The 51042-nt window shown below is 68.9% G+C and carries 41 protein-coding genes, 1 tRNA gene and 1 pseudogene; 18 read left to right on the top strand and 25 right to left on the bottom strand.

Annotation, left to right across the window (positions count from 1 at the left end; translation table 11 throughout):
* Positions 1-188: 188 nt before the first annotated feature.
* Positions 189-389 (bottom strand): annotated as a pseudogene (locus HYG95_RS21315) (MGMT family protein); the annotation flags it as partial.
* Positions 390-392: 3 nt separating this feature from the next.
* Entirely contained in the window at positions 393-1181 is a 789-nt protein-coding gene (locus HYG95_RS21310) for an alpha/beta fold hydrolase (RefSeq protein ID WP_181700407.1), read from the bottom strand.
* Between the two features lie 114 nt (positions 1182-1295).
* Here HYG95_RS21310 and HYG95_RS21305 point away from each other — a divergent pair, with 114 nt between their 5' ends.
* From HYG95_RS21305 to nudC, 4 genes are all read left to right on the top strand, one after another.
* Positions 1296-4931: an ATP-dependent DNA helicase gene (locus HYG95_RS21305; protein WP_181700420.1), complete on the top strand. Its 3636-nt coding sequence runs from the start codon at positions 1296-1298 to the stop codon at positions 4929-4931.
* Positions 4928-8737, top strand: a complete 3810-nt coding sequence (locus HYG95_RS21300) for an ATP-dependent DNA helicase (protein ID WP_181700405.1) — start codon at positions 4928-4930, stop codon at positions 8735-8737. Before HYG95_RS21305 ends, HYG95_RS21300 begins: the two co-directional genes overlap by 4 nt.
* A 366-nt stretch (positions 8738-9103) precedes the next feature.
* Complete coding sequence (locus tag HYG95_RS21295; RefSeq protein ID WP_067491584.1) at positions 9104-10156, top strand: TrkA family potassium uptake protein; 1053 nt, start codon at positions 9104-9106, stop codon at positions 10154-10156.
* A gap of 23 nt (positions 10157-10179) precedes the next feature.
* On the top strand, positions 10180-11073 hold the full coding sequence (gene nudC, locus HYG95_RS21290; RefSeq protein ID WP_181700403.1) for an NAD(+) diphosphatase: 894 nt from the start codon (positions 10180-10182) through the stop codon (positions 11071-11073).
* A 309-nt stretch (positions 11074-11382) separates the two neighbouring features.
* Here nudC and HYG95_RS21285 read toward each other — a convergent pair whose 3' ends face one another.
* Positions 11383-11613, bottom strand: a complete 231-nt coding sequence (locus HYG95_RS21285; protein WP_067637296.1) for a mycoredoxin — start codon at positions 11611-11613, stop codon at positions 11383-11385.
* A 90-nt stretch (positions 11614-11703) separates the two neighbouring features.
* Between HYG95_RS21285 and HYG95_RS21280 the strand changes: the two genes are divergently transcribed.
* From HYG95_RS21280 to HYG95_RS21270, 3 genes are all read left to right on the top strand, one after another.
* Positions 11704-13860, top strand: coding sequence for an ATP-dependent DNA helicase UvrD2 (locus HYG95_RS21280; RefSeq protein WP_181700418.1), 2157 nt, complete (start codon positions 11704-11706; stop codon positions 13858-13860).
* A 110-nt stretch (positions 13861-13970) separates the two neighbouring features.
* Positions 13971-14303 carry a hypothetical protein gene (locus HYG95_RS21275; protein ID WP_181700401.1) on the top strand — a complete coding sequence of 111 codons (333 nt, stop codon included), beginning with the start codon at positions 13971-13973 and terminating at the stop codon, positions 14301-14303.
* A gap of 133 nt (positions 14304-14436) precedes the next feature.
* Positions 14437-14763 carry a WhiB family transcriptional regulator gene (locus HYG95_RS21270; RefSeq protein ID WP_279537537.1) on the top strand — a complete coding sequence of 109 codons (327 nt, stop codon included), beginning with the start codon at positions 14437-14439 and terminating at the stop codon, positions 14761-14763.
* Positions 14764-14911: 148 nt separating this feature from the next.
* On the opposite strand, the gene HYG95_RS21265 is transcribed toward HYG95_RS21270, so the two are convergent.
* The 3 genes from HYG95_RS21265 to HYG95_RS21255 all read right to left on the bottom strand — a co-directional run bounded on the left by HYG95_RS21265 (position 14912) and on the right by HYG95_RS21255 (position 18812).
* Positions 14912-16261 (bottom strand): ABC1 kinase family protein, encoded by a 1350-nt coding sequence (locus HYG95_RS21265; RefSeq protein WP_370465870.1) that lies wholly within the window; start codon positions 16259-16261, stop codon positions 14912-14914.
* Between the two features lie 49 nt (positions 16262-16310).
* Entirely contained in the window at positions 16311-17186 is an 876-nt protein-coding gene (locus tag HYG95_RS21260; RefSeq protein WP_181700397.1) for a TOMM precursor leader peptide-binding protein, read from the bottom strand.
* Between the two features lie 207 nt (positions 17187-17393).
* The gene (locus tag HYG95_RS21255) at positions 17394-18812 is read right to left on the bottom strand and encodes a zinc-dependent metalloprotease (RefSeq protein ID WP_181700395.1); all 1419 of its coding nucleotides are present in this window, start codon (positions 18810-18812) and stop codon (positions 17394-17396) included.
* 127 nt (positions 18813-18939) lie between these two features.
* Here HYG95_RS21255 and HYG95_RS21250 point away from each other — a divergent pair, with 127 nt between their 5' ends.
* Positions 18940-19965, top strand: coding sequence for a PDZ domain-containing protein (locus tag HYG95_RS21250; protein WP_181700393.1), 1026 nt, complete (start codon positions 18940-18942; stop codon positions 19963-19965).
* 122 nt (positions 19966-20087) lie between these two features.
* Here the strand turns inward: HYG95_RS21250 and HYG95_RS21245 are convergent, their stop codons facing one another.
* Positions 20088-20666, bottom strand: a complete 579-nt coding sequence (locus tag HYG95_RS21245; protein WP_067491592.1) for a PPA1309 family protein — start codon at positions 20664-20666, stop codon at positions 20088-20090.
* Between the two features lie 157 nt (positions 20667-20823).
* Here HYG95_RS21245 and HYG95_RS21240 point away from each other — a divergent pair, with 157 nt between their 5' ends.
* The gene (locus HYG95_RS21240; protein ID WP_181700391.1) at positions 20824-23805 is read left to right on the top strand and encodes a UPF0182 family protein; all 2982 of its coding nucleotides are present in this window, start codon (positions 20824-20826) and stop codon (positions 23803-23805) included.
* 67 nt (positions 23806-23872) lie between these two features.
* Here the strand turns inward: HYG95_RS21240 and HYG95_RS21235 are convergent, their stop codons facing one another.
* Entirely contained in the window at positions 23873-24421 is a 549-nt protein-coding gene (locus HYG95_RS21235) for a transglycosylase family protein (RefSeq protein ID WP_181700389.1), read from the bottom strand.
* A gap of 354 nt (positions 24422-24775) precedes the next feature.
* Here HYG95_RS21235 and HYG95_RS21230 point away from each other — a divergent pair.
* Both HYG95_RS21230 and HYG95_RS21225 read left to right on the top strand, forming a co-directional pair.
* Positions 24776-24849 (top strand) — tRNA-Met (locus HYG95_RS21230).
* A gap of 244 nt (positions 24850-25093) precedes the next feature.
* A complete protein-coding gene (locus HYG95_RS21225; RefSeq protein WP_181700387.1) occupies positions 25094-26425 on the top strand; it encodes a lipase family protein in 1332 nt (443 codons plus the stop codon).
* A gap of 71 nt (positions 26426-26496) precedes the next feature.
* Here HYG95_RS21225 and HYG95_RS21220 read toward each other — a convergent pair whose 3' ends face one another.
* The 5 genes from HYG95_RS21220 to HYG95_RS21200 form a co-directional block, all read right to left on the bottom strand.
* Positions 26497-26754: an HPr family phosphocarrier protein gene (locus HYG95_RS21220; RefSeq protein ID WP_067491599.1), complete on the bottom strand. Its 258-nt coding sequence runs from the start codon at positions 26752-26754 to the stop codon at positions 26497-26499.
* 42 nt (positions 26755-26796) lie between these two features.
* A complete protein-coding gene (locus HYG95_RS21215; RefSeq protein ID WP_181700385.1) occupies positions 26797-28992 on the bottom strand; it encodes a fructose-specific PTS transporter subunit EIIC in 2196 nt (731 codons plus the stop codon).
* A 45-nt stretch (positions 28993-29037) separates the two neighbouring features.
* Entirely contained in the window at positions 29038-30021 is a 984-nt protein-coding gene (locus HYG95_RS21210; RefSeq protein WP_181700382.1) for a 1-phosphofructokinase family hexose kinase, read from the bottom strand.
* On the bottom strand, positions 30018-30785 hold the full coding sequence (locus HYG95_RS21205; protein ID WP_181700416.1) for a DeoR/GlpR family DNA-binding transcription regulator: 768 nt from the start codon (positions 30783-30785) through the stop codon (positions 30018-30020). Before HYG95_RS21205 ends, HYG95_RS21210 begins: the two co-directional genes overlap by 4 nt.
* Before the next feature lie 283 nt (positions 30786-31068).
* The gene (locus tag HYG95_RS21200; RefSeq protein ID WP_181700380.1) at positions 31069-31278 is read right to left on the bottom strand and encodes a hypothetical protein; all 210 of its coding nucleotides are present in this window, start codon (positions 31276-31278) and stop codon (positions 31069-31071) included.
* Between the two features lie 122 nt (positions 31279-31400).
* Between HYG95_RS21200 and HYG95_RS21195 the strand changes: the two genes are divergently transcribed.
* Together HYG95_RS21195 and HYG95_RS21190 are read left to right on the top strand one after the other, a co-directional pair.
* Complete coding sequence (locus HYG95_RS21195) at positions 31401-32576, top strand: alpha-hydroxy-acid oxidizing protein (RefSeq protein WP_181700378.1); 1176 nt, start codon at positions 31401-31403, stop codon at positions 32574-32576.
* Positions 32577-32712: 136 nt separating this feature from the next.
* On the top strand, positions 32713-33474 hold the full coding sequence (locus HYG95_RS21190) for a DUF6319 family protein (RefSeq protein WP_181700375.1): 762 nt from the start codon (positions 32713-32715) through the stop codon (positions 33472-33474).
* A 4-nt stretch (positions 33475-33478) separates the two neighbouring features.
* Here the strand turns inward: HYG95_RS21190 and HYG95_RS21185 are convergent, their stop codons facing one another.
* Positions 33479-34981 carry a GGDEF domain-containing protein gene (locus HYG95_RS21185; RefSeq protein WP_181700373.1) on the bottom strand — a complete coding sequence of 501 codons (1503 nt, stop codon included), beginning with the start codon at positions 34979-34981 and terminating at the stop codon, positions 33479-33481.
* 263 nt (positions 34982-35244) lie between these two features.
* On the opposite strand from HYG95_RS21185, the gene galK reads away from it, so the two are divergent.
* The 3 genes from galK (at position 35245) to HYG95_RS21170 (ending at position 38457) form a co-directional block, all read left to right on the top strand.
* Positions 35245-36357 carry a galactokinase gene (gene galK, locus HYG95_RS21180; protein ID WP_181700371.1) on the top strand — a complete coding sequence of 371 codons (1113 nt, stop codon included), beginning with the start codon at positions 35245-35247 and terminating at the stop codon, positions 36355-36357.
* Between the two features lie 153 nt (positions 36358-36510).
* The gene (locus HYG95_RS21175; RefSeq protein ID WP_181700369.1) at positions 36511-38202 is read left to right on the top strand and encodes a sodium:solute symporter family protein; all 1692 of its coding nucleotides are present in this window, start codon (positions 36511-36513) and stop codon (positions 38200-38202) included.
* Positions 38203-38214: 12 nt separating this feature from the next.
* A complete protein-coding gene (locus HYG95_RS21170) occupies positions 38215-38457 on the top strand; it encodes a hypothetical protein (RefSeq protein ID WP_181700366.1) in 243 nt (80 codons plus the stop codon).
* Here HYG95_RS21170 and HYG95_RS21165 read toward each other — a convergent pair.
* The 10 genes from HYG95_RS21165 to HYG95_RS21120 form a co-directional block, all read right to left on the bottom strand.
* Positions 38454-40034 carry an alkaline phosphatase gene (locus HYG95_RS21165; protein WP_181700364.1) on the bottom strand — a complete coding sequence of 527 codons (1581 nt, stop codon included), beginning with the start codon at positions 40032-40034 and terminating at the stop codon, positions 38454-38456. The two genes, HYG95_RS21170 and HYG95_RS21165, sit on opposite strands and share 4 nt — an antisense overlap.
* Positions 40035-40145: 111 nt before the next feature.
* Positions 40146-41585, bottom strand: coding sequence for a PepSY domain-containing protein (locus tag HYG95_RS21160; protein WP_181700361.1), 1440 nt, complete (start codon positions 41583-41585; stop codon positions 40146-40148).
* Positions 41586-42029: 444 nt separating this feature from the next.
* Entirely contained in the window at positions 42030-42584 is a 555-nt protein-coding gene (locus tag HYG95_RS21155; protein WP_181700359.1) for a hypothetical protein, read from the bottom strand.
* A 49-nt stretch (positions 42585-42633) separates the two neighbouring features.
* Positions 42634-44292 (bottom strand): acyl-CoA synthetase, encoded by a 1659-nt coding sequence (locus HYG95_RS21150; protein WP_181700357.1) that lies wholly within the window; start codon positions 44290-44292, stop codon positions 42634-42636.
* A gap of 128 nt (positions 44293-44420) precedes the next feature.
* Complete coding sequence (locus HYG95_RS21145) at positions 44421-46064, bottom strand: acyl-CoA synthetase (RefSeq protein WP_181700355.1); 1644 nt, start codon at positions 46062-46064, stop codon at positions 44421-44423.
* A 79-nt stretch (positions 46065-46143) separates the two neighbouring features.
* The gene (locus HYG95_RS21140) at positions 46144-46635 is read right to left on the bottom strand and encodes a helix-turn-helix transcriptional regulator (RefSeq protein ID WP_181700353.1); all 492 of its coding nucleotides are present in this window, start codon (positions 46633-46635) and stop codon (positions 46144-46146) included.
* 213 nt (positions 46636-46848) lie between these two features.
* Entirely contained in the window at positions 46849-47469 is a 621-nt protein-coding gene (locus HYG95_RS21135; RefSeq protein WP_255495599.1) for a hypothetical protein, read from the bottom strand.
* Between the two features lie 101 nt (positions 47470-47570).
* Positions 47571-47948, bottom strand: coding sequence for a hypothetical protein (locus HYG95_RS21130; protein WP_067491626.1), 378 nt, complete (start codon positions 47946-47948; stop codon positions 47571-47573).
* Positions 47945-48259, bottom strand: a complete 315-nt coding sequence (locus HYG95_RS21125) for a type II toxin-antitoxin system Phd/YefM family antitoxin (RefSeq protein ID WP_181700350.1) — start codon at positions 48257-48259, stop codon at positions 47945-47947. The genes HYG95_RS21130 and HYG95_RS21125 overlap by 4 nt, the downstream gene beginning before the upstream one ends.
* Positions 48260-48306: 47 nt before the next feature.
* Positions 48307-49290, bottom strand: a complete 984-nt coding sequence (locus HYG95_RS21120) for a diiron oxygenase (RefSeq protein WP_181700348.1) — start codon at positions 49288-49290, stop codon at positions 48307-48309.
* Between the two features lie 138 nt (positions 49291-49428).
* Here HYG95_RS21120 and HYG95_RS21115 point away from each other — a divergent pair, with 138 nt between their 5' ends.
* A complete protein-coding gene (locus HYG95_RS21115) occupies positions 49429-50391 on the top strand; it encodes a DUF5996 family protein (RefSeq protein WP_181700346.1) in 963 nt (320 codons plus the stop codon).
* Positions 50392-50393: 2 nt separating this feature from the next.
* Here HYG95_RS21115 and HYG95_RS21110 read toward each other — a convergent pair whose 3' ends face one another.
* Entirely contained in the window at positions 50394-50585 is a 192-nt protein-coding gene (locus HYG95_RS21110) for a hypothetical protein (RefSeq protein WP_181700344.1), read from the bottom strand.
* A gap of 67 nt (positions 50586-50652) precedes the next feature.
* On the opposite strand from HYG95_RS21110, the gene HYG95_RS21105 reads away from it, so the two are divergent.
* A partial coding sequence (locus HYG95_RS21105; RefSeq protein ID WP_255495598.1) for a maleylpyruvate isomerase family mycothiol-dependent enzyme occupies positions 50653-51042 on the top strand: 390 nt, incomplete at its 3' end.

Here is a 51042-nt window from a genome sequence, read left to right as displayed (position 1 = left end):
CCACCCGAACTCGTCGTGCAACGGCTCGATCAGAACGCTGGGGACCGAACGGAAGGCCGCCGCGCCGAGGAGCGCGACGAAGCCGACGCCCGCGACGATCCAGGCGGGGTGCAGGGTTCGGCGGGGCCCGTCCACGAGCCGGTCGGCTACCCCCGGTTCGGGGTCGCTCGGGGCCTTACCGGCGGGCGGGGGGGGGGGCGGCCGGAGGCGGGGACGACGCGGTGCCAGGGGAGATCGGAGGAGTCGGTGCGCATGATCCAGCCGACCGTGCGCGGCGAGGACAGGCCTACGGCGGCGGCGAGGTCGCCGTAGGTGGCGACGCGGCCGGGTGGGATGGCGGCGACGAGGGCGCGCACCCGTTCCACCTGGTCGTCGGTCGTCGCGGGCACGGGCTACAGCACCGACGCGATGAGCGCGGCCGTCTCGGCGGGACGGGCCTGCGGGACCATGTGGTCGCAATCCCAGTCGTGAGCGGTGAAATCGGCGAGCTCGGCGGCCAGCGCACCACGGAATTCGGCCGTGACATACGGCGGCTGCACCTTGGCGGCCTGGACCAGCACCGTCGGCACGTCGGCGGGCGGCAGCACGAACGGACGGGCCAGCTGTCCCCAGTACGAGGTGATCGCCGGCTGGAAGGTGCGCCACCGCACCCGGCCGCCCTCGGCGGGCACCAGGTGCTCGGCGAGCTCGCGCTCGAGCTCGGCCGGGTCGACCTCGTCGGGGCCCCACGCGCTCACCTGTTTGTCCGAGCGGGCCTCGTCGACATCGGTGTAATCGGGTGAGGCCAGGTCGGCGGCGGCCACCTGTTCCATCAGCTTCGGGTCGATCCCGATGGCCGGATCCAGCAGCACCAGCGAGCGCACGAGCTCGCGATGGGCGCGCGCCAGATAGATGCCGACCGCGCCACCGAACGAATGCCCGACCACGACGACCGGGCCGTCGGTCTCCGCCCGCACGAGTGCGGCCACATCGGCGGCGAGAGTATCGATATCCCACGGCGGCAGCGAGGTGGAACGACCGTGTCCGCGCAGGTCGGGCGCGATCACCCGGGCCTGCGGCAGATGCCGGGTGGCGAGGGTTTCCCATCGGTTGCCATGGCCGGTGAGGCCGTGCAGGGCGAGGACGACGGGACCGTCGGCGGGGCCGAAACGTTGCACATGAAGCGACGACACGACAGTCATTGTGGCCGGTCGCGCGCTGTCGCGCAGCGTGTCCCCCGATGGGGGTGGGCGGGCGTGTCGGTGGGGTCTGTTGCAATAGCCGATGTGGTGCGATCGGATAGCTCGGTGCGACTCGTGCGCCGGACGACGCGAGCGCCCCGGCCGCGAGCCTGGGGCGCGCCTGTTCGCGCGCTGTTCGCCGAACAAGCCCAACCCGCCCCGCCGCGCCCCGGTTGGCTGCCCTGGCAGGTGCTCGGCGGCCCCGGCACGGGCAAGACCTCGCTGCTGGTCGACCTGGTCGCGGCCCGCATCACCGACGGTGCCGACCCGTCCTCGGTCCTTGTCCTCACCCACACCAAACACGCCGCCGCGGCCCTGCGCGACGCCATCACCCACCGGCTCGGCCCGCACACCGGCATCCCCGGTGCCAGCCGCGAACCCATGGTGCGCACGCTGCACTCCTACGCCTTCTCGGTGCTGCGCCGCCACGCCGAACGGCACGGCAACCCGCCGCCACGTCTGCTCACCGGTGCCGAACAAGACGCGGTCCTGCGCGAGATGCTGCGCGGCGACCTCGAGGACATCGAGCAGGGCGCGCGCGGACTGTGGCCACCGCGCCTACAACCCGCGCTCGCTCTCGGCGGGTTCGCCGAACAACTGCGTGACCTGATGTTGCGCGCCACCGAACGCGGGATCGGCCCCGAGGACCTGATGAGGCTGGGCCGCGAACACGACAACGACGCGTGGGTGGCGGCGGGCCGGTTCCTGCAACGCTACGAAGAGGCGTCGATGCTGCGCTGGTCGGTCGGTGTGGCCGCGCCGGAAGCCACCGCGCCCGCCCTCGACGCCGCCGAACTGGTCGGTGCCGCCCTCGACGCGCTCGCGGGTGACCGCAATCTCCTTGCGGCCGAACGTGATCGGATCCGCTACCTGCTCGTCGACGACGCCCAGCACCTGGATCCGCAAGCCGCGACCCTGGTGCGCGCGATCGGCAGCGGTAGCGCGAGCACTGTTGTCACCGGCGACCCCGACCAGGCCGTCTTCACCTTCCGTGGCGCCGACTCGCGGTTCCTCGTCGACCTCGACACGAGCCCCCAACGCCGAATCATCCTGCGCCACAACCATCGCAGCGGTGCGCCGATCCGCCTGGCCACCGCGCGCATCGCCGCCCGGCTGCCGGGCAGTGCGCGGCATCGGGTGCTGCCGGGGCAGGAGTCGCGCGCTGACCTGAACGAACCAGAAGCCGAGGTGGAATCGCGCGGTGGCGAGCCGGCAGCCGGACCGCCGCCGGACGACGAGACCAGCGTGCGGGTTCGGGTGTTGTCGACGCCCGCCAAGGAAGCCGCGCTGATCGCGGACCATCTGCGGCGGGCACATCTCACCGACGGCGTGCCGTGGTCGGACATGGCGGTGATCGTGCGATCGGTGCCGTTGTCGCTGGCGCCGTTGCGGCGGGCGCTGCTGGCCGCCGGAGTGCCGGTGCGCAGGCCCGCCGTGGCCGAACCGCTGGCGCGCAGGCGTGGCGCGGCGTGGATGGTGCTGGCGCTGCGGGTGCTGCTGGCCGGTGACCGGTCGCGGCCGGGATCGCGACGGGCCATCGACTCGGTGTTCTCGCCCGAAGACGCCATGGATCTGCTGTCGGGGCCGCTCGGTGGGGCCGATCAGATCGCCCTGCGCAGGTTGCGCCGTGGCATCCGCCGCAGCGTGCTCGACCTCGAACGCACCGGCGCCCTGGCGGGTACACCGCCCGAGGCGGCGGATCAGTTCCTGCTGTGGGACGAACCGCCGCCACCACCGGAACTGCCCGAGCCCGAACCGGATCCGATCGACGACGAGTGGCTGCCCCCGCCGCCGGACCCCGACGACCCGCTGCGCCCGGAGCCTGAACCGGATTGGGATGTCGCCGAACGACTTCCCGACGACATCGACGTTCTCGACGCCGAAACCATGCCACCCGCACTGGATGTCGTCGCCACCCCGACGCGCCCGGAACCGGCCGAGGTGCCGCTGATCGATCAGTCCTCGGCAGAGGTGCTGCGTGACCTCATCGTCGGTATCGGCGAGCCCCGTCTGCTCGACGGTCTCACCGAGGTGGAGGCGGCCCCGCTGCACCGGGTGCTGCGCGCCGTCGACAAGGCCAGGCAGGCCCAAGCGCGTGACAAGGGCCTCGAGGACGTGCTCTGGACCCTGTGGACCAGTTCACGACTGGAGCGCCGCTGGTTCCGGCAGTCCCGTCGCGGCGGCGCGGCCGGTATGCAGGCCGACCGCGACCTCGACGCCGCCGTCGAATTGTTCGACGCCGCAGCGGCCTACGTCGACCGGCTGCCCAAGGCTGGCATCGAGGGTTTCGTGGAATATCTGCTGCACCAGCAGATTCCGCAGCAGGGCAGGCCGATGACCGCCGAAACAGAGGCCGTCACGCTGCTCAGCGCACACGCGGCAGCGGGCCGGGAATGGGACGTGGTCGCGGTCGCCGCCGTACAGGAAGGCATCTGGCCCAACCCGCGTGCGCGCGGCACGTTGCTGCACACCGAGGACCTGGTCGACCTGGTGACCGGTGTCGACCCGGCGGCGAAGACGAACCGGGCGGCCCCGATTCTCGCCGAAGAACGCAGACTGCTGCTCGTCGCGTGCAGCCGGGCTCGGCGCTCGCTGCTGGTGACAGCTGTCGAATCCGTTGCGGGAGACCAGGATCTGGTGCCGTCTCGCTTTCTCACCGAGCTGCTCGGCGACGACGACACCGGCGAACCGGGCGCCCTGCCCGTCGCCGATCCCGGCCGCGCGCTGGTGATGCACGCGCTGGTCGCCGAATTGCGCGGTGTGGTCTGCGATCCCGGCGCCGACCCGCAGCGCCGCGACCGCGCGGCCCGGCAGCTGGCACGCCTGGCCGATGCCGGTGTACCGGGTACCGACCCCGACGACTGGTACGGCACCGCGGCGCTGAGCAGCGAGCGCGAACTGTGGGACGACGACGATTCGCCCATCGGTCTGTCCCCGTCGACCGTCGAACTGCTGCGCACCTGTCCGCTGCGCTGGGCGCTGGAACGTCACGGCGGCACCGACGGCGACAACCCGCACGCCGTGAAGGGCAACCTCGTGCACACCCTGGTGCAGGCACTGGCGGGCAACGTGCCCGAACACCAGGTGCGCGCCGCCCTCGACCAGGCGTGGAAGGCGATCGACCCCGCCACCGGCTGGCACTCCCGCCAGGAACTGCGCCGCACCGAGGCCATGCTCGAGACCTTCCTCGCCTGGGTGCGCACCACCCGTGGCGAACTCACCCAGGCCGGGGTGGAGGTGCCGGTGGACTGCGTGCTGCCGCCGCGCGCCGAAGGGGAACGGCCCGTGCGTATCCGGGGCCGGGTCGACCGGCTCGAACGCGACGCGCAGGGCCGCTTCGTGATCGTCGACGTGAAGACGGGCAAGACACCGATCAGCGCGAAGACCGTCGCCGACCACGCCCAGCTGGCCACCTACCAGGTCGCCGCCGCCCACGGCGCGCTCGACGAGGAGGACACCGAACCCGGTGAGCCGGGCGGTGCGCGCCTGGTCTACGTCGCCAAACCGCACAACAAGACCGGGGCGACCGAACGCGCCCAGGACCCGCTCGACGCCGAGGGACTCGAGCAGTGGCGAACCACCATTCACGACGCCGCCGCGGCCACCCGCGGCCCCGGCTACCTCGCGGTGCGCAACGACGGGTGCAGGCACTGCCCCGTCGGCGGTAGTTGTCCCGTGCGTGACACCGGACGGCAGGTGACCGACGAGTGAGCGGCGTGCGCGTCACCCCGCAGCGGCTGGCCGACGCGCTCGGCCTGCCGCCACCGACCGACGAACAGGCGGCTGTCATCGCGGCCCCGCCCGGTCCGACGTTGGTGGTCGCGGGCGCGGGTGCGGGTAAGACCGAGACGATGGCCGCGCGCGTGGTGTGGATGGTCGCGAATCAGCTCGTCGCCCCCGACGAGGTGCTCGGTCTCACTTTCACCCGAAAAGCCGCACAGCAGTTGACCTCTCGCATCCGTACCCGGCTCGCCCGCTTGGCTGGCGCACCGCTGGTGCGCGAGATCGATCCCAGCGGTGCGCTGCGCACTGTCATCGCGGGCGCCGAACCGGAGATCAGCACCTACCACTCGTACGCGGGCAGGCTGCTCACCGCGCACGGTCTGCTGCTGCCGGTGGAACCCTCGGCCGCGCTGCTCACCCAGACGCAGCTGTGGCAGCTCGCCCACGAGGTGGTCCGCTCCTGGGACGGCGACCTCGATACCGACCGCACCCCCGTCTCGGTCACCGAGGCGGTGCTCGCGCTGTCCGGGCAGCTCGCCGAGCATCTGGTGGAGCCGGAGGAACTCGCCGAAGCCCACGCCGAGCTGGAAAAACTCGTCTACACGTTGCCCGCCGGACCGCGTCAGCGCGGTGGTCCGAGCCAGAAGCTCCAGGACGTGGTCAACGCCCAGCGCGAGCGCGTCGCCCTGCTGCCGCTGGTCCGTCAGCTCGCCGAGGCACTCGAGCGCCGAGGCGCTCTCGACTTCGGCTCGCAGATGTCCCTGGCTGCCCGCCTGGCCGTCGACCACCCGGAGGTCGCCGCCGCCGAGCGCGCCCGCTTCAAACTGGTCCTGCTCGACGAATACCAGGACACCGGCCACGCCCAACGCGTCCTCCTGTCGGCCCTGTTCGGCAATGCGAAAGCGGTAGAACACAATCGGCGCACCGAGCCGGTACGTGTGCGGGCATCGGCCACGCCCGACCATGCGACGCTGTGGTCGGACGACCCAGCCCACGGTGAAATCGGCCCCGACGGGCGCCGGGCAGCTGGCTCCAGTCGCCACGGTGATGGGGGTGGTGAGCGCCGCGATGGCGTCGCAGGCGAAGGTCGCCCTGGAGAGTCGGATGGTGAGGGTCGCCGTGGTGAGGCGGATGGTGAGGGTTACCGCGGTCAGGCCGATGGTGAGGGTCGCCATGGGGACGGGGGCGGTGGGCGGCGCGGTGGTGCCGGCGGTGGTGAGCGCTACGTTCGTGCAGATGGCGGCGGCGCCGATTCCTCGGACTCCGGCCTGCTGGGTGAAGACGGTACTGGCGGGTCGGGGTGCGGAAGTAGGGGTGGGGAAACAGGTTCCGGCGGGCTTGCGGTGACGGCGGTCGGTGATCCGATGCAATCGATCTACGGGTGGCGTGGTGCATCGGCGGCGAACCTACCTCGGTTCGCGACGGATTTCCCTGTGCGCGAGGGTGTTCCGGCGCCGATCCTGCCGTTGCTCACCAGTTGGCGGAATCCGCCGGAAGCGCTGGCGCTGGCGAATCTCGTGGCCGACCCGTTGCGGTTGCGGGCGCGCGCGGCCGGGGGTGCGACTGTGGATGCTCTGCGTGCCAAGCCGGATGCGCATGCGGGCACTGTCGAATTGGCGCTCACGGAAACGGTTGCGCAGGAGCGCGACTGGATCGCCGAGCGGATCGCCCGCGAATGGATCCAGGCACGGGAAGACGGTAAACCGCCGCCTACATCCGCGGTATTGATCCGGCGCAACGCCGATGCCGCACCACTGGCCGAAGCCTTGCGCGAACAGGGTCTTCCGGTCGAAATCGTCGGTCTCGGTGGCCTTTTGGCGACCCCCGAGGTGGCCGACATCGTCGCCACGCTGCGACTAATCGCCGAACCGGGCACCGGAAGCGCGGCGGTGCGCATCCTCACCGGCGCGCGCTGGCGCATCGGTGTCGCCGACCTCGCTGCCCTGGCCAAGCGGGCGCGCATGCTGTCGATCGGCAGCCTGTCCGGCGATGCCTCCACCGCGATCACCGACGCGAGCGGGCTGGCATCGGCCCTGCGCGAGGTCGCCCCCGAACCGACCGAGCGGGCGGGACTTGCCGACGCCATCGCCGACCCCGGTCCGGCGGAGAACTATTCGGAGGCGGGTTACGCGCGCATCATCGCACTCGGCGAGGAACTGGCCGCCCTGCGCGAACGCAGTGGGCAACCACTGGTCGAACTCGTCGCCGATGTCGAGCGGACGATCGGTGTCGGCGTGGAAACCCAGACCCGCCGCGCCATCGCGGGCGGTGGCGCGGGCCGCGAGCACCTGGATGCTTTCGCCGAGGTCGTCGCGGGCTACGCCGCCGATTCGCGTGCCTCGCTCAGCGGCCTGCTCGCCTTCTTCACCGCCGCCGAATCCGTCGAAAACGGTTTGGAGCCGGGCGAAGTGGAGGTCGCCCGCGATCGCGTGCAGGTGCTCACGGTGCACGCGGCCAAGGGCCTCGAATGGGAGGTCGTCGCGGTGCCGCACGTGAGCGCCTCGGTGTTCCCCTCGACCACCGCACTGAGCACCTGGCTCGGCGCCCTCACCGAACTCCCCATCACCCTGCGCGGTGACCGCGCCCAGCCCGACGCCGCCGAAGGCGTCCCGGTCCTCGACCTGAGCGGCGTCGGTGACCGCGCCGAACTCGAACAAGCCATCGCCGAGCACCGCGACGCCCTCAAGAGCCGCCGCCTGGACGAAGAGCGCCGCCTGTTCTACGTCGCCCTCACCAGAACCGAACGGGTACTGCTGGTTTCGGCCTACTACTGGCCCGAAACCGGCACTTCGCAGAAGGGGCCGTCGGAGTTCCTGCTCGAACTCAAAGAGGCCAACGACGACCCCGACAGCCCCGCCCACGGTGTCGCGACCGTCGTCCGTTGGGACGACAAACCATCGGCCGACGCGGCCAACCCCTTCGCCGACAACCCGCCGACCGCCCAGTGGCCCCGCGACCCCCTCGGCGACCGCCGCGACCCCATCGAACAGGGCGCCACCCTCGTCCGCGAAGCCCTCGACCAGTTACGCAGCACGCCGACCGAATCCGCGCCCGAGGACGACGATCCCGAAGGCTGGGCCAACGACGTCGACGCCCTGCTCGCCGAGTTCACCGCGGCCGAACTCGCCGAACAGCAGGTGGAACTGCCCGGTCAGCTCCCCGCCACCGCACTGGTCGAACTGCGCGCCGACCCCACCCGCCTGGCCGCCCGCCTACGCCGCCCCCTGCCCTACCCACCGAACCCGATGGCCCGGCGCGGCACCGCTTTTCACGCCTGGGTGCAGTCCTGGTACAGCACCGACCAGTTGCTCGGCCTCGACGAACTGCCCGGCGCCGCCGACACGGCGGGCCCCGCCGATCAGGAACTCGCCACCATGCAGGCCGCCTTCCGTCGCTCACCCTGGGCGCACCGCAACCCCATCGACGTGGAAGTGCCGTTCGAAACCAGCATCGCGGGCACAGTTATCCGCGGCCGGATGGACGCCGTCTTCGCCGAACCCGGCGGCCGCTGGATCGTCGTCGACTGGAAGACCGGCGCCGAACCCGGCCCCGCCGACGAACCCGCCGTCGCCATGCAGCTCGCCGTGTACCGCCTGGCCTGGGCCCGCCTGGTGGCCGCCCGCACCGGCGAATCCGAGGACGCGATCCTCCAACGAGTCGGCGCCGCTTTCCATTACGTGCGCTCCGGCCGCACCATCGCCCCCACCGACCTGGCAGGCCCGGACGAACTGGCCCGCCTCATCCACGACGCCGCCCCGGAAAACAAGGACACCGAACAGCAAGCCCCCCACTGAGCCGATACTCTTCCCGCGAAGCGGAAAACCACGACCGGTGGAGGCGGTGTTCAGCGCCGAACCCGCGGCGCCAGCTAGTCTTCCTCGCGAAGCGAATACGACGGCCGGTGTCGGCGCGTCGCGGCCTCTGGACTGACCGAAGGGTGCGACGAAGGAGTGCCCGTAGGGAGGGAAGGGGCAGCGTTCCGTACCGAGACCCGCGACGCCAGCTAGTCTTCCTCGCGAAGCGAATACGACGGCCGGTCTCGGCGCGTCGCCGCCTCTGGACTGACCGAAGGGTGCGACGAAGGAGTGCCCGTAGGGAGGGAAGAGGCGGCGTTTAGCGCCGAGACCCGCGGCGCCAGCCGCCAAAAAAGGAGCGCGACGATGTTCGACAAGCGCCGCCCGCTCGGGCTGAGTAGCAGTCCCGACTACGCGCTGGTCGGTTTGTTGCGCATCCCGGTCGAGCAGATCAGTCCCTGGACCTCGCTCACCCGCCGCGTCCTTTTCGCGATCCTGCTGCTGTTCACCGCCGCGGGCGTGGTGTATCTGGGCCGCCACGGCTACCGCGACAACTCCGGTGACGAGTTGTCGTTCCTCGATGCGATGTACTACGCCACGGTGTCGCTGTCGACCACCGGGTACGGCGATATCGCCCCGATCACCCCGTCCGCGCGGCTGGTGAACATCATCGTCATCACACCCCTGCGTGTCCTGTTCCTGATCGTGCTGGTCGGCACCACTCTCAGCGTGCTCACCGAGCGGTCCCGGCAGGCGTTCAAGATTCAGCGATGGAGGCACACCGTGCGCAATCACACCGTTGTCGTCGGTTACGGCACCAAGGGACGCACCGCGATCGATGCCATGCTCGGCGACGGTGTGCAGGCTTCCGACATCGTCGTCGTCGACACCGATCCGATCGCGCTGGAGGCGGCGGCGGGTGCGGGTCTGGTCACCGTGCACGGTTCGGCGACCAAGTCCGATGTGCTGCGTCTGACCGGCGTGCAGCGGGCGTCGTCGGTGATCGTGGCGACCAACCGCGACGACACCGCGGTGCTGGTCACCCTCACCGCCCGCGAACTGAACAAGACCGCCAAGATCTGTGTCGCCATCCGCGAGGCCGAGAACACCCACCTCGTGCGCCAGTCCGGCGCCGATTCGGTGGTGGTGTCGTCGGAGACGGCGGGCCGGTTGCTGGGGATCGCCACGACCACCCCGACGGTCGTGGAGATGATGGAGGACCTGCTCACCCCCGAAGAGGGTTTCGCGGTGGCCGAGCGTGAGGTGGAGCCGAGCGAGGTCGGCGGGTCGCCGCGTCACCTGTCCGACATCGTGCTGGGCGTGGTGCGCGACGGTCAGCTGATCCGCGTCGGTGAGCCCGAGGTCGACGCGCTCGACGCGGGCGACAAGCTGCTCTACATCCGCAACGGCGGCAAATAGCGGCACCGGCTAGGCTCGGCGATGTGTCCTTCCGGCTGAAAGACGTTCCGCTGCTGTCGCGTTCCACCATCGATCGGGCCGAGCACGTGCGGGTCGATCCCGCCGCGCTGCGCGAGGGTTGGGGTAAGGCCCGGGTGCTGCGGGTGGATCCGCGCGGGCGGGTGCGGGTGGACGGCGGCACCGTCGTCCTCGACGCGGCCACCGCGTTCGGTGATTTTCCCGAGGACCGGGCGGTGTTCCTCGGAGTCGCCGAGGGCGCGCACCTGTGGGCGGTGCGGGAGCCGGAACTCGAGGGCACGCTGAAGGATCTGCGCACGCTCGGCGCGGTCGACGACTTCACCGCCGAACTGCTCTCCACGGCCTACGCCCTGCTCAACTGGCACGACCATGCCGGTTTTCACGGCGGTGACGGGACCTCGACCACCCTCGCGCGCGGCGGCTGGTCCCGGTTGACCGGCACCGGCGTCGAGGAGTTCCCCCGCATCGACCCCGCCGTGATCGTCCTGGTCCACGACGGCGCCGACCGTGTACTGCTCGCCCGCCAGCACAGCTGGCCGCCCGCGATGTTCTCGCTGCTCGCCGGCTTCGTCGAAGCGGGTGAATCGCTGGAACGGTGCGTGGAACGCGAGGTCCGCGAGGAGGTCGGTGTCGACCTGCGCGAGATCCACTACCTGGGCAGCCAGCCGTGGCCGTTCCCGCGCTCGCTGATGGTCGGGTTCGCCGCCGTCGGCGATCCCGCGCAGGAACTCGCCTTCTCTGACGGTGAGATCGAAGAAGCGCACTGGTTCACCCGCGACGAGGTCCGTGCCGCGCTGAATCTCGGCGACTGGTCGACCCGCGACACCAACGCGCGCCTCCTCGTCCCCGGTTCCATCTCGATCGCCCGAACGATCATCGAATCCTGGGCGGAGGTCTGAGTTCGAATTGACAGGTCGGGGTGCGGTTTTCGACGTGCCCGGCCCTTTTGTCTTGCGCACAGGTAGGTACTGACTGTGTTTTTGGAGCGCTGGCGCGCTCGAGCGCGGCCCCTGGGGGGCCGCGAGTTAGCCGCCGTTGCTCGCGCTTCGCGCATGCGCAACGGCGGCTAACTCGCGGCCGGGCCGCTACGCCGCTTCGCGGCGGTCCCTCCTCGAGGTCGGGACGTACGGGGCCGGGAGTGCGGTTATGACGGACTGAAAGTAGTGCCGGGTAGCTGGGAGTGCGGCGGCCACTGCACTCCGATGTGATCAGCTCTGAGCCGCCAAAGCCTGCTTGACCTGCGCCAACGTCGGATTCGTCGCAGTCGATCCATCCCGATACTTCACCGTCGGCACGACGTGGTTGCCGTTGTTGACGCTTCCCACGAAGTCGGCCGAGGCGGGATCCTCTTCGATGTCGATCACCGTGTACGTGATGCCCGCCTCGTCGAGCTGGGTCTTGAGGCGGCGGCAGTAGCCGCACCAGGTGGTGGAGTACATCGTCAGGTCAGGGGTTGTTTCGCTCACGCGATGTGCAACGTCTCGACCGGCCCTGGTGTTCCGGCCGGGTTCTTGTCGGCGGGCGCTGTCATGATGGTGGCCGTGTCAGCACTCGATCTCGCCGCCCTCGACCCGGAACAGGCCGCCGCGGTGCGGGCACCGAGGGGACCGGTGTGTGTGCTCGCGGGCGCGGGTACCGGCAAGACCAGGACCATCACCCACCGCATCGCACACCTGATCGCAGGCGGTCACGTGAAAGCCGACCAGGTCCTGGCGGTGACCTTCACCGCGCGCGCCGCGGGGGAGATGCGCGGCAGGCTGCGGGCGATGGGCCTCGGCGGTGACGCCGGGCAGGTGCAGGCACGCACCTTCCACGCGGCGGCGCTGCGGCAGCTGCGGTACTTCTGGCCGCAGGTCGTCGGCGATGTGCCGTGGCGGTTGCTCGACAGCAAGTTCCCCGTGGTCGCACAGGCCGCCAACCGGGCGGGACTGGGCAGCTCGACCGAACTGATCCGCGACCTTCTCAGCGAGATCGAGTGGGCCAAGGCCTCGCTGATCGCCCCGGAGGACTATCCGGCGGCCGCCGCGAAATACCACCGCGACGCCCCGGTCGAGGTCACCCGGGTGGCCCAGGTCTACGCCGGGTACGAGTCGGCGAAAACCTCCGCCGACGGCCTGCTGCTCGACTTCGACGACCTGCTGCTGCACACCGCCGCCGCGCTCGAGGACTACCCGGCTGTCGCCGACGAATTCCGTGGCCGATACCGCAGTTTCGTCGTCGACGAGTACCAGGACGTCACGCCGCTGCAGCAGCGGGTGCTCGACGCCTGGCTCGGCGAGCGCGACGACCTCACCGTCGTCGGCGACGCCAACCAGACCATCTACTCCTTCACCGGCGCCACCCCCAACTACCTGCTCGACTTCTCCCGCCGCTTCCCCGACGCCACCGTCATCCGGCTCGAACGCGACTATCGCTCCACCCCGCAGGTGGTGTCGCTGGCCAACCGCGTGATCGGGGCCGCGCGCGGCCGCATCGCGGGCACCCGGCTCGCGCTCGTCGGCCAGCGCCCCGACGGCCCGGAACCCGAATTCGCCGAGTACCCCGACGTGCCCGCCGAGGCCGCGGCCGTCGCGGGCAAGATCAAGAAGCTGATCGCCGCGGGCACACCGGCGGCCGAGATCGCGGTGCTCTACCGGATCAACGCTCAGTCCGAACCGTTCGAACAGGCGCTCAACGAGCGCGGTATCCCGTTCCAGGTGCGCGGCGGCGAAGGGTTCTTCCAGCGCCAAGAGGTGCGCCAGGCCGTACAGAAGCTGCGTCAGGCCGATACCCGCGACGACCTGCCCGACGAGGCGCGCAGCGGGGGTGGACTCATCACGCTGGTCCGCGCCGAGCTGGCCTCGGTCGGGCTCACCGCCGAGGAACCCGCCGGCGCCCAGGCCAAGGAACGCTGGTCCGCGCTGCTCGCACTGGTGCAGCTCACCGAGGAACTCGTCGGCCACGACCCGGAGATCGACCTCACCGGGCTGCTTCGCGAGCTCGCCACCCGCGCCGAGGCCAAACACCCGCCGACCGTCGAAGGCGTCACGCTGGCGTCGCTGCATGCGGCCAAGGGCCTGGAATGGGACGCGGTGTTCCTCGTCGGCGTCAGCGACGGCACGCTCCCGATCCAGCACGTGCTCGGCGACGACGGCAGCCCGTCCGACCAGGCGGGCCTGGAAGAGGAACGCCGGCTGCTCTACGTGGGCGTCACCCGCGCGCGTGAACATCTCGCGGTCTCGTGGTCGCTGGCCCGCGCCGAGGGTGGCCGACGGGTGCGCAGGCGTTCGCGGTTCCTCAACGGCCTCGTCCCCGACGACTCGCCCGCCTCGCGCATCGCCGCGACGGCCACGGGCCCCAAGGACGCCGACGGCAAACGCCCACTGTGCCGGGTCTGCGCGAAACCGCTGATCGGCACCTACGCCTCCATGCTCGGCCGCTGCAGGCGCTGCCCGGCCGAACTCGACGCCGAATTGCTCGCGGCCCTGCAGGAGTGGCGCGCGGAGAAGGCGGAGGTCCTGCGCGTGCGCGACTTCGTGGTGTTCACCGACACCACCCTCACCGCCATCGCCGAACAGCTCCCCGCCGACGACAAGGGGCTGGCGGCGATCGCGGGCATCGGCCCGAAGAAGATCGAGCAGTACGGCGCCGATGTGCTCGCGATCGTCGCGTCGCGGATGCGGGCGAAGACACAAAACCCCAGGTAGAAAATAGGTTGTCCGGTTATCGATCTTTGCCTATGGTGGACAGCACGCACCGAGAGTGATCTCGGCGCGCGGAAACTATCAGCACACGAGTTCAGGAGGGAGGCAGTCAGATGAACAGCAACACCGCATTCGTCGCGATGGGCAATCGCGACCTGGTGAACGAATTCATGGTGTCCGCCTCCCGGGGGGTCCTCGCTCTGCAGGGGACCGGTCTGTCCGGCGTCGATACCAAAGCTGTCCCGATGACTGTCATGCATCGGCACAGCCCTATTCGTCTCCAGGACAAGCCCATTGTGGGTTGGCAGCCGACCGCCGTTCCGGCATCGGCAGACACCGTCGCCGATGAGGCCGGATATGCACCGGCAGTCTTCGGCGGCGCAACCCGCCTCCGCGTCCACCCAGCGACCGTGCTCAGGTCTCGACACAGATGTCGAACTAGGTAGGAATTCCTCCCTAGACCTCCTGGCCACGGATCGCGAGAAGCGAAATCCGTGGCCATTGTTTTCGGCTCCTCAGCCGCAGGCTCCGGGTTCGCACACCGAACACCACGACTGCAACGAGCTGAAGGAGAACGACGTGTTCACCGCCCAGGACTGGCCGACGGCCACTACTGACGTGACATGCCGAACCGTGGCGCAGACCCCTCGCGTCCGTGAGGTCACCACCAAGACCCTGCCCTGCCGGGCCGGAAACCCCGATCTGTGGTTCGCCGAGAGCCCCACCGATCTCGAGCAGGCCAAGCAGCTGTGCGCCTCCTGCCCGATCCGTAAGGGCTGCCTGACGGCGGCCATCGACCGCGGCGAGCCGTGGGGTGTCTGGGGCGGTGAGATCTTCGACCAGGGTGTCGTGATCGCCCGCAAGCGCCCGCGTGGTCGCCCGCGCAAGGTCGCGATCCCGGCATGAGCGGTCAGCGGCTGGAGGCGGCAGCGGAGTGTAACCACGCAGGCCGCCCGAGCATGCCGCATGAACACAGCATGAACCCCGGAAAAGGGTTGTACCGCAAGCGAACCGCTCACCGTGCGTCGGTGGGCGGTTCGTTTGTTCTGTGCGGCTAGGAGGCTTGCTCGGCCGGGAAGCCGGGCACCCAGGTGCGGACCAGTCTCATGAAACCCAGTTCCGCGTCGAGCTGGGCGAGGATGCCGACGGAGCCGCCGAGCACGCGGAAGATCATCACGTACTCCGCCGGGAGTTGCAGCGCCCGAGCGGTTTTCATCTCCGGACTGGAGAATTCCGATGCCTTGCCCGCGACCCGCTGCATCCAGGCCCTCGTGAAATGGAAGGTGTCGGTGCGGATCGGGTCGCTGAACGGGCGCAGGTAGGCCTCGATCTCCTCGTGTGTCACCTTGCGACCCGGAATCACCCACCCGTGCTCGTAGAGCAGCCGGGTGAGGGCCTCGTGGTCTTCGGCGACCGCCAGCGCCAGCATCTCGCCGAGGATGCGGGGGAAACCGCCGGGCATCGGCGCGCAGGCACCGAAGTCGAGGACGGCCAGCTTGCCGTCGGGCCGCACGAGGAAGTTACCCGGATGCGGGTCGCCGTGCAGGAGGCCGACCAGCTCGGGGGAGGAGAAGTGGAAGGCGCCCATCAGCTCGGCGATCCGATTGCGTTGCGCGCGCGTACCCTCCGGGTCGTCGGCGCCCGCCTTGATGAGCGCCGAGACCGGCGTGCCGTCCAGCCATTCGGTGACGATCACCTTCGGCGCACCCGCCACGACCTTGGGGACCACGATGTGCGGGTGCCCGTCGAAGGCAGCGGCGAAGCGGCGCTGGTTGGCCGCCTCGATGCGATACTCGAGTTCTTCCTCGGTGCGCTCGGTGATCTCGGCGAGCAGCGGCTTCACGTCCGCGCCGGGGATCACCGACGCCAGCAGACCCGACATCCGCGACAGAGTCTTGAGGTCGGCGCGCAGCGCCTCGTCGGCGCCGGGGTACTGCACCTTCACCGCCACCGCGCGCCCGTCCGACCACACCGCCCGGTGCACCTGACCGATGCTCGCCGACGCGGCGGGGGTGTCGTCGAAGGACTGGAAACGATCACGCCACTTGGTGCCGAGCTGCTGGTCCAGTACCCGGTGCACCGTTTCGATCGGCATCGGCGGTGCGGCGGCCTGCAACTTGGTGAGGGCCTCGCGATAGTGCTCGCCGAATTCCTCGGGCACGGCGGCTTCCATCACACTAAGGGCCTGGCCGAACTTCATCGCGCCGCCCTTGAGTTCACCGAGCACGGCGAACAACTGCTCGGCGGCCTTCTGGTTCAATCCGGCGTTGATCTGCTGCTTGTCACCCCCGACGAGCTTCTTGCCGAACCCGACGGCGGCTCGCCCCGCGATGCCGAGCGGAATTTTGGCCAACTTGGCATTGCGGCTTGAGCTGCGGCGCACGATCTCGGACACGCTACCCATCATGGCCGAACCTGCGGCCGCTGTGCCATGGGAATGCTCACACCGGCGATCATCGGGTCACCTCCGCGCGATGACCGGCCAGTGTCCGGCAGCCGCATTCCGGGTGCGGTGGCCACGGCCTGCGGTGCAGTTCGTGCGAATCGAGGTCGAGTTCCATAGTGGCGTCCAGGGTCGCGGGCCGTCGTCGCGGTGAGCATTCGACGATGGCTTCCAGCTCGCCGAGCGCCAGTGCGGTGGTCGCCGCCACGCCGGCAGGGGAGGCGTGGCCGGTGCGGCCGAGCAGTTGCGCCGCCAGGTGCGGCCAGTCGTGGTCGAGGCCCGCACGGGTGAGATCAGCGCACCGCAGGCAGCTGGTCTGACCGGGCAGGACGAGGGGACCGACGACGCCGATACCGTCACGCACGCGCACCTGCAGGTGCGGCACCCTCCGCAACACCAGGTCGACCGACAGACGCGGGTCGATCATCAGCGCGTCGGTGAGTACCACCAGATCGCAGCCGGGGGCACCGACCACCACCTCGGGGCGGAACGTGCGCGATCGTGAGGGCCGGAAACCCATGCGGCGCAACCCGATCGTCACCGCGTCGGACAACGGGCCGAGCCCGTGCACGGTGATCGACCGGATCTTGGCCTGTTTGCGCTCGGGTTGCAGCAGCAGCCCCGCCCGGTCGATCGCGGTGAGCAACGCGACGGTGCGATCGGGGGAGATACCGAATTCTCCGGCGCGCCAGATGATCTGCGGCCGCGACTGCAGACCGTCGAGCAGCCGGAGGAAGGCGAGCACCGTGCCGGTGTCGAGCTCGGTGGTCTCGAGGACGAGCGCGCGTTCGGGGTCCCAGCCCAGTTGCACCGTGCCCGAGGGCCGGACCAGAGTGGTCACCCTCGGGTGCAGCATCGGGCCGCGCAGTGGTGTTGTGGTCGTCATGCCAGAAGTATCGGCATCGCCTCGCCTGCGACCAGGGCCCGAAAGCCCAGTTATCCACAGGTTTTGGGCGTGTCGCTTCGACGATCTCGCCTTGTGAACAGACGATGTTCCGCCCGTCGTTACGGCGATTCGAGACGGAGCCACGCCGAAAAGCCGTGTCGCGCAACCACCGGCGGAAAGTTTTTCACCGCCGGTGGTCGCGCACCCTCACGAGTGGTCGGACTCCGGGTCGTCGCCGGTGTCGTCGGACTTCTTCTCGTCTTGCTGCGCCTGGTCGCGCTCGCGGGCCTCGGTCTCGGCGAGCTGGGCCAGCGGATCGTCGAAAGCGCCTGTGCCGCCGCCGATCACGGAGTCGATGAACCCGGCGGGGGAGTCGAGGTCGGTGGAATCGGGCAGCAGGTCGGGGTGTGCCCACACCCCGTCGCGACGCTCCATGCCCGCGTCGTCGGTGAGCCTGCGCCACAGCGCCGAGGCCTCACGCACCTTGCGCGGGCGCAGCTCGAGACCGACCAGCGTCGCGAAGGTCTGCTCGGCAGGCCCACCGGTCGCACGGCGGCGACGCAGCGTCTCCGACAGCGCCGTCGCACCGGGCAACCGCTCGCCGACCGCGTCGGAGACCACCACGTCGACCCAGCCCTCGATCAGCGCCAGCAGCGTCTCCAGACGTTCCAGTGCGGCCTTCTGCTCGGGCGTGGTCTGCGGTTCGAAAGTGCCCTGCGAGAGCAGTTCCTCCAGCTTGGACGGATCGCTGAGCATCATCGGATCGATGTTCTGGGCGGCGTCCTCCAGCGCGGAGAAGTCCATCTTGATGCCGCGCGCGTACGCCTCGACCGCCCCGAGCACCTGCTGACGCAGCCACGGCACATGCGCGAACAGCCGCTGGTGCGCGGCCTCACGAGCGGCGAGGAACACCATGATCTCGCTCTCGGGCTGCTCGAGTCCCTCGCTGAACGAGGCGATCGCGCTCGGCAGCAGCGCGGCGGTTCCGGCCGGTCCGAGGGGAAGACCGATATCGGTGGAGGTGAGCACCTCCTTGGCCAGCTGACCGAGCGCCTGACCCAGCTGCGAACCGAACGCGAGCCCACCCATCTGGCCGAGCATGCCGACCATCGGACCGGCGAACTGCTTGGCCTCCTCGGGCAACTGCGCGGTCCACATGCCGGAGATCTGCTCGGCCACCGGGTCGCACAGGCGCTTCCAGGTGGGCAGCGTCTCCTCGATCCAGTCGTTGGCCGTCCATGCCACGGTCTTGTTCGCACCCGCCGGAAGGACGGTCGAACCGTCGAGCCACAGCTCGGCCAGGTGCGCCGCGTCGGCGACGGCGGAGGAGGTCTTCGCGGCGATCGGTGCGACGGTGGCACCGAGCTGCTGACGCGCCAGCCGCTTGGCCACGTCGTAGTTGACCGGACCGGACTGGGCGCCGCCCGGGCTGCCACCCTGACTCATGCCGCTGATCATCTGGCCGAGCTGGGTCAGCATCTGACCCAGCTGCGACGGGTCGAAACCGCCCGTGCCGCCCGCCCCGAAACCGAACGGATCCGATCCGCCGGGTCCGTTCGCCTCGTCGCGACGCTTACCGGACTCGTCGTCGTCGCGGTTCGAGAAGCCGAAGGGGTGATCGCTCATGCCTCTTACGTTACGCGGGACCTGCCGGTCCACGGTGTTCGCGCATCGCGAAATCGTCGGCGGGGCCGACGGCGCAAAAGCGTGCCACTACCGTCGCCCGGCGAAGGTGATCACTACTGTGGTCGGAGTGAATCGTCGGATCCTCACCCTGATCGTGGCCCTGGTACCCGTCCTCGTGCTCGGCGTGGTCGGCAGTGTGGTCACCGTTCCGTTCGTCGCACTCGGCCCCGGCCCGACCTTCGACACCCTCGGACAGGTCGACGGTAAGCAGGTGGTCGACGTCACGGGCGCACCCCTCGATCCGACCACCGGTCAGCTCAATATGACGACCGTTTCGGTCCGCGACGAGCTGAACCTGTTCGAAGCGTTCGGGTTCTGGGTGAGCGGTGAGCACGGCCTCGTCCCGCGCGCCGAGGTGTACCCGCCCGGCGTGTCGCGCGAAGAGGTCGACAAGTCCAACCAGCAGGACTTCAAGGATTCCGAGAGCAACGCCGAGGTCGCCGCGCTGCACCACCTGAAGCTGCCGACGGTGGTCCTGGTGCGCGGTGTCGTCGAGGACGGCCCGGCCAAGGACATCCTCGCCGCCGACGACCAGATCATCAGCATCGACGGCAAGCCGATCAACGCGCCCCGAGAAGTGATCGACCTGGTCGGCACCAAGGGACCCGGCGACGTCATCACCGTCGTCTACCGGCGCGGCGACGTCGAGCAGACCACCCCGATCACCCTCGCCGCCCGCCCCGACGACAGCAACAAGGGCTACCTGGGCATCGGCCTCGGCGAGGGTGGGCGCCCGCCGCTGAAGGTGGAGTTCAACCTCGCCGATATCGGCGGTCCCTCGGCCGGGCTCATGTTCAGCTTGGCCCTGATCGACAAGCTCTCACCCGGCGAACTCAACGGCGGCAAGTTCGTCGCGGGCACCGGAACCATCGACCAGGACGGCAAGGTCGGCCCGATCGGCGGCATCCAGTACAAGATGATCGCCGCGCGTGAGGCGGGCGCCGAAACCTTCCTCGTGCCCGCCGCCAACTGCAACGAGGCAGCTCAGCGCATCCCGGAAGGGCTGCGGCTGGTGAAGGTCGACACCCTCGACACCGCGATCACCGCCCTGTCCGACATCGAAGCGGGCCGCGAACCCATCAGCTGTGCATGATGGCGGCTGGCGCCGCGGTTCTCGACGCTGAACCCCCGCCTCTTCCCTCCCTCCGGGCACTCCTTCGTCGCACCCTCCGGTCAGTCCAGAGGCGGGGGACGCGCCGAGAACACGGCAGTTGATCACTCGAGAGTGTGGTGCAGGGCCTCGACGAGGCCCGGTGCCAGGTTCGGGTAGGTGCGCAGGTCGAGGTCGCCGAAGCCGTCGTCGTCCTCGGGACGGATCTGCAGCAGGCACAGCGACGCGCCCTGGCGCAACACGCCCGCGATGAGGCGGGCGTCGCGGCGGCCCGGGTGGGCGTGGGCGGCGGCGCGCCCGGCCGCGTCGGCGGCTTCGTCGTCGGCGAGCAGCGGAACGAGCGCCTCGTCCAGATCGCTCTCCGCGTCCGGCGGCAGCACCACGATCTCCTGGACGAGCACGCAACCCTCGACCGCGGGCGGCCAGGTGGTGGTGGCCAGGAATTCGTCGAGCGCCATCGAACCGCCGGTGATGTCGTCGGGGAAGGCTTCCTGGGCCACGGGTGTCAGTTCGCTGCCGTCGTCGAGCTGATCCTGCAGGTCCGGTTCGGCCGCGGCCAGGTCGGCGGTCGGCACCAACGCGAACATCTGCGGCGGATTGCCCCAGCCCTCGGCGTCGGCGAACTCGACGACCTCGCGCACACAGCGGGCGAGGAGAACTTCGGCGTGCTCGTCATCGGTCACCCGACCATCCAATCATTTTCGGCCCTGCCGCTTGCATGGTGTCCGATTTCCGTAGAGTGGGCGCCAACGATCCCGAACAGGATCACCCGCAACATCGGACTGCGGTGTCCGCGCCCGGAATCGGTCGCGGAACCGCCGGAGCATGGAGAGTGGCACCGTGGGCATGCGGCCCCCCACCGGCTTACCTTCGTTGTCCCGACGCAGCCGTGTGCTGCTGGTGACGGCTGTCGTCCTCGCGGCGCTGCTGCTACTCGGGCCCCGCCTCACCGACGCCTATACGAACTGGTTGTGGTTCGGCGAGGTCGGTTATCGCAGTGTGTATCTGGGCGTGTTGCGCACCAGGTTCATCTTGTTCGTCGTGATCGGCCTGTTCGTCGGGCTCGTGGTGTGGGCGGCGCTGCTGCTCGCCTACCGTTCGCGTCCGGTGTTCGTGCCGGTCGCCGGGCCCAACGATCCGATCGCGCGCTACCGCACCACCGTGATGGCGCGGCTGCGCTGGTTCGGCATCGGCATCCCGGTGCTGCTCGGCCTGCTGTCGGGCCTGGTGGCGCAGTCGAATTGGGCAACGGTGCAGCTGTTCCTGCACGGCGGCGACTTCGGTCAGCAGGACCCGCAGTTCCATCTCGACATCGGGTTCTACACCTTCGACCTGCCGTTCTACCGGATGGTGCTGAACTGGCTGTTCGTCGCCGTGGTCATCGCGTTCTTCGCGAACCTGGTGACCCACTACGTGTTCGGCGGCCTGCGCCTGGCCGGACGCGAGGGCGCGCTCACCCGTGCCGCTCGGGTGCAGCTGGCCGTGATCGCCGGCATCTTCGTGCTGCTCAAGGCCGTGGCGTACTGGTTCGACCGGTACGACCTGCTGTCGAGCACGCGCAAGGAACCCACCTTCAGCGGTCCGTCGTTCACCGATATCAACGCGGTACTGCCGGCCAAGCTGATCCTGCTCTCTATCGCGGTGATCTGCGCGATCGCGTTCTTCGCCGGCATCGTGCTGCGCGATCTGCGGGTGCCCGCGATGGCGGCGGCGCTGCTTGTGCTCTCCTCGATCCTGGTCGGCGCGGTGTGGCCGATGGTCGTTGAGCAGTTCTCGGTGCGACCCAATGCCGCCGAGAAGGAAAGCCAGTACATCGAGCGCAATATCCAGGCCACGCGCGAGGCGTACGGCATCACCGACGACAAGGTCGAGTATCGCGACTATCAGGGTGTGAGCACCAAGAGCCCGCTCGAGGTGCCCGCCGACGCGGCGACCATCGGCAATGCCCGGCTGCTCGACCCGAACATCCTCTCGCCCACGTTCACCCAGCTGCAGCAGCGCAAGAACTTCTACGGCTTCCCGGAGTCGCTCGACATCGACCGCTACAACGTCAACGGCGAGCTCCAGGACTACATCGTCGCCGCGCGCGAGCTGCATCCGGCGGCACTGTCGGGTAACCAGAAGGACTGGATCAACCAGCACACCGTCTACACCCACGGCAACGGCTTCGTCGCCGCGCCCGCCAACCGGGTGAACAAGCCGCAGTCCGACGCGCAGAGCGCATCGGGTGGCAGTGATTCGGGCTATCCGCTGTTCACGGTGAGCGACCTGTTCACCGAGAAGGACAAGCAGCAGATCAAGGTCGACCAGCCGCGCATCTACTTCGGCGAGCTGATCTCCCAGACCGACCCCGACTACGCCATCGTCGGTACCGCCGAGGGTGAGGCACCGCGCGAATACGACTCCGACACGGCGCAATTCACCTACGACGGCAGCGGCGGCGTGCCGGTGGGCAACTGGTTCAACCGGTTGGCCTTCGCCGCCAAGTACGCCGAGCGCAACATCCTGTTCTCCTCGGCGATCAGCGAGGACTCCAAGATCCTGTTCAACCGGTCGCCGCGCGACCGGGTGCAGAAGGTCGCGCCGTGGTTGACCACCGACGGCAACGCCTACCCGGCGGTCGTCGGTGAGCGCATCGTGTGGATCGTCGATGCCTACACCACCCTCGACAAGTACCCCTACGCGCAGTCGACCTCGCTCGACGGCGCCGTCGAGGACAGCATCGACAAGAAGACCGGCCGGGCCATCCCGCGCAAGGAGGTCAGCTACATCCGCAACTCGGTGAAGGCCACCGTCGACGCCTACGACGGCACCGTCACCCTGTACGAGACCGACACCAACGACCCGGTGCTCAACGCCTGGCAGGGTGTCTTCCCCGACGCTGTGAAGCCGGAGAGCGAGATCTCGGCGGAACTGCGCGCCCACTTCCGCTACCCGGAAGACCTGTTCAAGGTGCAGCGCGAGATGCTCACCAAGTACCACGTGGACAACCCGCGCGAGTTCTTCACCAACAACGCCTTCTGGTCGGTGCCCAGCGATCCGACGATCGAGGGCGGCACCTTCAACCAGCCGCCGTACTACGTGCTGCTCGGTGATCCGAAGACCAACAAGCCGGTGTTCAACCTGACCTCCTCGATGGTCGGCTACAACCGCGAGTATTTGTCGGCCTACATCTCGGTGCGGTCGGACCCGGAGGGCTACGGCAAGTTCACAGTGCTGCAGCTGCCCGGCGAGACGCAGACGCAGGGTCCGCAGCAGACGCAGAACTCGATGACCACCGCCGACGCGGTGTCACGGGAGAAGACGCTGCTGTCGAACTCGAACAAGATCCGCTACGGCAATCTGCTCACCCTGCCGGTAGCCGACGGCGGCATCCTGTACGTGGAGCCGTTCTACAACGAACGCAACACGGGTTCGTCGACCTTCCCGCAGCTGCTGCGTGTGCTGGTGAGCTACCGCGACTCCGGTGGCGGTGTGAAGGTCGGTTACGCGGCGACCCTGGCCGACGCGCTCAATCAGGTGATCCCAGGGGCAGGTTCGCTGGCGACACCGTTCGGTGGCGACCCGTCGGTGAAGCCGAAACCGGGGGCGACCCCGCCGGTCGACCAGGGCTCGACCCCGCCCGCCGGTGGCGTCGTTCCGCCGCCGCCCGCGTCGGGCACCCCGTCGACGCCGACTCAGGAAGCCGCCGCGGCCGAGCTGAGCCGCAAGATCGAGGCGGTGCGCACCGCGATGCGCACGGGCAACTTCGCCGATTTCGGTAAGGCGCTCGAGGAACTGGACAAGGCCGTGCAGGCATACCAGGACGCCGGCGGCCGGTAACGGTTCGCGACACAAGAAGGCCCCGCCGGAATCGGCGGGGCCTTCTTGCTGCAGGGGGAAAAGTGGATCAGCCGGCGATCTGCGCGATCAGCGGGGCGTTGGCATTGAGCAGGTCCTGGTACTGACCTGCGACACCGTACTGCTCGGCCAGGGCACGGCCCGCGGCGGTGGCCTGGTCGACGGCGGCGCGCACCTCGCTGGGGGCCTCGGCGGGCAGCTCGACCGGGAGCTCGACGGCAGGCTCCTCGACGGGGGCCGGGATGGGCTCGGGCTCGGCGGCCTGCAGGTACCGGCCGCAGTGCGGCCACGCGCCGACACCCTGGGTGGCGAGCACGTTCTCCGCGACGCGGATCTGCTCTTCCTTGCTCGCGGTGTGGGCCGAGCCCTGTCCGCCGTTGGCAGCCCAGGTGCTCTGCGAGAACTGCAGGCCACCGTAGTAACCGTTGCCGGTGTTGATGCCCCAGTTGCCACCGCTCTCGCACTGGGCGACGCCGTCCCAGTTGTGGGCGGCGGCGGAGGCGGTGCCGGTGGCGAGGCTGAACGGAACGGCAACCAGGGCGCCGGTGACGGCGGCGACGCCGAGGGCACGGGTGCGGAATTTCCGGGTTTCAGTCATGGGGGAGACGCTAACCAAGAATTGCGCGCCGATCACATCTTGATAACGGACTCATTGTGTGATTGGAACAGTCGTCTTTTCGAGGTTTATGCGCCGTATCCGGCGGGAATACATAATCGCCGAGCGGTTTGTGATTGCACCGTTATGTGCCCGAGATCACGGCGAAATAGTGACCCCAGTCACTGGTTCAGGTGCGCGATCCCGGTTTGGCCAGAATCAGGTGATGGTCATCACAATCGAACGCTTCCTCGGCGTCCCCATGTTCGTGAAGATCGCTCCGGAACCGCGAAAAACCCGGCCTGACCTGAAGATTTGGCATCTACGCTAACCCGTGTGTAATGTTGTATTCACCGACGCGGGGTGGAGCAGCTCGGTAGCTCGCTGGGCTCATAACCCAGAGGTCGCAGGTTCAAATCCTGTCCCCGCTACAAACGAAGACGGTCCTGACCACAAAGTCAGGACCGTCTTCTTTTTTGTCCAGGTGCCGGACGGCTGAGTCTCGCGACCCTGTTGACCGTCACCGTTCCCGCTGTTCACCGTCGGTGACATGTACAAGGACGTAGCCGACACCGTGTTCCCCAGGGATTCCCCGGCATAGGTTCGAGACGGCCTCGATGGCCGCGTGAGGTCGACCGCCCCACGCTTCGGCTGATGCTCCTGGGGAGGGACCACATGTCGCGGCCCGGTAGTTTGCGAACCTGCGCGATCGCCGCGCTCGCCGTCGCGGCGGCGATCACCCCAGCCCCGGCCTGGGCAGGCCCGTCGCTGGTCGACGACGTCCTGCCCGCCCCCTCGCTGCCCGCGGCGTCCACACAACTGGTCAAGGACCTGCCCGCCGACGTCGCCGCCCTGTGGCAAGCCACCCGCGCCACCCCCACCGGCGACCCCCTGTTCGACGCCTGGCCCGCCGACCTCGCGGACCGGCGCCCGGGCGAGATCATCGAACAGCGCGATGTGACGGCCACGGCGGCGCCGTTCGCGGTCGTGCCGATCCAGCAGGCCTTGCTGCTGAAATTCCGCACAACCGACTCGCGGGGCGCGCCGTCCTTCGCGACCGCGACGCTTCTCGTCCCCGCTGCCGCGCCCCCGTCCGGAACGACCAGGCAGGTGGTGGTCAACGCCCTGCCGATCAACTCCCTCGGCGCGACCTGCACGCCGGGATACGGGCTCGCACACGGTGCCCACCCGAAATTCAACATGGGCGACCTCTTCCCACCGACGATGGCCTGGGCGCTGAACCGCGGCCATGCGGTGCTCGTGCCCGATCACGAGGGACCGTTGATGGCGTACGCGGAGCCGACGGTCGCCGGGCACGCGGTGCTCGACGCGATCCGCGCGGTGCGTGCGGTGCGCCCCGAGGTATTCGGCGACAGCCGGTTCGCCGTCGGCGGGTACTCCGGCGGCGCGATCGCCGCCTACGGCGCCGCCGTGCTGCAACCCGAATACGCACCCGAACTCGGCGACGCGCTCGCCGGCGTCGCCATGGGCGCGCTGATCAGCGACTATCCCGCCATCGCCGCTCGCTTCAACGGCAGCTTCGCCTCCGGAATCCTGATGGCCGCGGGCTTCGCCGTCGCCCGCGAGCACCCCACCCTGCTCGCCCAGCTGAACCATCTCGGTCAGTGGGTGGCGACCTCGCCGATCCGCGACCTCTGCGGTGACAGCAACGGCCCGCTCGGTCTGCTCGGCCTGCCGGTGGATGTCGGGATGTCACCACCGAACCCGCTCGCCTCCGACGCGATCCGGGAGATCTTCACGCGCACCGACCTGAGCGGCCGCACCGCCGACGCGCCGCTGTACATCTATCACGGGCAATTCGATTTCGGCGTACCACCGGAGCAGGGCCTCGCCGTCGCCAGGCGGCACTGCGCAGGCGATACGCAAGTGGTCTTCCGGTCGTTGCCCACCGAACACAGTCTCGGGATGATGGCCGGTTGGTCCGGTGCGATGGAGTGGATGGATGCCCGGCTGGCCGGGACACCAGCGCCGCGGGAGTGCCCCTGACCGTGGCCGCGACAAAAGCCGATGGCGCCGCCCCTGGTGGGAGTCGGCGCCGTCGGCGGTAGAGCGTGTGGTCAGGCGTCGAGGTCGCTGGCCACCAGCTCCGCGATCTTGTCGAGGGTCGGCTGATCGTCGGAGCTGATGACGACCTCCGCGCCCTGACCCGCGCCGAGGGTCATGATCATCAGCGCCGACCCGGCATCGACCGGATCGCCACCCGTGAGCGCGATGGTGACGGGCACGCCCGCCGCACCGACCGCCTCCGCGATCAGGGCGGCGGGGCGCGCGTGCAGGCCGACCGAGGAGCCGACGGTGACGGTGGTGCTCGGCATGGGTTTCTCCTTGTTGTGCGAGGTGACGTTGTGCGAGGGGACTTAGGCGGTGGCCAGAGCAGGTGACTTCTTGCCGGTGAGCTCCTTGGCGAGGGTGACGCAGGCGGCGCCGACGACCGTGCCCGCCAGCACCGACACGATGAACCACAGCACGTGGCCGATGGCGAAGAACACGAAGATCCCGCCGTGCGGTGCGCTCAAGGTGACCTCGGTGGCCATGACCATGCCGCCGGTCACCGCGCCGCCGACCATCATCGACGGCAGCACCCGCAGCGGGTCGGCCGCGGCGAACGGGATGGCGCCCTCGGAGATGAACGAGGCGCCGAGCAGCCAGGCCGCTTTGCCGTTCTCCCGCTCGGCCTCGGTGTAGAGACGGGGCCGCAGCGTGGTCGACAGCGCCATCGCGAGCGGCGGAACCATGCCCGCCGCCATCACCGCGGCCATGATCCGCAAGGTGGTGTTGTCGGTGACCGACAGGCCCGCGGCGGCGAACGAGTAGGCCGCCTTGTTCACCGGCCCGCCGAGATCGAAGCACATCATCACGCCGAGGATCACCCCGAGCGCGATCGCCGAACTACCCGAAAGACCGCCGAGCCAGTCGGTGAGCGCGTCGGTGACCGCCGCCAGCGGCTTGCCGAGCAACACGAACATCAGCACACCGACGATCAGCGACGCCAGCAACGGAATCACCACCACGGGCATCAATCCGCGCGCCCACGTCGGGACGGGCAGCTTGCTCACCCACAACGCCGCGAAACCACCGATCAGACCACCGACGAGGCCGCCGAGGAATCCCGCCCCGACGACGAGAGCGATCGCGCCCGCCGTGAAGCCCGGTGCCAGGCCGGGCCGGTCGGCGATGGCGAAGGCGATATACCCGGCCAGCGCCGGAACGAGGAAGCCGAACGCGAGCACACCGATCTGGTTGAGCACGGCGGCGAAATAGGTGGCCAGACCGCCGTCGGGCAGGTCGGTGAGCGAGTTGTTCAGCACGATGTCTTTGGCGCTGTCGGAGATCTCGTAACCGCCGAGCAGGAAACTCAACGCGATCAGCAGACCGCCCGCCGCGACGAACGGGATCATGTAGCTCACGCCGGTCAGCAGGATCTGCCGCAGCCGCGTACCCCAGCCGATGCCTTTGGCCGCCGGCTCACCCGTCGTGGGTGCTGCTGCCCCGCCGACCGTGGCGGCGCCGGGGGTCCGCGCGGCCGCGACAGCCTCGGCGATCATGGTGTCCGGTTCGTTGATAGCCCGTTTCACGCCGGATTCGATGACCGGTTTCCCCGCGAACCGGCTCCGATCCTTCACTCCCACATCGGTGGCGAAGATGACCGCGTCGGCGCCGGTGATGGTTCCCGGATCGAGCTTGGCCCCACCGCTGGATCCCTGCGTCTCCACCGCGAGGTCGACACCTGCCCGCTCGGCGGCGGCGGCGAGGGAATCGGCGGCCATATAGGTGTGGGCGATGCCGGTCGGGCACGCCGTGACCGCCACGATCTTCGTCGGTGTCGCCGACTTGTTCAGGTCGGTCGCGTCAGCAGGGGTACCCGCGTCACCGCTCGATTCCGCATGACCGGCGGCATCGGATGAGTCAGCAGCATCTTCACCGGATGCGGCAGTCCCTCCCGTATCGGTCGCGCCCGCGCCGGACGATGAGGCAGTGGCCGCACCCGCACCGACAGCATCGATCGTGTCGGCTGCCGTTGATGCCGCACCAGTGGCACTGGTCGCGCCCGCTGCCGAAACGCCCGCACCCGTGGCCGTGGGGGCGCTGGACGCGGGCGGGGGATTGATCACCCCGTCGACCAATGCGACAACCTCGGCGGGCGTGGCGGCCGAGCGAAGGTCGTTGACGAAGGCAGGGCGGACCAGCGCCCGGGCCAGGGACGACAGGAGCTTCATGTGGTCCGCACCCGCGCCTTCGGGGGCGGCGATGAGGAACACCAGGTCGGCCGGTCCGTCGGGCGCACCGAAGTCGACGCCGGGGGCGAGGCGGGCGAAGGCGAGCGAGGGTGCGGTGACCGCGCTCGCCCGGCAGTGCGGGATGGCGATGCCGCCGGGTAACCCGGTCGCCGATTGGGCCTCCCGGTTCAGCGCGGCCTCGCTCACGGCGGCCGCGTCGGTGGCCCGGCCCTGCTCGGCCAGCTTGCCTGCCAGTGCGGTGATGACCGATTGCTTGTCGGCGCCGAAGTCGGCGCCGAGGGTGACCAGGTCTTGGGTGATGATCGAATCGGCCATCGTCGTGTCTTTCCGGTGTCGGGTGGAGCGGGATCGAACGGGAGGTCAGCTGGTCGCGGTGTCGCCCAGTGCCTTCGGCAGCGCGTCCGGGAGCGGGTGGGCCATGACGGCTTCGAGCAGGATGTCGGCGGGGCCCGGCAGTTCCGTACCGGGCAGCGCGGTGGCGGCGCTGCCGTAGGCGACGGCGGCGCGCAGCCGATCGGCCGGGTCGAGGCCCGCCAGGTCGGCGAGCAGGTACCCGGCCAGTGCGGAATCGCCCGCACCGACCGTGCTGCGCGCGACGATCGGCGGCGCACCGGCGAACCAGGCGCCCTCGGCGGTGACCAGCACCGCTCCCGCCGCACCGAGGGTGGCGAGCACGGCACCGACGCCGTGCTCGATCAGTGACGTGGCGGCCTGCGCCGCGGCCGTGGGATTCTCGAGGTCGACAGCGTCGAGCCCCGTGAGCTGGGCCAGCTCCTCGCTGTTCGGTTTGATGAGATCCGGTACGGCAGAGCCCGGTTCGTCGAACAGGGCGAGCAAGGGCGCCTCGGAGGTGTCGACCGCGATCCTGGCCGATCCGGTGGCCGACAGCTCGCCCACGAGCCGCGCGTACCAATCCACGGGCACACCGGGCGGCAACGAACCGGACAGCACAACCCACGAAGCGCCTGCGGCTGCTTCTGCCAGCGCGCCGGCGAGTGCGTCGAGTTCCGGTGCTCGCAGCGGATGCCCGGGTTCATTGATTTTCGTTGTGGTGCCGTCGATTTCGGCGATCGTGAGATTGGTCCGTGGGGCGCCACCCGTCGGCACGGCACGGAACGCGATGCCCGCGCCGCGCAATCCGCTCACCACCGGGTCGTCCTCGGTGCCCGGCAGTACGGCCAGCGCGGACACCCCGCCCGAGGTGAGCACGCGTGCCACGTTGACGCCCTTGCCGCCGGGCTGGGAGGTGACGTTCGCCGCGCGGTGCACCTGCCCTCGGCGCAGCGGTTCGGTGAGTGTCACCGTCCGGTCGACACTCGGGTTCGCGGTCAGTGTGACGATCATGCGAGCACCACTTCGATTCCCTCGGCGATCAGTTTGTCGTGTGCGGCGGACGGAATGTCGGTGTCGGTGACCAGCACGTCGATATCAGCGGTGGTACCGAAGCTCACGAAGTCCTCGCGCCCGATCTTGGAGGCGTCGGCGACGACGACCACGCGGTCGGCGGCCGCGATCATGGCCCGCTTCACGGCGGCCTCCTCCGGGTCGGGGGTGGACAGCCCGTGCCGAACGGTGAGCGCGTTGGTGCCGAGAAACGCGACGTCGACGCGCAATTCGCCGAGTACGCGCAGGGTTTCGGCCCCGACTGCGGCCTGGGTGACACCGCGCACGCGCCCACCGAGCAGATGCGTCCGCACCCCGGCGTAGCCGGTGAGCCGCGTGGCGACGGGCAGCGAGTTTGTGACGGCGACCAGATCCAGATCGACCGGCAGGGCGGCCGCGACCCGCGAGGTCGTCGTGCCCGCGTCGAACAGCACGCTGCCACCGGACGCGGGCAGGTAGCGCTGGGCGAGTTCGGCGATGCGGTCCTTCTCGGCGGCGCGGGTGCTGTCGCGTTCGACGGTGCCCAGCTCGATGGTGGTGAGCGCGCCCGCTCCGACGGCTCCGCCGTGTACTCGCCGGATCAGGCCGAGCCGGTCGAGTACGGCCAGGTCGCGGCGGACGGTTTCGGTGGTCACCCCGTATTTGTCGGCGAGTTCGGCGACGGAGACGCGACCGTGCTGCCCGATGAGGGTCGCGATGGCCTGCTGCCGTTCCTCGGCGTACATGGTTCCTCCGGTTCGTGAATGTGTACTCATGTTGTTTTATGCCCACTTGTGTGGCTTTGTCAACGACTTTTGGTGAGCCGAGTCACAATCGTTGCCGAGGGGCATGGCGAGGCCGCGGCAGCCGGGGCGAGAGAGGCATCCGCATAACGCGGGCAGAACAGGAGGCGGCCGCACAGTCGGGGCCGGGATGGGGCCGCGCGATGGGGCCTGCGCACGGCTGCGCGCTCTAGCGGCGCGTGAGCCGGAAGGGCTGAGCGTCGAACGCTCGGATCCAGAGGGAGGGTCAGTCGAAGCCGAGGTCGCTGGTGAGCGGATCGCGTAACGCACCTTCGGCGGCGCGTAGTCGATCGGTGACCGAGGTGAGCAGATCCATCGAATCCTGCGACAGGCCGAGGGCGAGCCGGGTCAGGTGGCGCACGCGGTCGCAGTTGATGCGCTTGGCCAGTGCTGCATCCGGATCGGCGGGAGCGGCCGAGTGTTCGACGACGGTCACGACAGGGGCACTCACAATCTCGGAACGCGCTGCTGGGGGTAGGTGCTGCCTACGTTGGAGTATGACGCACCTTACATGGCCCCGGCGGCGCGCGAGGGCGGGTCGCGTGCGAAAGTTCAGCGATGAGTCAGTTCGCCGACTATCAGAACGAGATCTATCTCACCGCGCTCGGGGGCGTTCTGCCCGAATTCCCCATGGACTACGCCACTCTCGAGCGTAAGGCCACCGCCGCCCTGCCCGATACGCTGCTGCATTACATCGCCGGGGGCGCCGGTGACGAGCTCACCCAGCGCCGCAATGCCGAAGCCTTCGCCGACTGGGGGCTGCTGCCGCGCATGCTGGTCGGCGCGACCGAACGCGACCTCACCGTCAGCGCGTTCGGGCACACCTTCGCCAGCCCGCTTTTCCTGGCGCCGGTCGGTGTGATCGGCCTGGTCGGCGAGCAGGGGCACGGTGACATCGCGGTCGCCGAGGCATCGGCGAAAACCGGTGTGCCCGCCATGTATTCGACGCTGATGGAAGATCCCCTGGAAGAGGTTCGTCCGCACGCGGGCGACACCCCCTCGTTCTTCCAGCTCTACACCCCCAAGAACCGCGAACTCGCGGAAAGCCTCGTACACCGCGCCGAAGCCGCAGGTTACGCGGGCATCACCGTCACCCTCGACACCTGGGTGCCCGGCTGGCGTCCCCGCGACCTGTCCAGCGGCAACTTCCCACAGCTGCGTGGGCATGTGCTGAAGAACTACACCAGCGACCCGGTGTTCCAGGCGATGGTCGGTTCCGACGACCCGAAGATGATTGTGCTGCACTGGGTTTCGACCTTCGGTCACTCGCTGACCTGGGAAGACCTGACCTGGCTGCGCTCGCTCACCGACCTGCCGCTGATACTCAAGGGCATCTCGCATCCCGACGACGCGCGCCGCGCCATCGACCTCGGCGCCGACGGTATCTACTGCTCCAATCACGGTGGGCGCCAGGCCAACGGCGGGCTGAGCGCGCTGGAGACCCTGCCCGAGGTCGCCGCCGCGTGTGACGGCCGGGTGCCGGTGCTGTTCGACTCCGGTGTCCGCTCGGGCGCCGACGTGGTGAAGGCGCTCGGACTGGGTGCGACGATGGTCGGTATCGGCAGGCCCTACGTCTACGCGCTGGCTCTCGGCGGGGTGCGTGGTCTGGTGCATCTGCTGCGGTCCTACGCCGCCGAAGCCGACCTGCTGCTGGCCGTCAACGGCTACCCGGATGTGGCCGCCGTGCGCGCCAACATCCGCCGGAGCATCCACGGCAACGTCACCCGCGGCTGAGTCCTGGGCCGCAAAACCCGCTCCGGGGGCGGGTTTTGGGGCCCCGTCTACGGCCTCGGCCGGAACTTGTCGGTGGGGTGCGGCATCATCAGGGGCACACGACGCTCTAGCACGCACCAACCTCCCGGAGTCCACGATGTCCTCGCCGAGCACCAAGTCCGCATCCCGTCGATCAGCTCCCCGGGTTCTGTCCGAGGCCGAGCTCGCGCGCATCGCAGGCGAGCTGGCCGAGGGCAAACCGCCGATGGTGTGGTTCACCTCGGCGGCCGTCGGCATCGAGGAGGGCAAGTCCGGCAAGATCGTCGCGCTCGGTGACCCGGCCGACGGCGACTTCCTGCAGGTGCGCCCGACCGGTTCCAAAGATGTGCTCTCGTTCGGCCCGAGCGAGGTGACGCTGACCAAGCCGGCCCGCGGGACTACCGTTGCGCCCGGCGGCGCCAAGCCCGCCACGCACCACGTTCCCGAGCCGAGCAACCGAAAGGACACCCCCGTGACCCAGCCCTCGTCTCCGCCGAGTGCCGCGCCGAAGCCCGCCGCGCCGCGTTCGCTCGCGCCCGTGCCCGACGAGGCCACCGCCGCAGCGAAACCGGCGGCGCCGCGTCCGGCCAAGGCCACGGCGGCGCGCAAGCCCAAGGCACCCGAGGTCACCGTCACGCTCACCGGCACCGCCGACGGCGAATGGACCGTCGACGTCGTCAACGGCAAGAAGCGCAGCGTCAAGGGGCTCGCCGTGAACAGCGGCGCGGTCGCCCAGGCGGCCAAGATCCTGCACCCGGAGGTCGAGGAAGTGGTCGCCGGGATCCTGGAAGCCGCGCGGGAGGTGCAGCAGGCCAAGGTGGCTCAGCTGCAGGCCGAACTGGAGGCGGCCAAAAGGCTGCTCGCCGAACTAGGGGACTGACACCTCACACCGCTGTACTCGTCGGGTCGGCGGCGCGGCGCAGCGCCCGCCGGAAGCCCGGCCGGTGCATGTCGTCGTGAAAAGTCAGGCCGAGGCGGTGTTCCTTGGCGTGATACATGGCCGCGTCGGCCTCGCGGATCAGGTCGTAGACGGTGGTGTCGCTGGGCCGGGTGCGCACGCACGCCACCCCGATACTGGCGGTGATGGGGATTTCCCCGCAGCTCAGCTCGAAGGGTCGCACGAACGCGCCGAGCAGATGTTCGGCGAGGACCGCGGCCTCGGCGCGGGTGCGCGGGGAGAGGACGACGAATTCGTCGCCGCCGTAGCGTGCGGTCACGTCGGTGCGCCGCGCCGTGCGACGGATGCGGGACGCGGCCCGCGCGATCAGCTCGTCGCCGATCGCGTGGCCGTAACTGTCGTTGACCATCTTGAAGCCGTCGAGGTCGATGAACAGCAGGCACAACGGTTTTCCCGCCCATTGCGTGCGCAGCCGCTGCGGTGCGCGCAGCAGTGCGGCCCGGTTGAGCAGTCCGGTGAGCACGTCGTGGTCGGCCCGGTACTGGGCGCGGCGTTCGCTGAACTGGCTGCGGGCGATGGCGCGCTCGCTGCGTACGAGCACACCGACCAGCAGCGAGGTGAGCAGCAGGCAGATCACCATCCGGTCGCCCGTGCCGAGGTCGGTGCCGACCACGCTCATCAGCGAGGCGCCGACCAGGGCCACCGCGATCACGCCCGCCCGCCTGCGCGAGCGGTGCGGATGGGCTTCGGCGCCGTCGCGGCTCACGTCCATCGTCGGGTGCAACGCGGCCAGTCCCGCCAGCAGATAGGCCAGCTGGTGCGGCACCAGGCCGAATGCGCTCTCGGGCGCGAGAAACCCTGCGGCCGAGAGGCTTTCGACCACACCCGAGACCAGCACCGCGAGCAGTGCCGCGTGCAACAGCCGCAAGGCGATGTCCGACCGGGCGACGGTCACGAGCGAGTGTGCCAGGGCTGTGAGCAGCAGTGCGTCGATCACCGGGTAGCTGGTGGCGATCACCGCGTCGACACCGCTGTTGTGGCGCAGAATCGGCGAGATCAGGAACGTCCACGAGGTCAGCAGCGCGCTGATCCCGATGAGGGTCGAGTCCAGCCAGGAGTCGCATGCGCCGGAGAGCCTGCGCGGCTGCAACCAGCCGACGGCGGCCAGCGCCAGGCACACGTAGGCGGCCAGGGTGCTCAGATCGTCGGCCGGATGCCAGGTGGCGTGCGTTTCCAGTTCGCGAATCGTGGTTCCTGCGGCGAAAAGGGGGATGGACGTGGCGAGCAGACACCACGGCAGCCGGTTGGCGGGCCGGAACCGGCGCAGACCGATGCCGATCATCGTCAGACTGCCCGCGGCCACGATCAGGAGCAGCAGGAACGACAGGGGGCGCCCACCGAGCAGCGGCGCGATCGCGATGACACCCACCGCGCCGAGCGAAGGCGTCCACCAGCGCGTACCACCCCGATGTGCTGTGCCGACCTTCATCAGATCCCCCTCGATCCGCCGCGACGCGCCGAGAAAACGTGGAGCCGGGGAATTCGGTTCGGGGTGTCGGCCGAGGAGCACCGAGTGTCGTTGTCCGAGTGGAATTCCCGGCCGGCGGGCGCGCCGACGCTGAAAAACCTTTACAACTGAGTCGATCATGACACGTCCCGCGCCGTCGCGATGGGGATTCGGCTGCCGCGCGGGTAGACGGTGTTTGATGGTCCGCAGGGGTGGTGAGCGGGGGCGGTGAGAAGGGAGTGTGGGTGGACAGGTGGATCGCGCCGGGCCGGGTCAACATCATCGGCGAGCACACCGACTACAACGACGGGTTCGTGCTGCCGATCGCGTTGTCGCTCGGGGTGGTGTGTGCGGCCGGGACGCGTACGGACGGCCGGGTGCGGGTCGAGTCGGCACAGCGGCCGGGTGAGGCCGTCGAACTGGCCCTGGATGATGTTGGCGGGCAACGCGATCAGCTGCCCGGCTGGGCGCGCTACCCGCTCGGTGTGGTGTGCGAGTTCGTCGCGGGTGGACGCCCGATCCCCGGGGTCGATCTCGAAATCGACGGCGCGGTGCCGATCGGTGCGGGTCTGTCGAGTTCGGCGGCGTTGTGTTGCGCGGTGACGGTCGCCCTGCGTGACCTGTTCGCGCCCGGCCTCGACGACCGGGCAATGGTACGGATCGCGCGTGCGGCCGAGAACGGTTTCGCCGGTGTGCCGACCGGCATCCTCGACCAGTCCGCCGCCATCCTGTGCACCGAGGGCCACGCCCTGTTCCTCGATGTGCGTGCCTACCTGAACGGCGAAGCCGGTGCGGTGGAACAGATCCCGTTCGATCTGCGGGCCGCGGGGCTGGCGCTGATCGTCGCCGACACCGGTCACCCACACGACCTGGCCGACGGCGGCTACGCCGAGCGGCGAAACGAATGCGCGGCGGCCGCCGCCGTCCTCGGCGTGCACGCCCTGCGTGACGCCACCGAGCTGAACATGGCCCGCCTGCACGATCCGGTGCTGCGCCGCAGGGCGACCCACGTCGTCACCGAGAACGATCGCGTCCTCGACGTGGTCACCCGCTTGCGTTCCGGCGCCGACCCGCGCGCCATCGGTCCCTTGCTCACTGCCTCCCACCGGTCACTGCGCGACGATTTCGAAGTCTCGACACCGGCGCTCGACCTCGCCGTCGACGCGGCGCTCGACGCGGGCGCCTACGGTGCGCGGATGGTCGGCGGCGGATTCGGCGGCAGCGTGCTCGCCCTGGTCGAACGCACCGACGCCGACCGGATCGGCGCCGCGATCGGGCGGCGCTTCGCGGCCGCCGGCCTGGCCGCGCCCCGGGTGATCACGGCCGAACCGGGGGCGGGCGCCCGCAAACTGGATTGAACGGTTGCCCAATTGTTCACCCCGTTTCGGGTGTGACGCGGGGCACGATCACGCACAGTGGTACCAACCGAAAACAGTTCGGCGGGCGTCGCAGCCCGCGCCGTGTGAACGACGCTCTACGCCGCCCGGTTCCCAGTTCAGGAGGGATCCACTGTGCCGCTTGCTAATTCGCTTCGACTGGACGCGGCTCCGGTCGATTACGCGCTGGTCGCCCTGTATTTCGTCTTCGTCCTCGGTATCGGCCTGATCGCGCGCAGTCGGGTGTCCTCCAGCGTCGACTTCTTCCTGTCCGGCCGGTCGCTGCCCGCCTGGGTGACGGGCCTCGCCTTCATCTCCGCCAACTTGGGCGCGGTGGAGATCATGGGCATGTCGGCCAACGGCGCTCAGTACGGCTTCCCCACGTTCAACTACTTCTGGATCGGCGCCGTGCCCGCGATGCTGTTCCTGGGCGTGGTGATGATGCCGTTCTACTACGGCTCCAAGGTGCGTTCGGTGCCGGAGTTCATGCGCCGGCGCTTCGGCACCGGCGCGCATCTGGTAAACGCGCTGAGTTTCGCCGTGGCGCAGGTGCTGATCGCCGGGGTGAACCTCTACCTGCTCGGCACCATCCTGAATGTGCTGCTCGGCTGGCCGCTGTGGATCTCGGTGGCGGTCGCCGCGGCGATCGTGCTCTCGTATGTCACCCTCGGTGGGCTCTCGGCCGCGATCTACAACGAGGTACTGCAGTTCTTCGTCATCGTCGCCGCGCTGCTGCCGCTCACCCTCGTCGGACTGCATCGGGTCGGCGGTTGGGACGGGTTGCAGGACAAGGTGAGTGCGTCACCGGGCGGCGCCGACCAGTTGCAGACCTGGCCGGGCAACGCGATGAGCGGGTTCACCGACAACTTCGCCTCGATCATGGGCATTGTGTTCGGCCTCGGCTTCGTGCTGTCGTTCGGCTACTGGACAACCAATTTCGTGGAGGTGCAACGAGCCCTCGCCACACATTCGATCGCGGCCGCGCAGCGCACGCCGATCATCGGCGCCTATCCGAAGATGTTCATCCCGCTGATCGTGGTGATCCCCGGCATGATCAGCGCGGTCCTCGTCCCGCAGATGATCGAGTACAAGCAGCAGGTCGCCGCGAACCCGGACTTCGAGGGCGATGTCACCTACAACCAGGCGCTGCTGTTCCTGATGAAAGAGGTGCTGCCCAACGGGTTGCTCGGCGTGGGGCTGGCCGGTCTGCTCGCGGCGTTCATGGCGGGCATGGCGGCCAATATCTCCGCGTTCAACACCGTGTTCAGTTTCGATCTGTGGCAGCAGTACGTGCGCAAGGACCGGTCCGACGGCTATTACCTGCGGGTCGGCCGGCTGGCCACGGTCGGTGCGACGGTGGCGGCGATCTTCACCGCGTTCATCGCGGGCGGGTTCAGCAACATGATGGACTACCTGCAGACGCTGTTCAGCTTCTTCAACGCGCCGCTGTTCGCCACCTTCATCCTCGGCATGCTGTGGAAGCGGATGACCGCGGCCGCGGGGTGGATCGGCCTGGTCAGCGGCACGCTGGCCGCCATCGTGGTATTCGTGCTCAACGAGACGGGGGTGACCTCGTTGTCGGGGCAGGGCGCCAGTTTCGTCGCCGCGGGTGTGGCCTTCGTCGTCGATATCGTCGTCAGCGTGGCGGTGACGATGGTGACCCGGCCGAAGCCGGCCGCCGAGCTGGTGGGCCTGGTGTATTCGGAGACCCCCAAGGCGCTGCGCACCGACGCCGACGCCGACTCGCTGCCCTGGTATCAGCGGCCGGTTCTGCTCGCCGGGATCGCGCTCGTGCTGGTGATCGCGCTCAATATCGTCATCGGATAAGGAGTCGTCGCAATGCTTTTCGATATCCGCACCATCATCGGTGCCCTGCTCGGCCTCTACGGTGTCGTGCTCGTGGTCACCTCACTGCTGCAGGACTCCGCCGCTCAGGAGGTGAAAACCGGTGGGGTCGACGTGAATCTGTGGGCCGGGCTCGGAATGGCCGGGGTGGCAGTGATATTCGTCGGCTGGGCGCTGCTGCGTCCCGTGCAGGTGCCCGAGGTGCCCGAGCAGACGCTGGAGGACTTCACCCACTAGGCCTCGATCGTGCCGGGAATGCCGTCCTGCACGACGAAACTGGCGCGAGTGCTGATGGGCGCGCCCGGCGAACGCACGTACGGCACGACCCGGAAGTCGTTGCGCCACAGCTGATGGTCCAGCTCCACCCGCACATAGCCGCGTTGCTTGTTGTAGAACCGCATGTGCGGGTTGGCGGCCAGCAGGGCACGGCCGGTGTCGGGGAAGTCCTCGCCGTCGCCGCCCGTACTGATCGAGGTGCCCGTGAATTCGGTGGCCACCACCGGTGATTCGGGATCGGTGTAGTCGCGGTGCAGGTCGGCGACGTAGTTCTCGTGCCGGTCACCGGTGATCACCACCAGGTTGGCCACGTCGTGGTCGACGGCGGCGCCGAGCACCGCATTGCGGTCGGCGATGTAGCCGTCCCAGGCGTCGGTGCCGAGCAGCAGATCCGGGCCGGGGTCGTAGTCGGATTCGGCCATGGCGACCTGGTTGCCGAGGATCTGCCAGCGCGCGGTGGACGCGGCGAAACCGTCGACGAGCCAGTCACGCTGGGCCGCACCGAGAATCGAGCGCCCGGTGGAGTACCGGTCGGCGCAGTCGAGCACCGCTTTGCCGTCGCCGCAGGCTTGCTCGTCGCGGTACTGCCTGGTGTCGATCATGGTGAATTCGGCCAGGTCACCGAAGCGGTAGCGGCGATGCAGACGGATCGACGAACCCGACGGGAGCTGGGCCAGACGCATCGGCTGATGCTCGTACATCGCCTGGAACGCGGCGGCTTTGCGGCGCCGGAACAGGAACGGCAGGCGGTGCACGTCGTTGCCGAGGCCGGGATGCTCACCGGCCCAGTTGTTGTCGAGTTCGTGGTCGTCGAAGGTGATCAGCCAGGGGAACGCGGCGTGGGCGGCTTGCAGGGGCGTTTCGGCCTTGGCCTGGGCATAGCGCAGCCGGTATCCGGCGAGGTCGACCGCTTCGCCCTCGAGCTGCGGCGGCAGCTTCACACCGCGCCGGGCGACCACCCACGAGGACTCGTAGATGTAGTCGCCCAGGTGGACGACGAGATCGAGGTCCTCGGCGGCCATGTGTTCATAAGCGGTGTAGTAACCCGAGCTCCACGACTGGCACGAGGCGAACGCGAATCGCATCCGCTGCGTCGACCGGTCCGGCGGCGGCGCGGTGCGGGTGCGTCCGACCGGTGAGATGGCCGAGCCCGCGCGGAAGCGGTAGTAGTACCAGCGATCCGGCGCCAGACCGGTCACCTCGGGATGCACGCTGTGCCCGAGCGCACGGGTGGCCACCGCCGAACCCCGGACGACGACCTTGCTGAATCGTTCGTCCTCGGCGACCTCGTAGTCGACCGTCACCGGGTCGACCGGCATGCCGCCGTACCCGTCGGGGGCCAGCGGGTCGGGGGCGAGCCGGGTCCACAGCACCACGCCGTCGGGTGTCGGTTCGCCGGATGCCACGCCGAGGGAGAACGGTTCGCCCAGGAAGCGTGGCGCGGGAAACGGTGCGCTGCTCGCCGCCGACACCCCGACCGCCGCCACGATCGACCCGGTCGCGCCGTATCGGAGGAATTGCCGCCGGTCGATCGCCATGCCCCGATCCTAAGCATCCCGCGCCGGGCAGACCGTGCACGCGAGGAAAGAGCTGGTCGCCGGGCTGAAAGCGGCTGTCGGCGAGGCGGTTTCACCTCGCCGACAGCGCACTCAGCTGTTCGGGTAGGCGCGGGCGGCCAGGCCGAGCGCCACGTCGATCAGGAAGAACCCCAGCAGGCTCAACCCGAGCAGGGGCACGAACCACCCGATCACCACGGCCGCCGCGACGAGCGGAACCGTGATCCACAGCGACGTCTTGCGCAGCACTCCGCGCCGCGGGGGCATCGGCAACGAGCCCGCGCGGGTGGGCCGCCGCTGCCACCACATCCGGTAGCCGAGGACGATCATGACCACGAGACCGAGCATGATCGCCAGCAGCAACAGCTGGTTGACCAGGCCGAACAGCAGACCCATGTGGAAGGCGATACCCCAGTTGGTGAGCTTTGCCATCAGCGGCCAGTCGGCGTAGGCGAGCCGATCGGTGACCGTGCCGTCGCCGTCGACCGCGACGGAGTCGATCGTGTAGGTGCCCGGCCGGCGCAACTCCTTGACTCCGAAGGCGGCGTCCGATTCCGCCGGAACAGTGATCTCGGCGGCCTGGGTGATGCCGTTGGCACGCGCGGCCTCGTAGACCCGATCGATTTGGACGATGCGGGCGCTCTGGTCGGCTGGGGCCGGTGTGGTGGTGCCGCCGCTGTGGTGGTCGCCGCCGGCGGTGGCCGGTGCCTGCGCGCCCGGGAGCGCGACGCTGACAGCCGGGGTGGTCCAGCTCATTTCCTCACGCAGCTTCGTCACGTTCTCACCGGCATAGACCGACCAGGTCAGACCCGTCGCCGAGAGCAACAGGACCACCGGGAGCGTCCACACACCGATCGCGCCGTGCCAGTTCATCTTCCGGCGTCTCGGCTGCGAGAGATCCGGCGCCACCAGCCACCGGGCACCGTTGCGCGCGCGACGCTTGCGCACCCGGTTCACCCACAGCACCAGCCCGAACAGGGCGATCACCCACAGCCAGGAGGCCGCGAGTTCGCTGTAGAGCCGACCGGGTTCACCCAGGTGCAGGCTCCGGTGGAACTCGCTGAGCCAGGCACGCAACGGCAGCGCGCCACCACTGCCGTAGACGACGGCCTCGCCCACCGGCTGGGCGGTGTGCGGGTCGACGAACACCGAGAGACGTTCGGAATCACCCAGCGAAGGATCGTTGAACAACACCCTCGTGGTTTCACCGTCGGCCGCGGCCGGGGCGACAGCCACCAACGCCAGGTCGGGCTTGCCGGCGACCGCCGCGCCCACCTGCGCCGACAATGCCTGATCCGGCCCGGAGGTCTGCACCTGAAGCAGATCCCGCGACACGAACCCTTCGATCGTCGGCGCGATCGCATACAGCGCGCCGGTGAGCGCCGCGATCAGGATGAACGGGGCCACGAAGAACCCCGCGTAGAAATGCAGCCGCATGGCCAACGGAGCGACCCGCATCCCGCGCCGTGCGCGAGGTGCCCGCTCACCGTCCGCGACCGAACTCTCGGCCGGACGAATATCGGTAATACTCATCATCATTCGTTTCTGAAGTAGTGAAGCCCGGTGTTCACCATCGCGAGCAGCAGCCACCGCATGTTTGAGCGCTCTCGCCGAGGTAGGCCTCGGCAGCTCGCGCAGAATCGACATCCGCGCTGGAAGACACGAGCCACCGCGGCTTTCGCCGGCCCGGGCGCTCCGCCGACACGAAGTCGGAGTTGTCCGGCACGAGCCCACCGAACGACTTTGCGCGGCATGCCTCGGCCGCCGCTGTGCGAGCCACAGTGGCCGACGCCGTGAGGGGAGCTTCCAGCTGCCGACCACGATGAGCCGCCAGAGCGGAGCTGTGCGAGCGCACCGACCTCCGCGATCAAGACGAGCGGGCGCGCACGAAGCCAGTCGGCCGGCGAGACCCACAGCCGCCGAGCACGGGGGCATGCATTGGTGACCAGTGCACGAGAATGCGCGCACCGGGAAAGGTCAGAAGGCGAAGGCGAGAGGCGGGGCTCGGGTGCGCAGCGATCGCGCTGTGAGGACGCGCAGAATGACGCGGTCGCGGTGGGTCAGGCGCAGAGGTGCGCGACCGGGAATGCGCGGGGTGCGGTAGCGCTGGGGGAGGGCGCGGGCCAGCAGGGCGCCCACGGCGCGGTAAGCGGCTTCGGCGCCGATGACGACCACCGCGGCGAGCACCGCCGCGACAGTGTGCGCCGTGAGCATGCCGAGGCCGAGCGAATCCTCCACGTGGTGTCCGTGACCGGACCAGCTCATCGTGGTGTGACCCACGAGTTGACCACCCAGCAGCACCACCGCGAGCCCGCGCGCACCGTGACGCACCGGCCCGGCCACCAGCGCACCGACCACGGCCGACACCGCCGCCAGCAGCACGACCGTGGTGCTGCCCGGCATGGCGCTCCCGGCGGCCAGCCCGTGGGCGGCCAGCGACAACGCACCCGACATCGAGCCCGCACAGGCACCGCGCACGCGCGCGCCGAGGGCACGCGACGGCGCGGACGCCTGCCGGAACTCGATGATCACCGGCCGATGATAAAGCACCGCCGAGACGGGTCCCGACGGTGCGACGGGATCACTGCCCGTCGATGTCCATCTCGATCAGCGGCTTACGCAGCAGCTTGCCGGTCGCGTTGCGGGGGAGTTCGTCGAGGAAGATCACTTCGCGCGGCACCTTGTAGCGGGCCAGGTTCTGGCGCACGAAGTCCTTGATCTCGTCGGCATCCCGAGCGGAGTCGGGCCCGGGCACGACGAAGGCGCGCAACCGTTTCCCGTAGTCGCGGTCGTCGACGCCGACCACGGCCGCTTCGAACACGTCGTGGCGGCCCGCGATGAGGTTCTCCACCTCGAGCGGGAAGACGTTCTCACCGCCGGACACGATCATGTCGTCGTCGCGACCGTCGATGTAGAGCAGGCCGTCGGCGTCGAAATGGCCGACGTCACCGCTGGACATCATGCCGTCGACCATCTCCTTGGTCCGGCCGTCGGTGTAACCGGTGAAGGCGAAACCGTTGTCCACGAAGATCGTGCCGGTGACGTTCGGCTCGGTGATGGGCTTGCGGTTCTCGTCGAGCAGCACGATGCGGATACCGACCGGCGGCTTGCCCGCGGTGGTCGGCGACTTGCGCAGATCCTCCGGGGTCGCCACGGTCATCACCGCGCATTCGGTGGAACCGTAGAGGTTGTAGAGGCTGTCGCCGAAGTAGTCCAGGCAGCGGGTCACCACATCGGGCGCGATGGCCGAGCCCGCCGCGAAGATCACCTTGATCGTGGACGGGTCGTACTTCGCCAGGATCTTCTCGTCCAGGTCGAGGATGCGCTGCAGCATCGTCGGGACCACGACCAGCGAATCCGCCTGGTACTTCACGATATTGGCCAGGGTCTGTTCGGGGTCGAACTTGCGCTGCTGGAAGATCACCCGGTTGCCCAGCGCCAGACCGAGGGTGAACTGCGACAGACCGGTGCCGTGGAAGATCGGCGCCGCCATGATCATCGTGCCGTTGTAGGGCAGCGGCACGCGGTCGACGAACTGGGCCGACGCGAACGGGCTCACCTTGTCGCGCGGGGCACCCTTGGGGGTACCGGTGGTGCCGCTGGTCAGGATGACCATGCCGCCCGGCTTGCTCGGCGGGGTCAGCGGTTCCACCGAGCGCCCCGAGATCAGCGACTCGACCGTCGGGATCGACGGGTCGACACCGTGCGCCTCGTCGACCCAGGTCAGGATGCGCGGGATCTCGGCGGGAATGGCGCTCATGAGATCCATGAATTCGCTGTCGTGCAGCACCGCCTTGACCTTCTCGCGGGTGGCCACGTCGGCGAACTGCGGTTTGGCGAAGCCGGTGTTCATCAGGACCGCGCGCACGCCGAGCTTGCCCGCCGCGAGCAGGCTCAGCACCATGCCACGGTGGTCACGCGCCAGCACGGCGATCACATCGCCCTCGCTGATGCCACTGGCGCGCAGCCCACGAGCCAGGGCGCTCGACTGCTCGTCGAGCAGCCCGAAGGTGAGCTCACCGCGTTCGTCGACGATCGCGCCCGCACCGGGTCGCGTCTGGGCGGCGTGCATGACCACACCGGCGAACGGGCCGAATTTCGACACATTGCGGAACGAGCGCGCGGCATGGTCGAGACGCAACGGGTTGAACAGCTTGCGGTCGACCATGACCTTGACACCGAGGGCGAAATCGCCCGCGCGTCGAGCCGTGCCGCCTAGCGCGGGCAGAGACAGAGACATCGAACAGCCTTTCGGCAGACCGAGCCCGCGTCACCGCGGGGCCGGACCGCGTCTTCGAGATCCAGTGCTGGTGCTAACAATAGCAAGCACGACGCTCTTACTGTGTCGCCCGTCTCAGCGCTGAGCCATCACTGTGACACCTCATAGTCGATGAGCACCCGGCGCAGGATCTTGCCGGTGGCATTACGGGGCAGTTCCTCGACGAACACCACCTCGCGCGGCACCTTGAAGCGGGCCAGGTTCTCCTTCACGTGGGCCTGCAGCGCGGCGGCGTCGGGCGTGTGGCCGGACTCGGGAACGACGAAGGCGCGCAGTCGTTTTCCGAACTCGGGGTCGTCGACGCCGACCACCGCCACATCGAACACCTGTGGGTGCTCGATCAGCAGGTTCTCCACCTCCTGCGGGTAGACGTTCTCGCCGCCGGAGACGATCATGTCGTCGTCGCGGCCGTCGACCATGAGCAGGCCGGACTCGGTGAAATGGCCCATGTCGCCGCTGGACATGAAACCGTCGATGATCTGCTTGTGCCTGCCGTCGGTGTAGCCCTCGAACGGGGCACCACTGCGCACGAAGATCCGGCCCTTGGCACCGGGTTCGCGGACCGGCTGGTCGTGCTCGTCGTAGAGGCGGACCTCGCAGGTGATGGGGGAGCGGCCGACCGTGCCCGGCGCCTCCGCCAGTTCGGCGGGGTTGGCGATGGAGGCGATGGCCACCTCGGTGGAGCCGTAGAGGTTGTAGAGCACCGGCCCGAACACCTCGGTGGCCCGGATGCACAGCTCCGGGGTGAGCGCCGACCCGGCGAACAGGATGACCTTCAGCGACGACAGGTCGTATTTCGCGCGGACCTCGGCGGGCAGCTCGGTCATCCGGTGCAGCATCGTCGGCACGCAGACCAGCATCTCCACCTTGTGCTCGGCGATCGAGGCCAGCGTGGCCTCGGCGTCGAAGCGGCGCCGCATCACGATCTTGTTCGACAGGATGGTGCCGACCAGCCAGGTGCCCAGACCCGTGCTGTGGAAGATCGGCGAGACGATCATCATCACGCCGCGCTTGGGGAAGGGCACCCGGTCGACGAACTGCGCGGTGGCCATCGGCGTCACCTTGGTGCGCGGCGCGCCCTTGGGCAGGCCGGTGGTGCCGCTGGTGAGAATGATGAAACCGCCCGGCTTGCTCGGCGCGGGCAGCGGCTCGGCGGAGTTGGCGGCGATCAGGTCGTCGAAAGTGGTTGCGCCCGACGGGATCTCGGCGCCCTCGTCGACCCAGGTGAGGTAGCGCGGCAGGTCGGCGGGTAGTGCGTCGAGCAGGCCGAGGAACTCGCTGTCGTGCAGGATCGCGCGCACCTTCTCGCGCTCGCACACCTCGGCGAACTGCGGTTTGGCGAACCCGGTGTTCATCAGCGCGATGCGCGCCCCGAGCTTGCCCGCGGCGATCATCGACATGATCAGACCGCGATGGTCGCGCGCCAGGACCGCGATCACCATGCCCTCGCTGATCCCGGCCGCCTGTAGACCACGGGCCACCGCCGTGGACTGGTCGTCGAGTTCGCGGTAGGTGAGTTCGCCGCGTTCGTCGGCCAGGGCGACCTGTTCGGGGGCGACGCGGGCGGAGTGCCGGACCAGGGTGGCCTGCGGGCCGTAGATCTTGGACTCTTTCATCGTCCGCAGGGTCTCGAGCGGCTTGGTGGGATCGGAAACGCCACGCGAACGCAGAACACCGAGGGCTTTCACCGTTTCGAGAAGATGGGCCACGTTCACTCGACTACCTCCACACATCGTTTGTCTCGATGCTCACGGTAGCAGTGTGGTGGCCTGCGTCACAGTGGCAAATCAGGGCAATTGGGACAATTCCCAATCATCGCTGCGCGCTGGCCAGCGCGGCGAGCAGCGGAACCAGCCTGCCCTCGGGCACCTCGAAGCGGCCGAGGCCCGCGGTCTGCAACCAGCCGACCGCGGCCAGCTGACGCAGATGCTGATAGATCTCGGCCGAGGTGCCCAATTCGGCGATGGCCGCCAGGTCCGCGGCGGTGCGGCGACCGTACACGATCTCGCGGAGCAGTCGCAGGCGTACGGGATCGGCAAGGGCGGCAAGGCAATTGGCCGCTTCGATGGTCCAGATGTCGCCGACGATGGCGTCGGTGGCGTACTGCGCCTGCCAGTCCACCCGCTCACCTGTCGGCAGCTTCAGCGCGCCTGCCAGCAGGACGCCGCCGTTGCGGTCGCCCGCGTCGTCGAATTCCGCGCGCAATCGCGCCACCGCCCAGGGCAGCCGCTCGTCGGTGTGCGCGGTGCCTTCGAGGGCGGCGACCCGCCGCTCCAATGCCTCGAGTCGCTCGTCCAGATCCACGCGGTCGATGCTATTGGAGCGCTGGCGCGCTCGAGGTTCGCGGCCCCGCAAGTCCCGACGATCAGGCACCGTTGCTTGCTCCTTTGTCGCCTACGCAACGGCACCTGATCGTCGGGACGGCCGCGAACGCCGCTTCACGGCGATCCCTCCTCGGGGTCGGGATGTCGTTGGTGCGGAGGAGGGGCCGCCGGCGACTGATCGTGTTCTCGGCGGTTATCGCGTGACGGCGCCGAACGACGGCTGCTGGATGTGGCCCAGCCGGTAGGCGTAGCCGTCCGGCTGGCCTGCGTCGGGCCAGCGGTGCCACAGGCTGCCGTACACCGCCGCGACGATCAGGCCGCCGCCGGTGTTCAGCGGTGCGGTGCGGATGGTGGTGTCGACGGGGACGTCCATGTGCTCGGTGAGCACAGCGGTACCACTCTGCCCGTTCGACAGGTTCAGCCACATCACCTCGAGCTTGGCGCCGTTCTGATTCGGCGAGATGGTGCCCGGTCCGCCGAAGAAGCCGAAGCGGAAACCGTCGACATCGAGCGCGATACCCGAGCCGTACACGCCGGGTCCGCCACCGTTCTGGCCGATATCCGAGGTGGCGGGGATCTGGAACGGCTGGGCGGGCAGGGCGACATCGACCGTGCCGTCGGCCACGAGTTGGTCCAGCGCGGCGAGGGCACCCGGGTTGCCCGCGACCGAGGTACGCAACTGGGAAACGGCGGCGGCCACGTCGACGGTCTTGGTTTCGGTCGGCTCGGCGGCCGCGGGGCCGGCGAAAACAATGGCGGCGGCGGCCGAGGTGGCGGCTACCGCGGTGGTGAAACGACGCATGAAACTCTGCATAACCAGCTCTCCTAGAGTGTTCCTGGTACAGCTTTTCCTGTCGATGGCACCGTAACGGAGACCTGGATCACGTTTATCGCCCGCCCCCGCGAAAATACAGTTCAGGGCATGGGGGCTACGTGCACCTTGTATCCGCGATACAACTCGGGTTTCGCGGTGAGCACCGGCATGTCGAGATTCTGCGCGGTGAAGACAACCGGTGCGATGAGCGGCCAATCGGTGTGATTGTCGGCGATGGGAACGGTGGTTCCCGTGCGAATGGCGCCCGCCGCGTCGAGATCGGCCCAGCGCACCGCGACCCGGTTGTCGAGCAGGCGGCCGAGTTCGTCGACATTGTCGACCGCGCGCATGGCGGCCATCAGGCTCACCGTCGGCACCACCATGATGCGGCGCTGCTGGGTGAACTGGCGCATGATGACCTGCCCGAACAGCGGGGACAGGGCGAGCGAGGTGAGGGCGGTGTGGTCGGCGACGCTCACCGGCGGCTCGCGCTCGTGCCGTCGAGCGCGCCCATCACCTTGCTCAGTTTCGCCTCCGCCTCGGCGATGTCCTCGGCGGAATGCTGTTTGATCCGGTCGTCGAGCCTGCCGAGGATCTGTTCGCGCAGGTCGTCGTTGAAATAGGCGGGCGGCAATGCCGCGTGCCGCAAGACTTCCGCCGGTACCACTGCGACCAATTCTTTCCCCTCCCTGGTGACGATCACCGGTCGTCCGCTCGCGGACACCCCGTCGAAAACACTACCGAGCTGACCCCGTAATTCGGTCAGCGGAACACTGTCGTAATCGGCCATATCCCACTGTACATCGCTGTGTACAGTGGGACACGGCGAATTTCGGCTCAGGCGGCCTTGCGGGCCGGCTCGCTGCGGTACCGGGTGACGGGTCCGTCGATGCCGAGCAGCCGCCACGCCAGGCGCGAAACCGGGTTCATCAGCCCGCTGTTGGTGGCCAGGGCGCGTACATCGCCGAAGATGTTGCGCATCATGGTCTGCGATTCCGGGTTCGACCAGTAGGCCTCGCGCATCACCTCGGCGGGGATGTCGAACTTCTCGACGAACTCCTTGGGCGGGGTCATGATCATGTCGAGCATGATCCGCATCGCGACCGGGAACAGCACCGACAGCAGGGATTTGGTGACCACGTTCATGCCCGGCACGTTGCGGCGCAGGTACTCGTGGGCGAAGGAGATGTGGCGGGCCTCCTCGGCCACGTGGATCTGCATCACCCGGTGCACCATCGGATGCAGGTCCACACCGCCGCGCAGCAGCGACTTCTGCAGGTGATCGATCGGTTCCTCGCCGCCGAGGATCATCGTGAAGAACAGCTCGGGGAAGTACTTGACCGCGGGCCAGATGATCATCGTGAGCTTGCGGTCGATCGTGCCCATGCCGATCACATCGCGGTAGCCGATGCGGTTGATCATCTCCTGGAACATCATCGTGTGGTTGCACTCTTCGGCGGCCTCGTGCGTGACGTACCGGAATTCCGGGTCACCGTTGGGCACCGAGATCAGGTACTGCATGAGGCCGCGGATGAGCAGCTGCTCGAAATCCAGGCCGACCTTGGCGATACCGGCCTGGCGCCACATCCCGATGGCGATCTGCTTCTCGATCGGTTGCGCCTTGTACCAGGGGTGACGGCCGAGCGGGTCCTCGTCGGGCATGATCCAGCGCGGGTCGTCGCTGTGCACGGCGAACTCGGGCGAATCCCAATCGATGTCGACATAGGGATCGAAGTGCCGGTTCACCGAGCCTTCGGACAGGTTGCGCAGGATCTCGTGGTACTCGGGATCGGTCGCGGTGTTCTTGGCTGTCGACAGCATCAGCGGTGTCTCCTTCGTGTGGCGCAGCTCGCACGTTATATGAGACCCGGGGTCTCAGACAAGTGTCGACTCGCCGTAGGATGAGGCTGCTCCACGGAATCCGATCGCCCCGCCGCGCACCGAAGGAGTGAGAACCCGATGCCTCGACTGACACCGGAGAAGGCCCGTTGGCCCGCCCTGAAGGTCGACACCTGGGCCGATACCCGCGACACCCTGCACATGTGGTCGCAGATCGTTGGCAAGCTGAAGATGGCGGGCACGCCGCTGATCAACCACTGGTGGAACGTCACGTTCACGGTGAGCGCGCGGGGGCTGGCCACCGGCGCCATCCCGGTCGACGGCCGCATTCTCGACATCGAATTCGATTTCGCCGCACACGAACTCGTGCTGCGCACCAGCGACGGACGCCGGGCCACGCTCGCGCTGCGACCACGCACCGTCGCCGATTTCTACGCCGAGCTCGTCGCGGTGCTCGGACGCTTGGACATCACGGTCGATATCGAGGCCTCACCGAACGAGGTCGACCCCGCGATCCCGTTCGCCGAGGACACCGTTCATCAGTCCTACGACGCCGATGCGGTCGGCATCTACTGGCAGCAACTCGTGCAGGCGAACCGGGTGTTCCAGCTGTGGCGAGCCGGCTTCGCCGGAAAGTCCAGCCCGGTGCATCTGTTCTGGGGTTCGCTCGACCTGGCCTGCACCCGCTTCTCCGGGCGTAGCGCGCCCACGCATCCCGGCGGGGCACCCAACTGCGCGAACTGGGTGATGGAGGAGGCGTATTCGCGTGAATGCGCCAGCGCGGGTTTCTGGCCCGGCGGAACCGAAGGCATGTTCTACGCCTACAGCTATCCGGCCCCCGACGGATACTCGTCGCGGCCCGTGGGACCCGACGGCGCGCACTGGGACGCGGCACTCGGCGAGTTCGTCCTGCCGTACGAGGTGGTTCGTGAGTCGGACGACCCCGACGCCACCCTCCTGCACTTCCTCGATACGACCTACGCCGCCGCTGCCGACCTGGCCGACTGGGATCGGGCGCTGCTCGACGTGAACCCGCACCGCCTGGACCGCCGCCTCCACGCCGACGACACGACAACCATCTGAGGTCACTCCCGTTCGGCGGTCTTCTCCGCTGCTTCCCGGCGCTGCCGGTAGAGCAGGATTCCCGCCGCGACCAGCCAGATCACCGCGTAGACGGCCGCTCGCATCGCACTCCAGTTCGCGGCGAGCAAACCGATCGCCACGCCACCGGCCACGCCCAGGATCATCACGGCATTCGGCTTCGAGTTCTTCCCCACGGTGCGAATCATCGCACGTCGATGAGTTTCGGGCGGTCGCGTCGTCGGTACCGGTAGCGAGCGACGAATGGGAGACGTGGTCATGGACGACGCGCAGGTGCAGAACTGGGTGCGAGCCGAACGGCTCGCCCTCGCCGACTTTCTCGAAGACCTCACCCCCGGCGAATGGGCAACGCCGTCGCTGTGCCCCGGCTGGACGATCCACGACGTCCTCGCTCACGTCAGCACCACCGATACGCTGCGCGAGACCCTCGTGGCCGTCCTGCGTGCCAAGGGCAACTGGAACCGGATGAACGCCGACATGGCCACCACCCGCGCCGCCCGCCACACCCCGGCCGAACTGCTCACCGAACTCCGCGCCTTCGCCGACTCGACCCGCCGCGCACCCGGCGCCGGCGTCCTCGACCCCCTGGTCGACATCATCGTCCACGGCCAAGACATCGCCCGCCCCCTCGCC

The sequence above is a fragment of the Nocardia sp. GTS18 genome, assembly GCF_013839555.1.
Taxonomy (GTDB): Bacteria; Actinomycetota; Actinomycetes; order Mycobacteriales; family Mycobacteriaceae; genus Nocardia; species Nocardia rosealba.
This window is presented reverse-complemented; position numbering and strand designations above follow the sequence as displayed.

Coding starts and splice junctions, on each gene's coding strand:
- HYG95_RS21265 (WP_370465870.1), bottom strand. CDS start 16,261: ATGGGTAGCGTGTCCGAGATCGTGCGCCGCAGCTCAAGCCGCAATGCC.
- HYG95_RS21160 (WP_181700361.1), bottom strand. CDS start 41,585: ATGAGTATTACCGATATTCGTCCGGCCGAGAGTTCGGTCGCGGACGGT.
- HYG95_RS21220 (WP_067491599.1), bottom strand. CDS start 26,754: ATGCCGAGCACCACCGTCACCGTCGGCTCCTCGGTCGGCCTGCACGCG.
- HYG95_RS21115 (WP_181700346.1), top strand. CDS start 49,429: ATGCCTCGACTGACACCGGAGAAGGCCCGTTGGCCCGCCCTGAAGGTC.
- HYG95_RS21120 (WP_181700348.1), bottom strand. CDS start 49,290: ATGCTGTCGACAGCCAAGAACACCGCGACCGATCCCGAGTACCACGAG.
- HYG95_RS21295 (WP_067491584.1), top strand. CDS start 9,104: ATGTTCGACAAGCGCCGCCCGCTCGGGCTGAGTAGCAGTCCCGACTAC.
- HYG95_RS21195 (WP_181700378.1), top strand. CDS start 31,401: ATGAGTCAGTTCGCCGACTATCAGAACGAGATCTATCTCACCGCGCTC.
- HYG95_RS21255 (WP_181700395.1), bottom strand. CDS start 18,812: ATGAGCGATCACCCCTTCGGCTTCTCGAACCGCGACGACGACGAGTCC.
- HYG95_RS21185 (WP_181700373.1), bottom strand. CDS start 34,981: ATGAAGGTCGGCACAGCACATCGGGGTGGTACGCGCTGGTGGACGCCT.
- HYG95_RS21280 (WP_181700418.1), top strand. CDS start 11,704: ATGATGGTGGCCGTGTCAGCACTCGATCTCGCCGCCCTCGACCCGGAA.
- HYG95_RS21145 (WP_181700355.1), bottom strand. CDS start 46,064: ATGTGTGGAGGTAGTCGAGTGAACGTGGCCCATCTTCTCGAAACGGTG.
- HYG95_RS21165 (WP_181700364.1), bottom strand. CDS start 40,034: ATGGCGATCGACCGGCGGCAATTCCTCCGATACGGCGCGACCGGGTCG.
- HYG95_RS21125 (WP_181700350.1), bottom strand. CDS start 48,259: ATGGCCGATTACGACAGTGTTCCGCTGACCGAATTACGGGGTCAGCTC.
- HYG95_RS21225 (WP_181700387.1), top strand. CDS start 25,094: ATGTCGCGGCCCGGTAGTTTGCGAACCTGCGCGATCGCCGCGCTCGCC.
- HYG95_RS21190 (WP_181700375.1), top strand. CDS start 32,713: ATGTCCTCGCCGAGCACCAAGTCCGCATCCCGTCGATCAGCTCCCCGG.
- HYG95_RS21235 (WP_181700389.1), bottom strand. CDS start 24,421: ATGACTGAAACCCGGAAATTCCGCACCCGTGCCCTCGGCGTCGCCGCC.
- HYG95_RS21285 (WP_067637296.1), bottom strand. CDS start 11,613: ATGTACTCCACCACCTGGTGCGGCTACTGCCGCCGCCTCAAGACCCAG.
- HYG95_RS21275 (WP_181700401.1), top strand. CDS start 13,971: ATGAACAGCAACACCGCATTCGTCGCGATGGGCAATCGCGACCTGGTG.
- HYG95_RS21260 (WP_181700397.1), bottom strand. CDS start 17,186: ATGACGACCACAACACCACTGCGCGGCCCGATGCTGCACCCGAGGGTG.
- HYG95_RS21215 (WP_181700385.1), bottom strand. CDS start 28,992: ATGGCCGATTCGATCATCACCCAAGACCTGGTCACCCTCGGCGCCGAC.
- HYG95_RS21310 (WP_181700407.1), bottom strand. CDS start 1,181: ATGACTGTCGTGTCGTCGCTTCATGTGCAACGTTTCGGCCCCGCCGAC.
- HYG95_RS21205 (WP_181700416.1), bottom strand. CDS start 30,785: ATGTACGCCGAGGAACGGCAGCAGGCCATCGCGACCCTCATCGGGCAG.
- HYG95_RS21210 (WP_181700382.1), bottom strand. CDS start 30,021: ATGATCGTCACACTGACCGCGAACCCGAGTGTCGACCGGACGGTGACA.
- HYG95_RS21150 (WP_181700357.1), bottom strand. CDS start 44,292: ATGTCTCTGTCTCTGCCCGCGCTAGGCGGCACGGCTCGACGCGCGGGC.
- HYG95_RS21135 (WP_255495599.1), bottom strand. CDS start 47,469: ATGCAGAGTTTCATGCGTCGTTTCACCACCGCGGTAGCCGCCACCTCG.
- HYG95_RS21170 (WP_181700366.1), top strand. CDS start 38,215: ATGCTTTTCGATATCCGCACCATCATCGGTGCCCTGCTCGGCCTCTAC.